We start from the raw sequence: 55,942 nt of genomic DNA on the forward strand, positions 1-55,942 counted from the left end.
CTGCCAAACGAAACGGCAGGGTTTCGCGCCCTGTCGCCAGCAATCGCAGCCATCTCCTCCCGAGACCAGACACCCCGCAGCCGTCCCCGGCTGCGGGGCGGAAAGCGAGCAATGACCACAGTTCGACTTGGCATAAACCCGATCACCTGGACCAATGACGACGTGCCGGAACTGGGCGGCGACACGCCGCTCGAGACCTGCCTCAGCGAAACCGCCGAGGCCGGCTATGCCGGCACCGAGCTCGGCGGCAAGTTCCCGCGCGACAGCCGCGCGCTCAGGCCCATCCTCGACCATTACGGGCTGGCGCTGGTCTCCGGCTGGTATGACGGCCGCATCTGCGAGAAGGATGTCGACGAGGAATTCGAGGCGATCCGGCCGCATCTGACGCTGCTTCGAGACCTCGGCGCCAGGCGCGTCGTCTATGCCGACACCTCGCACGGCCGGCATGGCGCGATCCACGACCCGATCTCGCAGCGGCCGAAGCTGATGGATGGGGAATGGAAGGCCTATGGCGCCAAGATCACCCGGCTCGCCGAGCGTTTTTCCGATTTCGGCGTCGGCATGGCCTTCCACCACCACATGGGCACCATCGTCGAGACCGACGCGGAGATCGACAGGCTGATGCACACAAGCGGCGAGGCGGTCGGCCTGCTTTACGATACCGGGCACTGCGCCTTTTCGGGCGGTGACCCGGAGCAATTGCTGCGCCGGCATGTCGAGCGCGTCGTGCATGTGCATTGCAAGGATGTGCGCCCGGCGGCGCTGAAGAAGGCGCGCGACGCCGACATGAGCTTCATGGGCGCGGTGATGGAAGGCATCTTCACGGTGCCGGGCGACGGCGCGATCGACTATCCGACGCTGCTGAAGATCCTCGCCGACCAGGGCTATTCCGGCTGGTTGGTGGTCGAAGCCGAGCAGGACCCGGCCAAGGCGCATCCCTTGACCTATGCCACGATGGGCTACCGCAACCTGAAGAGGCTGGCGCAAGGCGCGGGCTTCTACGTGCACGAGCGCGCACAGGAGGTCCGCCATGCCGGCTGAACGCAAGGTCGTCATCAACATCGACGATGTCGGCATGTGCCACGGCGCCAATGTCGCCTATCTGAAGCTGAAGCGCGCCGGCGCGGTCGACAGCGGCTCGGTGATGGTGCCCTGCCCCTGGTTCCTCGAGATCGCCGAGGAAGGCGCGAAAGACGCCTCGCTCAATCTCGGCGTCCACATCACGCTGACCTCCGAGAAGAAATATTACCGCTGGCGGCCGCTGACCAAGGCGAGCCAGGCGTCGGGCATCGTCGATGGCGACGGCTATCTGTTCCGCTCCGTGCCGGAATTGCGCGCCAAGGGTGAGCCGGAAGCCGTGGAGGCCGAGATGCGGGCGCAGATCGAAGCGGCATTGGCCGCCGGGCTCTCGCTCACTCATATCGATGGCCATATGGGCGCGGTGTTCTCGCCCGAATTCGTCGACCGCTATGCAGCGGTCGGCATCGACTACGGCCTGCCGACTTTGTTTCCGAGAAGCATTGCGGTCTACGGGCCGATCCATAATCTGGGCAAGCTGGACGACGGCGTCTATGCCGCGCCGGGGAAACGGCTGGAGCAAGCCGGCGAGACGCTGGCGAGCGTCGTTCTGGAAACGCCCTGGCATCGCAACCAGCCGGCCCACGCGCGCTACGAGGCGCTGTTCAACCAGATCGGCGAAGGGCTCAATTTCCTTTGCCTGCACGCCAATGCGCCCGGCGAGATCGAGGAGATCGAACCGAACTCGGCGCAGATCCGCATCGACGAATTCGAGCTGCTTCCAGACCCGGACTTCATGGCCTTCGTGGAAGGATTGTCCATCCGCCGCGGCTCGCTCCGGGATTTCCGGGCATGATCGTGCCCGCAAGGAGAGACCTGCAATCATGACGAAATGGCCTGACCAGGGAGGGTCGAGGCCAAGACTTTGGGAACACAACAACAACTGAGGAGAACCACTATGAGTGCCTTATTCTCGATCCGGAATGTGCTCGGCGCCGCGGCGCTCTCGCTTGCTTTTGCCGGCGTCGGCATTCTGCCTGCGCCAGCCCAGGTGAAGAAGGAAAGCGATGTGCGCATCGTCTTCGTCACCCACGGCCAGGCCAACGACGTCTATTGGAGCGTGGTGAAGAACGGCATGCAGGCCGCCGCCCAGCAGCTCGGCGTCAAGGTCGAATACCAGGCACCGGAAACCTTCGACGTGGTGCGCATGGCGCGCATGATCGAGGCGGCGACCGCGTCAAAGCCGGACGGGCTGGTCGTCTCCATCCCCGACATGGACGCGCTGAAGGCGCCGGTGGAAGCGGCCAAGGCCGCCGGCATCCCGGTGGTGGTCATCGACAGCGGCGAGGAAGCGGTGGAGCCCTGGGGCCTCGACCTCTTCGTCGGCGGCGGCTCGGAATACGACAATGGCGTCAAGGCCGGCGAGATCATGGCCAAGGCCGGCGTCAAGAAGGGCATCTGCATCAACCACGAAGTCGGCAATGTCAGCCTCGACAAGCGCTGCGAAGGCTATAATGACGGGCTGAAGAAGAGCGGCGGCTCCTCCGACGTGGTCGCGGCCACCATGGACCCGACGGACGTGACGCGCCGTGTCGAAGGCTACCTCACCGCGCATGCGGACGTCACCGGCGTGCTGACGCTCGGCCCGACCGTCGCGGCGCCGCTGCTCAAGATGTTTTCGGATGCCGGCACGATCGGCAACTACAAGATCGGCACCTTCGACCTGTCGCCCGAGATCCTCGATGCCGTAGCCAAGGGCACGATGATGTTCGGCATCGACAACCAGCAATATATGATGGGCTATTATCCCGTCGTCTTCCTGACCAACAAGGCGATGTACAAGACCTTCCCGACCTCCGCCGTGCGCACCGGTCCGTCCTTCATCATGAAGGATGATGCCGCGGCCGTACGTGATCTCAGCAAGGCCGGCATCCGCTGATGCTATAATGGCCCGCTGGCGCTCTAAGATAGAGCATGATGTCGTCCGAAAACCGCTTCACACTTTTCGGCATCATGCTCTGGCCGGCGGGCACTTGTTGGACGCGGAATCCGGACGGAAGCCAAGGCGAAGCCGCCGAACCTGCCGCTTCGGATTTTTCCTGGGGTGCCCTGGACGCTTATTGGGATGACGATCTTGACCGATGCACTGAACCCGGCCCATCCACCCGAGCCGAAGCCCGTTTCGCGACGCCTGGTGCGCCTGATGCGGCGGCCGGAGCTCGGCGCCATCACCGGCACGGTCATCGTCTTCCTCGCTTTCGGCATCACAGCCGGCAATAGCGGCCTGTTCTCGATGGCCGGCATCGCCAATTTCCTGCAGGTGTCGGCGCAGCTCGGCATCCTTGCCGCGGCGGTCGCGCTTCTGATGATCGGCGGCGAGTTCGACCTGTCGCTGGGTTCGATGATCGGCTTTGCCAGCGTCACAATCGGGCTTTGCGTCACCCAGTTCGGGCTGTCGATCCCCGCGGCGGTGGCGATCGCCTTCGTCATCGCCATCATCGTCGGCGCTTTGAACGGCATCCTTGTGGTGCGCACAAGGCTGCCCTCCTTCATCGTAACGCTGGCAGGCCTGTTCATCCTGCGCGGGCTGACGCTGGCCATCACGCGCACCGTCACCGGGCGCACGCAGATCCCCTATATCACCGACGGCCAGGAAGGCAGCTTCGTGGTCTGGCTGTTCGGCGGCAAGTTCGGCGCGCCGGTCTTCGCCTGGCTCGCCTCGCATGGCGTGATCGACGCCCGGCCCGACGGCTCGGCGATGGTGCAGGGCCTGTCGATGTCGATCCTGTGGTGGGTGGCGGTGACGGCCTTCGCCACATGGCTGCTGGTCAAGACGCGCTTCGGCAATTGGGTGTTCGCCGTCGGCGGCGACGACCGCGCGGCGCGCAATGTCGGCGTGCCGGTCGACCGGGTGAAGATCCTGCTGTTCATCGGCACGGCGCTGTCGGCGACGCTGTTCGCCGTCATCCAGGTGCTGGAAGCCGGCTCCGCCGACACGCTGCGCGGCACGCAGAAGGAGTTCCAGGCGATCATCGCGGCGGTGATCGGCGGCTGCCTGCTCACCGGCGGCTACGGCTCGGCGATCGGCGCCATGTTCGGCGCGCTGATCTTCGGCACGGTGGAGATGGGCATCTTCTACACCGGCATCGACACCGACTGGTTCCAGGTCTTCCTCGGCTCGATGCTGCTGATCGCCGTGCTGGTCAACAATTACGTGCGCCGCAAGGCGACGGAGGCGCGCTGACAGATGGCCGAGCCCGTTCCGCTCATCGAACTGCGCAACGTCACCCGCCGCTTCGGCTCGGTGACGGCGCTGCGCGACATGTCTTTCGCCGCGCATGCGGGCGAGGTCCACTGCCTGCTCGGCGACAACGGCGCCGGCAAGTCGACGCTGATCAAGACGCTGTCGGGCGTGCACACGCCGAGCGAAGGCCAGATGTATGTCGACGGCAAGCCGGTAACGTTCAGTTCCCCCAGGCAGGCGCTGGACGCCGGCATCGCCACCGTCTTCCAGGACCTGTCGATGATCCCGCTGATGAGCATCACCCGCAACTTCTTCCTCGGACGCGAGCCGGTGAAGGGCTGGGGACCCGCCAGGCGTATCGACATGAAGGCGGCCGATGCGATCGTCTATGACGAGCTCGGCAAGATCGGCATCAATGTGCGCGATCCGCAGCAGGCGGTGGGCACGCTTTCCGGCGGCGAGCGGCAGTGCGTGGCGATCGCGCGCGCCGTCTATCACGGGGCGCGGGTGCTGATCCTCGACGAGCCGACCTCGGCGCTCGGAGTGCACCAGGCCTCGATCGTGCTGCGCTATGTGGCGCAGGCGCGCCAGCGTGGGCTCGCCGTCATCTTCATCACCCACAACATCCACCACGCCTATCCGATCGGCGATGTCTTCACCATGCTCAACCGCGGCCGTTCGCTCGGCACGTTCCGCAAGGGCGAGATCACCGAGAAGGAGGTGCTCGACATGATGGCCGGCGGCCGCGAGATCCGCGAATTGCAGCAGGAACTGGAGCGCTTCACCAAACCGGGATCCGGCGCGGAAGCGGCTGCCCACTAGAGCATGATCCCGAAAAGTGGGAACCGGTTTTCGGAAAAGATCATGCTCCAACAAAGAGTTAGAGCAGGATGACGATTCAATGAAACGTCGTCCTGCTCTAAGGCATTACAGAAGGTAGAAAAATGATCGACGCCGCATTGTTCGGCGCCGGGCTGATCGGCTCGGTGCATGCGAAAAACCTTGCCCGGCATCCGGGGGTGCGCCTGCGCACTATCGTCGACCCGCGCCGTGACGCGGCTGAGCACATCGCCACCGGAACAGGCGCGGAGATCGCCGACACCGCAACGGTGATGAACGACCCGTCGATCAAGGCGGTGGTGATCGCTTCCGCCACCCGCACCCATGCCGACCTGATCGTCGAGGCCGCCGCCAAGGGAAAGGCGATCTTCTGCGAAAAGCCGATCGACCTCGACATCGCACGCACGGACGCATGCTTGGCGGCGGTCGAGAAGGCTGGCGTGCCCTTGCAAATCGGCTTCAACCGGCGCTTCGATCCGTCCTTCGCCGCCGTGAAGCGAAGGATCGAGGCCGGCGAGATCGGCGCGGTCGAGCAGGTGATCATCACCAGCCGCGACCCGGAACCGGAAACCGAGGAGGCATTGGCCGGCGGCGGCGGCGTGTTCCGCGAGATGACCATCCATGATTTCGACATGGCGCGCTTCCTGCTCGGCGAGGAGCCGGTGGAGCTCTTCGCCATCGGCTCGTCGCTGGTCGAGCCCTACTACGCAAAACTCGGCGATTACGACACGGCGATGTTCATCCTGCGCACCGCGTCGGGCCGGCAGTGCCACATCAACAACAGCGTGCGCGCCGTCTATGGCTACGACCAGCGCATCGAGGTGCATGGCTCGAAGGGCATGCTGCAGGCCGGCAATCGCACTCCGACCTCTGTCAGCCTCAGCGGCGAGAACGGGATCGCCGCAGACCGGCCGCTTTATTTCTTCGTCGAGCGCTATGCCCAATCCTACGAGGCGGAGGTCGATCATTTCATCCAGTCGGTCGCCGCAGGGCGGAAGCCGGCGGTCGGCGCGGCGGACGGGCGCAAGGCGATGATCCTGTGCGAGGCAGCACTTGCCTCGGCCAAGTCCGGCCGCTTCGAGCCGGTCCGATTCTAAGGCGTGACGCCTTGCCCGCTGCCCTATCTCACATCGACCCAGCGCTGCTCCTGGAACGAGCGCGCCATGGCATGCACGGTGCGCTCGATCTCCAGCCCCTCGTCGAAGTCGATGATGCGGGCCGGCCTGTCGGCGATGCGCATCAAGAGCTCGCGGCATTCGATCATCTTGAGGTCGTTGAAGCCGAGGCCGTGGCCGGGCGCCGGCAGGAAGGAATCGTAGGGCTTGTGGTGCGGCGCGACCAGGACGGTGCGGTAGCCCTGTTCGGTCGGCCGGTCGGCGGTGAGGTAGAGCTGGAATTCGTTCATCCGCTCCTGGTCGTAGAGGATCGAGCCCTTCGAGCCGAAGATCTGGATGGCGATGCGGCCCTTGCGGCCCCAGGCCGAGCGATTGACCATGAGCGTGCCGGCAACGCCGTTTTCCAGATGCATCAAGACGCTGGCGATGTCGTAGGTCTCGACCGCGCGGCGGGCGCCGGAAGCGGTCTTGCGGTCGGCATAGGGTTTGACCATGTCGCACATGACGCGGGAAACACGGCCGAACAGCACCTTGATCAGCGACAGCGGATGGACGGCGAAATCGTCAAGCGCGCCATAACCGGACGAAGCCTCGTGCTTCCAGAAGAACAGCGCTTCCGGATCGGCCATGAAATCCTCGTCCATCTCGATGCGCACGAGGTTGACGTCGCCGATGATCTTTTCCTCCAGCAGCGCGCCGATATGGCGGATGGCGGGGTTCTGGATGTAGTTGTAGCCGAGTACGGCGACCTTGCCGGATTGCTTCGCCGCGGCAGCCATGGTCTCGGCCTCCGCAAAACTCGGCGCCATCGGCTTCTCGCACCACAGATGCTTGCCGGCTTCCAGGATGGCGATCGCCATTTCGGGGTGGAACTGGTTGGGCGTGGTCAGCGAGACGATTTCGACGTCCGGATCCTCGACCACGGCACGCCAGTCGCCGGAGCCTTTTGCGAAGCCGAATTCGCCGGCCTTGCGCCGGGCAAGCTCGTCATTCACCTCGCCCAGATGCACCAGTTTCGGCTTCTCGACATCGGGAAAGACCGTGCCCACCGCATTCCAGGCGATGGCGTGGCACTTGCCCATGAAGCCCGTGCCGATGAGGCCCACTCCGACCATGTCGATTGTCTCCGCCAGAGCAATTCCAGGAAAAGTGCCGAGCGGTTTTCCGTCCGGAATTGCGTCAACAAACAGATGGAGCGGTTCCGTGAAAGCGGAATCGCTCCGGGGAAATACTGATGTGGATGAATTAGTCCATTTTGGTAAAGAATGGAACATCCAAATCATTTTTTATGGTGTTCTTGCGCGAACTCGTTATGATGAGGCAGGAGAGGGGCAAACCTTATGGGCGTGGGCGGAGCGACGATGGACGAACGGGTGCCTCGCGATTTCGAAACGCTGCGCGCGACGATCCTGGACAGGCGCACGAGCTTGCCCAAGCGCATCGCGCAAATCGCCGCCTATGCGCTCGACAACCCCGACGACATCGCTTTCGGCACGGCGGCAAGCATCGCCGCCTCGGCCGGCGTTCAGCCCTCGACGCTGATCCGTTTTGCCCAGCAGCTCGGCTTCGACGGATTCACCAGCCTGCAGCAGGTTTTCCGCGAGCGGCTGCGCGAACGCAACTCCTCCTATGATGAGCGGCTGGCGGCGCTGCGCACCAAGGCCGAGGACGGCGGCGGGCATCGGGCGATCTTCGACGGCTTCGTCGCCGCCGCCAGCACCTCGCTGGGCGATATTTCTCGCGCGCTCAACGACGCGCATTTCGAAGAAGCGGTGGCGCTTCTGGCGAAGGCCGAGACGATCTATGTGCTGGCCAAGCGCCGCTCCTATCCGGTGGCGTCCTACATCGCCTATGCGCTGGGCAAGCTCAAGATCCGCAACCAGCTGGTGGAATCGGCCGCAGGGCTGAACGCCGAGATGATCGGCTTCGCCACGCCGCGCGACGCCGTCATCGCCATCAGCTTCTCGCCTTACGCGCCAGCAACCATCGACGAGACACGCTCGATCGCGGAACAGGGCGTGCCGATCGTGGCCATCACCGACTCGTCCTTCTCGCCGCTGGCGCAGTTCGCAAAGGTCTGGTTCGAGGTCGCCGAGGCCGATTTCGGCGGCTTCCGTTCGATTTCGGCGACGATGGCGCTGGCCATGGCGCTGACCGTCGCCGTCGGCGAGAAGCGCCGCGAAGCCGGGCGCCGGCGCAAGGGCTGAGCCTCGCCGAGGAGCGCTTTTCGGCATGGGAACGCTCATTCCATATTGACTGTGGATTGGAATTAATATTTCATATTGACGACACCACGCCGTCGCTGGCGCGTGCTGTCCAAAACGACGCTGCTCTATCCAACAAGGCCGATGGGAGGTTCGAATGGGCGAAGCCGTGGAAGGGAAATACCCGCCGCTCGACGTCATCACCATCGGCCGCGCCTCGGTCGATCTCTATGGCCAGCAGATCGGCTCGCGGCTGGAGGACATCGCCTCTTTCGCCAAGTCGGTCGGCGGCTGTCCGGCCAATATTTCCGTCGGCACGGCAAGGCTCGGCCTGCGCTCGGCGCTGCTGACGCGCGTCGGCGACGAGCAGATGGGCCGCTTCATCCGCGAGCAGCTTCGGCGCGAGGGCGTGTCTGTCGACGGGCTGAAGACCGACAAGGAACGGCTGACGGCGCTGGTGCTGCTTTCGGTCGAGAGCGAAGGCGTCTCGCCGATGATCTTCTATCGCTCCGACTGCGCCGACATGGCGCTTGCCGAAGAAGACATCGACGAGGGCTTCATCGCCTCGGCGCGTTCGGTCGTCGTCACCGGCACGCATTTCTCGCGGCCCAATTCCAATGCCGCGCAGCGCAAGGCGATCCGCCTGATGAAGGCCCGGGGTGGCAAGGTGGTGTTCGACATCGACTATCGCCCGAACCTTTGGGGCCTTGCCGGGCATGCCGAAGGCTTCGAGCGCTACGTCAAGTCGGACCGCGTCTCGGCGCAGCTCAAGACCGTGCTGCCGGATTGCGATCTCATCGTCGGCACCGAGGAAGAGATCATGATCGCGTCGGGCGCCGACGATTGCCTGAGCGCGCTGAAGACGATCCGCGCGCTGTCCTCGGCCACCATCGTGCTGAAGCGCGGCGCCAAGGGCTGCATCGTCTATGACGGCCCGATAAGCGACGATCTCGAGGACGGCATCGTCGGCAAGGGTTTCCCGATCGAGATCTACAATGTGCTGGGTGCCGGCGACGCCTTCATGTCCGGCTTCCTGCGTGGCTGGCTGGGCGGCGAGAGTTTTGCCACCGCCGCGACTTGGGCCAATGCCTGCGGCGCCTTCGCCGTGTCGCGCCTGCTTTGCGCGCCGGAATATCCGACCTTCGAGGAGCTGCAGTTCTTCCTGAAGCACGGCAGCAAGCACCTGGCGCTGCGCAAGGACGAGGCGATCAACCACATCCATTGGGCGACGACGCGGCGGCGCGATATCCCCTCGCTGATGGCTTTGGCCTGCGACCATCGTGTCCAGCTCGAAGACGTTGCCGCCAAGATCGGCGCCGACGTTTCGCGCATCCCCGACTTCAAGGTGCTCACCGTCAAGGCGGCGGCAAAAGTCGCCGCCGGCCGCGACGGCTACGGCATGTTGATCGACGAGAAATACGGGCGCGACGCGATGTTCGAATTCGCACGCCATCCCTTCGCCTGGCTCGGGCGTCCCGTCGAATTGCCCGGATCGCGGCCGCTGCGCTTCGAGTTCTCGCAGGATATCGGCTCGCAGCTCACCGAATGGCCGGTCGACCATTGCATCAAATGTCTGTGCTTCTACCACCCGGACGACCCGGAAGCGCTCAAAGGTGAGCAGCAGCAGAAGCTGCGCGCTTTGTTCGAGGCGGCGAGGAAAGTCGGCCGGGAACTGCTGGTCGAGATCATCGCCGGCAAGCATGGCAAGCTCGACGACACCACCATTCCGCGCGCGCTGGAGGAACTTTATGCGCTGGGCATCAAGCCGGACTGGTGGAAGCTCGAGCCGCAGGCTTCGGCGGGCGCCTGGGCGAAGATCGAACAGGTGATCGTCAGGAACGATCCCTGGTGCCGCGGTGTCGTGCTGCTCGGGCTCGAAGCGCCACAGGACGAGCTGGTCGCGGCCTTCGCGGCAACCGCCAACGCGCCGATCGTCAAAGGTTTTGCCGTCGGCCGCACCATCTTCATCAACGCCGCCGAACAATGGCTGGCCGGCAGGATGTCCGATGACGAAGCGGTGGCCGACATGGCCGCGCGCTTCGAGCAGCTGACCGAGGCGTGGCTTGCCGCGCGCGGCCGCAAGGCCGCATAAGAAAAACGGCGTCAACGAAAGCCGGAGGAAACGACAATGAGCAAGACCGTTCGCCTGACCATGGCGCAGGCGCTAACCCGCTTTCTCAGCCGGCAAATGACCGAGATCGACGGCAGACAAGTGCCGATCTTCGGCGGCGTCTGGGCGATCTTCGGCCATGGCAATGTCGCCGGCGTCGGTGAGGCGCTCTATCAGGTGCGCGACGAGCTGCCGACCTTCCGCGCCCATAACGAGCAGGCGATGGCGCATGCGGCGATCGCCTATGGCAAGGCGAATTTCCGCCGCCGCTTCATGGCAGCGACCACCTCGATTGGCCCCGGCGCGCTCAACATGGTGACGGCAGCGGCACTCGCGCATGTAAACCGGTTGCCTGTCCTGTTTTTGCCCGGCGACGTCTTCGCCAACCGCCTGCCCGATCCGGTGCTGCAGCAGGCCGAGGATTTTTCCGACGGTACGGCGAGCGTCAACGACTGTTTCCGCCCGGTATCGCGCTATTTCGACCGCATCACGCGGCCGGAGCAGATCATCCCGGCGCTGAACCGCGCCATGCAGGTGCTGACCGATCCGGCCGAATGCGGCCCGGTCACGCTCTCGCTCTGCCAGGACGTGCAGGCCGAGGCCTATGATTATCCCGAAAGCCTGTTTGCCGAACGCGTCTGGACGCCGCGCCGGCTGCGCCCCGACCGCAACGAGCTGGCGGCCGCCGTCGCGGCGCTGAAGGGCGCCAGCAAGCCGCTGGTGATCGCCGGCGGTGGCGTCCTCTATTCGCAGGCTTCCGGAGAGCTAGCGAAGCTGGTGCAGGGCGCCGGTATCCCGGTTTGCGAGACGCAAGGGGGCAAGTCTTCGCTCCCCGACGATCATCCGCTCAACATGGCCGCCGTCGGCGTCACCGGCACCTCGGCCGCCAACCGGTTGGCCGAGGAAGCCGATGTCGTGCTCGCCGTCGGCACCAGGCTGCAGGATTTCACCACCGGCTCCTGGGCGCTGTTCAAGAATGCTGGCCGCACCATCATCGGCCTGAACACCCAGGTTTTCGACGCCGGCAAGCATTGGGCCTTGCCGCTGGTCGCCGATGCCGCCGAGGGTCTGGCCGAATTGGCTTCCGCGCTGAAGGGCTGGAAGGCGCCGGCCGCCTGGACCGACAATGCGCTGAAGGGCAAGACGGAATGGCAGGCCGCCGCCGCCAAGGTGACGGCCTCGACCAACGCGGCCTATCCTTCCGACGCGCAGGTGATCGGCGCCGTGCAGCGGGCAATGGGCTCCGATGTGACGCTGCTGCATGCCGCCGGGGGCCTGCCCGGCGAATTGCACAAGCTCTGGCAGGCAGGCGCGCCGGGCTCCTACCATGCCGAATACGGCTTCTCGACCATGGGCTACGAGATCGCCGGCGGGCTCGGCGTCAAGATGGCAAGGCCCGACCAGGAGGTCGTCGTCATGGTCGGCGACGGCTCCTATCTGATGCTCAATTCCGAGATCGCCACCTCGGTGATGCTTGGCCTGAAGCTCACCATCGTGCTGCTCGACAATCGCGGCTATGGCTGCATCAACCGGCTGCAGATGGCGACCGGCGGCGCCAATTTCAACAATTTGTTGAAGGACGCCCGCCACGAGGTGATGCCCGACGTCGACTTCGCCGCCCATGCGGCGAGCCTTGGCGCCGTCGCCGAGAAGGTGGCGTCGATCGCGGAACTGGAGACGGCGCTGGCCAAGGCCAAAAACAACGACAAGACGACGGTGCTGGTCATCGACACCGATCCGCTGGTGTCGACCGATGCCGGCGGCCATTGGTGGGACGTCGCCGTGCCGGAAGTCTCCGCGCGGCCCCAGGTCAACGCCGCGCGCAAGAAATACGAGGAAGCCGTGGACAGCCGGCAAGGCTGAGCTGGCGTCCGCCTCATAATGAACTGACATCGGAGCGAAGACTTGAAAGCCAAACTGGGCATGTCCCCCATAGCGTGGTGGAACGACGATCTCGTGGAACTGAGCGATGACGTGTCGCTGGAGGAGTGTCTGCGCCAGTCGCGCTCGGCGGGCTTCACCGGCATGGAGATGGGCCGCCGCTTCCCCAACGACCCGAAGGTGATGCTGCCGATCCTGAAAGCAGCCGACGTCACGCTTTGCGGCGGCTGGTTCTCCGGCACGCTGGTCAATGAGGACATGGCCAGGAACAAGGACCGCATCCAGCCGATGATCGACCTGTTCAAGGCGGTCGACGCGCCCTGCATCGTCTATGGCGAGGTCGGCCGCTCCATCCAGGGCGATCGTTCGAAACCCTTGGCCACCAAGCCGACGCTTACCGGCGACGAGATGAAGGCCTATGGCCGCCGCGTCACCGAATTCGGCGAATGGTGCGCGGACCAAGGCATGCCGCTTTCCTACCACCATCACATGGCGGCGGTGGTCGAGACCGAGCCGGAGCTCGACGCTTTCATGCGCCATTCCGGCGAAGGCATCCCGCTTTTGCTCGATGCCGGCCATCTGGCCTTTGCCGGCGGCGACGTGCTGCGCGCCATCGACAACCACCACAAGCGCATCAACCATGTTCATGTGAAGGACGTGCGCATGGGCGTCATCGAGGGGCTCGACCGCTCAAAACAGTCCTTTCTCGATGCCGTGGCGCTCGGCGCCTTCACCGTGCCGGGCGACGGCTCGCTCGATTTCGGCGCCATCGTCCAGCGGTTCGCCGATCATGGCTATGAGGGTTGGTTCGTCGTGGAAGCCGAGCAGGATCCGAAGAAGAACTCGCCGCTCAAGATGGCTCAGGTCGGCCACAAGGAGTTGATGCGGGTGATGACGGCCGCCGGCTACACGGTCGAAACGCAGGGTTTTCCGGCCTGAACGGTGGATTAGTCATGAATGATGGATTAGTCCGGGCACTCGGTCTATCTGATGCGCTTTGGGCAAATCCTGGATTGGCGCGATGAAAGACTATGAGCACCCCTTCTTCCGGCCGCTGTGGCGCCGCATCGCCGTCGTCGCGGTCTGCCTGGTCTGGTCGGCGATCGAGTTCGCCTCCGGCACGCCATTCTGGGGCGTCATCGCGCTCGGCTTCGCCGGTTATGCCGTGTGGCAGTTCTTCTATCTCTACAAGCCGGCCGACGAGACCAAGCCACCGGCCGAGCCGAGGGAATGAAGCGGTCGATGGGGTGGAGGGTTCACGGATCGGACAGCGCGCATGGCGCATCGGATGCATTAGCGATTGGCTGAAACATCTTTCGCTTCGTCATCCACGGGCGAAGCAAGGAGCGAAGCGACGCGGCGCAGACCCCAGGATCCATTCCGTGACTTCGAAGCAGCCGCTGCGGTGCAGAATTCTGCTCCGCTGCACTCTTCGACTGAGGGAACGGAATGGATCCTAGGGTCTCCGCGACGGAGATCCGCTCCTGCTCCGCCCTAGGATGACGAAGTTGAGAGAAACCGGCCAATCTCCACGGTTTTCACGATAGTCCAATGAACGATGAAATCCTGCAAGCAGGCCTGAAAATCGAAGCGCCCAGGAATTAGGAGACAAAAATGTCGAAACTGCTCGTCAAGACCGACAAGGGCCACGGCCACGTCGCTCACGTCACGCCGCAAAGCGCCGGCTGGACCTATGTCGGCTTCGATCTGCATCGGCTGAAAGCGGGCGAGACGGCGTCCGGCAAGACCGGCGACCGCGAGGTCTGCCTGGTCTTCGTCACCGGCAAGGGCAAGGCATCGGCCGGCGGCAAGGACCTCGGCCTGCTCGGCGAGCGCATGTCGCCCTTCGAAGGCAAGCCCTGGTCGGTCTATGTGCCGCAAGGCGCTGATTGGTCCGTGACGGCCGATACCGAACTGGAGCTTGCCGTCTGCTCGGCGCCGGGCTTAAGCGGCGGCCTGCCGGTGCGCGTCATTGGACCTGACGATCTCGGCCAGGAGGTGCGCGGCAAGGGCACCAACACGCGCTACGTCACCAACATCCTGCCCGAGGGCAAGCCGGCGGATTCGCTGCTGGTGGTCGAGGTCATCACGCCCGGCGGCCACACGTCGAGCTATCCGCCGCACAAGCACGACCAGGACAATCTCCCCGCGGAATCCTATCTCGAGGAGACCTATTACCACCGGCTCAACCCGCCGCAGGGCTTTGCCTTCCAGCGCGTCTACACCGACGCCGACCGCAATGGCGTGCGCGAGCTGGACGAAGCGATGGCGATCGAGGACGGCGATGTCGTGCTGGTGCCGAAGGGCTATCACCCCTGCGCGGCCTGCCACGGCTACGACCTCTATTACCTCAATGTCATGGCCGGACCGAAGCGGACGTGGAAATTCCACAACGCGGCCGAGCACGAGTGGCTGATGAAGGCCTGATCAAACAGTTCGGCAAAGCCGTTGGTCCAGTTAAGAGAAATCGTCGGCTAACGACCTTGCGGCTGGACTTGCCTTCGAAAACCCACGAAAGCTTCGTCAATCCGTCATGGAAATCACCTATGGCAGCGGTTCCGGTGCATGTCGCCGCAAACGCTCCGGCGTTTTTGGGCCACGACTTGCCAAGACAATGACTTGAAGCGCGTCGCATATTCCTTTCGGGGCGCGCAGCGCGCTTGACGAGGAATGCCCATGCGCTACGCCATCTACTACACTCCGGGACAGGACGAGAAGCTGGCGCGCATTGCCGCCAACTGGCTGGGCCGCGACCCGTTTGGCGCGGCGACGCGACCGGTCGAGGCCGTGGGCAATCTGTCGGCCGCGGAAGTCGCCTTCCATACCGCCTCCGCCAGGCGCTACGGGTTCCACGCGACGCTGAAGGCGCCGTTCCGGCTGGCGCCGGACGAGACGGAAGCTTCGCTGCGCGCCGCTCTCGACAGCTTCGCCGAAGCCACGCCGCCAGTCGTCATCCCGCGCCTCGTGGTCGGCCAGATCGACGATTTCTTCGCCCTGGTGCCCGAAACCGCGTTCGCCCCGATCAACGATTTCGCCGGCGAGGTCGTGCGCGCCTTCGACGGCTTCCGTGCGCCATTGACCGAGGCCGAGATCGAGCGCCGCAGCCCAGATTCGCTGAAGCCGGACGAGTTTCGCAACCTTTGCCAATGGGGCTACCCATATGTTTTCGACACTTTCCGTTTCCACATGACGCTGTCGGGGCGCGTCGGGCCACAGGAAAGCCCACGTCTTCGCGCAGCGATAGACGGCCTGTTCGCCGACGTGCTGCGGCAGCCGGTGCCGGTGGATGCGCTGACATTATTCGTCGAAAGCGAGCCCGGCGCCCCGTTCATGGTGCTTTCCCATCATGCGCTTGGCCACGGCCCGGCCCGCAAGACCGCTTAGGGCGGGTCAGCGGAAACGCTGAACCGCCTGTCTCTTTGTTTACGCAATTCCGGACGGAAAACCGTAAGGCACTTTTCCTGGAATTGCTCTGATTGACCGCTCGAGATAGGACCGCCTGAGATGACCGCCGAAACCGTTCTCACCAATGCCCGCATCGTGCTGCCGGACGAAATCGTCGAGGGCTCGCTGTTGTTGCGCGACGGCCTGATCGCCGCCGTCGAACCGGGCGCTGCCCGCACCGGGGAGGACATGGGCGGCGACTACATCATTCCGGGCCTCGTCGAGCTTCACACCGACCATCTCGAAGGCCATTACGCGCCGCGCCCGAAAGTGCGCTGGAATCCGATCGCCGCCGTGCTTGCGCATGACGCCCAGGTCGCGACCGCCGGCATCACCACCGTGCTCGACGCCTTGCGCGTCGGCATGGACGAGGACGCCGACCTGAAGTCCGACGACGTTCGCAAGCTGGCCGACGCGATCGAGGACAGCGTGCGCCAGGACCGGCTCAGGGCCGACCATTTCATCCATCTGCGCTGCGAGGTCTCGGCGCCGGACTGCCTCGAGGCTTTCGCCAATTTCGAGACCGACGACCGGGTGAAACTTGCCTCGCTGATGGACCATGCGCCTGGACAGCGCCAGTTCGTCAACCTCGAGACCTATGCCTACTACTACCAGCGCAAGCTGAAGCTGACGGACCAGGATTTCAAGAAATTCTGCGAGAAGCGGATGGCGGAATCGACCCGCAACTCCGGTCCGAACCGCGTCTTCATCTCGGCCGCCTGCCAGGAGCGCGGCATCGTGCTGGCGAGCCATGACGACGCGACCGCCGGCCATGTCGAAGAAGCGATCGAGCAGGGCGTGCGCGTCGCCGAGTTCCCGACGACGGAAGAGGCGGCCAAGGCCTCGAAGGCGGCCGGCCTCGGCGTGCTGATGGGCGCGCCCAACGTCATGCGCGGCGCCTCGCATTCCGGCAACGTCTCGGCGCGCACGCTTGCCGCCGACGGCCTGCTCGACATCCTGTCGTCCGACTACATCCCCTTCAGCCTGATCCAGTCGGCCTTCTTCCTCGGCGATGTCGTCGAGGGCATCTCGCTGCCGCAGGCGGTCGCCATGGTGTCGAAGAACCCGGCCGAAGCCATCGGCCTTACCGATCGCGGCGTCATCGAGCCGGGCCGCCGCGCGGACCTGGTGCGGGTGCGCGTCGACGATCATGTGCCGGTCGTGCGCACCGTGTGGCGCCAGGGCCGCCGGGTCGCATGATGGTCTCGGCCCTCATCGAGCGCGAGCTGGCCGAGAGCCTGCCGATCCGCAACGGCGTCTTCGTCGCGGTGGTGGGGCCGAGCGGCGCCGGCAAGGATACGCTGATCGGCTACGCCAAGCAGCGCTTCGCCGGCGAGACGCGGCTGGAATTCGTGCGCCGCGTCATCACCAGGCCGAGCGACACGGCAAGCGAGGACCACGACACGCTGGCCGACGCCGCCTTTGCCGAAGCGGAGGCCGACGGCGCCTTCTCGCTGTGCTGGGACGCGCATGGCCTGCGCTATGGCCTGCCGGCCGATGTCGACTGGGCGGTGGCGAACGGCCACGTGGCTGTCGCCAACGTGTCGCGTGCGGTCATCCCGGCGCTGCGCGAACGCTACGCCAATCTGGCCGTGGTCGAGATCACCGCGGCGCCGGAGATCCTCGCGGAACGGCTGGCAGCGCGCGGCCGTGAATCACGCGGCGAAGTGCTTGCCCGCCTGGCGCGCAGCACGAACGTCAAGCTGACAGGACCGGACATCACGTCGATCGACAATGGCGGCGACAAGGAGGTCGCCGGCGAACGCTTTGCCGAAGTGCTGCGCAAGGCGATGGCGTTCTCCGACCTGTCGGACATGATCTAAGATATGCTGACATTCAGGTGAGTCCGGCCTACAAGTAGCGGCTCCCTGCGCTTCCGGTGCTCACGTACTTAAGTACGCTCCGCTCCGGTTCTCGGAAGCCACCACTTTCGGCTCGGCCTGACCTGAATCTCAGCGCATCTTGGCGCCGAGCAAGGTCCGTCTTCACTTGTTGAAGTTGGCGATGAACTGCTTGAACTGGGGTGTCGGCGGCCTGGCAAACATCTCCTTCGGCTCGCCGGCCGAATCCACCTCGCCCTTGTGCAGGAACATCACCTTGCTCGACACGTCGCGGGCAAAGCCCATTTCATGGGTCACGACCAGCATGGTGCGCCCTTCTTCGGCAAGCGAGCGCATGACGCGCAGCACCTCGCCGACCAGTTCCGGATCGAGCGCGGATGTCGGCTCGTCGAACAGCATCACCTTGGGATTCATCGCCAGCGCGCGGGCGATCGCAGCGCGCTGCTGCTGGCCGCCCGACATATGCGGCGGATAGTAGTTGCGGCGCTCCCAGATGCCGACGCGCTTCAGCAATGCCTCGGCTTGCTCCAGGCACTCCGCGCGCGGCCGCTTCAGCACATGCGTCGGCGCGGCGACGAGGTTTTCCAGCACGGTCATGTGCGACCAGAGATTGAAGCTCTGGAAAACCATGGCGAGGTTGGCGCGGATCCGCTCCACCTGGCGGATGTCGGCCGGCATTTGGTGGCCGTCGCGGCCCCGCTTCATCCGGATGAGCTCGCCATCCACGCGCACTTCGCCGGAATCCGGGGTCTCCAGGAGATTGATACAGCGCAGCATCGTGCTCTTGCCGGACCCCGAGGAGCCGAGGATCGAAATCACATCGCCCTTGTGGGCTTCCAGCGAAATGCCCTTGAGCACCTCGTGATCGCCAAAACACTTGCGCAGGTCCTTGACGCTGATGGCTGCCTTGTCGTCCGGGGACGATGCCGCTTGCGCGGCGGCGGCGACATTTGCCGACATCACAACACCTCCGGTACGGATTTGATTTGCTGGCTCTGCTCGGGCGGGGGACGCAGATGCGGTGAAAGCCGGTATTCGACCCAGGCGAACAGGCGGGCGATCGACAGGTTGAGAAGCAGGTAGATCACACCGGCGCAGGTCAGCACCTCGATCGGCCGGAACGTGTCGTGCTGGATCTTTTGCGCCGTTCCCATCATCTCCATGATGGTGACCACGGACGCGAGCGCGGTCGCCTTGGTCATGAGGATGATTTCGGTCGAATAGGCCGGCAGGGCAAGCCGCAGCGCGATCGGCAGCGTGACGAGGCGAAAGCGGGTGAACGCCGACATGCCGAATGCCTTGGCCGCCTCGATCTGGCCGACAGGCACCGCCCGCAGCGCGCCGCGGAAAATCTCGCTCTCATAGGCGGCTGTGTTCAAGGCCATGGCGACGATCGTGCAATACATCGGATCGCGCAGGATCGGCCACAGGATCGGGCTGTGGCGAACGAAATCGAACTGGGAGAGCCCGAAATAGATCAGGTAGAGCTGCACCAGCAGCGGCGAGCCGCGGAAGACGAAGACATAGGCGCGGGTGAAATATTCGCCGAACTTGTAGCCGGAAGCCCGCAACCAGGTCAGGCCGGTGGCGATGATGAGGCCGAAGGCGATGCCGAAGAACCAGATCTCGAGCGTCAGCGGCAGCGCCTTCAGCACGCTCCACATGGTCGAAAGGTAGAAGTCGAAATCCACCGCCACCTCTTATTTCGGCCGGGTGAAGCTGCGGGAGGTGTAACGCTCGGCCCTGTCGAAGATCGGCGTCGAGATCGAGGTCATCACCAGGTAAAGGATGCCGGCGACCGTGTAGAAAAGCAGCGAATGATGCGTCGAGCGCGCCGCCTTGTTCGCGGTGAGCATCAGCTCGGCGACGCCGGTGACCGAGATCAGCGCCGAATCCTTGATGGTCAATTGCCAGACATTGCCCAGCCCCGGCACCGCGAGACGCAGGACCTGAGGCATGATCACGAGGCGAAACCGCAGCCAGGCCGACATGCCATAGGCACGCGCCGCTTCCAGCTCGCCGCGGTGGATCGCCAGGAACGACCCGCGAAAAACCTCGGCCTGGTAGGCGCCGGAAATGATGCCGACCGCGAGCACGCCGCCGAGGAAGCTCGGCATGTTCAAGATGTCCGTCGAGCCGATCGATCCGGTGGACCTTGCCACGCCGGTCAGGACCTGCGTGCCGCCATAGTAGAACAGATAGATGATCAGCAGTTCCGGTTCGCCGCGAAACACGGTGGTGTAGCTCTCGCCGATGAACCTCAACCCGCCGCGATGCGAAAGCTTGGCCGCCGCCACCAGCGAGCCGAGCACGGCACCAATCAGCATCGAGACGACGGTGACGGCGAGCGTCCAGCCGATGCCCCAGAGCAGTTGCACGCCCCAGCCGGCGGCCAACAGCTCATAGGCCGTCGACACCTGGTCCTTGAGATCGTTGAGAAACTCCACGTACGGCTCCTGCGGGCGTCGACGGGTTGCCCGCCTTAAAGCGCGTGTCAAAACGGGTTAGGCGACGCGCTTTAAGGCCTTGCCTTGATGCATGTCGTTCTCCCAAAACCGCTGCGCACTTTTGGGCGACATGCAAAGCAAACGGGAGCAGCCTTGGCTGCTCCCGTTGCGACATTACTTGGTAATGTCGATCTTGAACCACTGCATGGAATATTTCGACACCGAGCCGTCATCGAGCGCGGCCTTGAGCGCCTTGTTGTAAATGTCCTGCAGGTCCTTGTCGGTCTTGCGGAAAGCGGCGCCGATGCCCGGCCCGAGGATCGGGCCACCCTTGAATTGCGGGCCGACGAATGCCAGGTCCTTGGCGTCCGGCTTGGCCAGCGTGCCGAGGAAGTAGGTGGTGTCGGCGAAAGCGACGTCGATGCGGCCCGCCATCAGGTCGAGGTCATGCTCGTCGGTGGTCTTGTATTCATGAACGTTGGCGACATCCTTGAGATACTTGTCGGCAAACGTCGCCTCGGTGGTCGAAACCTGCAGGCCGACATTCTTGCCGGTGAGCTCCTTGCGCAGCGTGTCGAGCGCCGCCTTGGATTCGGCGTCGTCCTTCGACAGATCGATCATCTTGCCGCTGTTGGACAGCTGCGCCAGCGGACCGTTCTTGTCGGCAAGGAAGGCGACCGGCGAAGAGGCATAGGGGATCGAGAAGTCGATCGTCTTCATGCGCTCTTCGGTGATCGACATACCATCCATGACGATGTCGAACTTGCCGGCCGTGAGGCCGGGAATGACGCCGTCCCAATCCTGCGCCACGATGTTGCATTCCAGCTTCGCGCGGGCGCAGACGTCGTTGAGGATATCCACCTCGAAGCCGACGATCTTGCCGCTGGCATCCGTCTGGTTCCAGGGGGCGTAAGAGCCCTCCATGGCGACCGTCACGGTCTTCCAGTCCTTGGCCATTGCCGGGGTCGAGCAGGTCAACGCCAGCGCGGCGAGCGCGATCCAACGTGCTGATGTCACGGTAATTTCTCCCATATTCTGTTCTTGGAACCCTCAGATGCCAATTGCTTAGCCCAGCCCCAATTCTGCGACAAGGGCAGTTTTCCGGTTCACGCGTTGTTGCAATCCGCCCGCGAATCCGGGTCTGCCCGGTGGGTTTTCCCGCGAGCATCGGTCCAATCAGAACCGTGAATGTTAAAGCGAGGCTACTCCGCCGGCGCGCCCGCAACGTTTTGGCGCGTCGCTTCGACCATGCGGCGGCGGGCGCGGAAGACGCCCCATTGCTGGTCGACCAGCACGCCGATCAGGATCACGCCGCCCATCACGGCGAAGTTGAGCGAGGAGGGAATGCCGAGCAGGTTGACGAGGTTCTGCAACTCCTGCAGCAGCACGGTGCCGAGGATGACGCCGACCAGCGAGCCCTCGCCGCCGCGCAGCGAGAAGCCGCCCAGCACCGCCGCCGCAATGGCATAGAGCTCGTAGAACTGGCCGTGGCTCGCCGGCGAGATCGAGCGCGTGTACATGGCGAAATAGATCGCAGACAGCGCTGTCAGGACGCCGCAGATGACATAGGCCGCGATGATCACCCGGCCCGTGCGGATGCCGGAATATTTCGCCGCTTCCTCGTTCTTGCCGATAGCGTAGAGGTAGCGGCCGAATACCGAGCGGTGCAGCACCACCCACATGACGATGCCGATGACGATCAGCGCGATGAAGCTGTTCGGCAGGCCATAGGAGCGACCCGCGGTCAGGAATTCGAGCGTCGGGAAATTCTGGCCGAAGGCGAAGCCCGCCGTGCCGTCGGCGGTGTAGAAGCGCGCCACGCCGCGATAGATGAGCAGGCCGCACAGCGTCACCACGAAGGGCTGCAGTTTCAGCCGCGTGATCAGCCAGCCATGCACGAAGCCGATGATGGCGCCAAGCACCAGGATCAGCACGAAGGCCAGCGGCCAGTTCACCTCGCGCACCGCGATGAAGTCGATGAACAGCGTGCCGAGCAGGGCGACCAGCGAGCCGACCGACAATTCTATGCCGCCGGTGATGATGACGAAGGCCTGGCCGATCGACAGGATGCCGAACAGCGCCACCAGGTTGGAGGTGTTGGCGAGGTTGATCGCCGACAGGAAGCGCGGGTTGATGGCCGTCACCACCGCGCCGACCACCAAGATCAGGATCAGCAGGCCGAGATCTTTCTTGCTCATTGCGCTCCTCCCGCCGCTTGCAGCAATTTCGGCTTCTTGCCGACCGCCAGCAAGAGCACGTTCTCCTGGCTGAAATCGTCCTTGTCGAGGATGCCGGAGATCTGCCCCTCATGCATGACCGCGATGCGGTCCGACACGCCGATCACCTCTTCCATGTCGCTGGAGATCATCAGCACGGCGACGCCGGCATCGGCCAGCGCTCGCATCAGCCCGTAGATCTCGGCCTTGGCGCCGATGTCGATGCCGCGCGTCGGCTCATCCAGGATCATCACCTTCGGGTTCATCGCCAGCCATTTGGCCAGAACCACCTTCTGCTGGTTGCCGCCTGACAAAGTGCCGGTGCGGGTCAGGACCGACGGTGCCTTGATGCCGAGGTTTTTCTTCTGCTTTTCGGCCGTCGCGAGTTCAGCGCTGGCGGACACCAGCGAGCGCCTGGCATGCGCAGGCAGATTGGGCAGCGAGATGTTCTGGGCGATCGACAGGTCGAGCAATATGCCGGTCAGCTTGCGGTCCTCCGGCACCAGGAAGATGCCGTTCGCCACCGCGTCCGCCGCCGAGCCTACATCGAGCGGCTTGCCGTCGAGCGTGACACTGCCTGCCAACCGCTCGTCGATGCCGAACAGCACGCGCGCCAACTCCGTGCGGCCGGAGCCGACTAGGCCCGCGAGGCCGAGGATCTCGCCGTGTCTCAATTCCAGGCTGACCGGCCGGTCGGGATAGGTGCTGGTGCGGATCGCGTCCGCCGACAGGGCCACGCTGCCCGGCGCGCGGGCGGCTTCGCCGGCCTTCTCGCGCTCCTTCAGCATGCGGCCGATCATCAGCCTGACCATCTCGTCGTGATTGATCTGGTCCTTTGCCAGCGTGCCGGCCAGCGTGCCGTCGCGCAGCACCACGACACGGTCGGCGACGCGCTCGATCTCATGCAGCCGGTGCGAGATGAAGATGACGCTGATGCCTTCCGCCTTCAGGCCCTTGATGACGTCGAGCAGCTTTTCGGTCTCGGCGATCGGCAGGCTGGAGGTCGGCTCGTCGAGGATGACCAGCCGCGCCTTGATCGACAGCGCCTTGGCGATCTCGACCATCTGCTGCTGGGCGAGCGACAGCGAAGCCACCGGCGCGTCGGCCGAGAAATTGGCGCCGACGCGCTTCAGGAGCGGCGCCACCATCTCGCGCAGTTTCGCGCGGTCGACCAGCTTCAGCGGCCCCGCGCGCAGCGGCTCGCGGCCGAAGAAGATGTTGGCGGCGACGTCGAGGTTTTCGAAGAGGTTGAGCTCCTGGTGCACGAAGGCGATGCCGGAGCCGATGCTTTGCTCGACGGTCAATCCGTCATGCGCCGCGCCATCGACGGCAACGGTGCCGCTGTCCGGCCGCGTCACGCCGCCGAGGATTTTCATCAGCGTCGATTTGCCGGCGCCGTTTTCGCCGACGAGGCCGATGACCTCGCCGGGCCGGACCTCCATCGAAAACCTGTCCAGCGCCACAACACCCGGATAGGTCTTGCGCACGGCCTCCAGGCCCAGGAACGGAGCGGCGATCGGTTGAGTGGTGTCGGTAGAGGTCATCGCGCCATAGTTTACCGCACGGGGCAGCAGCCGGTGGGCCACAGACTGACGGGCCTTGGCAGGTCCGTCAATACGAACGCCGGCTCAAGGTGGACCTCGAGCCGGCGCAACTGTCTTGGGCTTACTTGCCCGCCATCGCCTTGAGGTTGGCGGCGTAGGTGTCGACGTCATCCTTGCCGATGATCTTGGTCGGGATGATGATCAGGTTACCGGCCGGGATGCCCGACTTGTCGCCCTTGAGGTAGGCGGCCATCAGCTTCATGCCTTGATAGGCCCATTCGAACGGCTGCTGCACCACGGTCGCGGCGACAGTGCCTTCCTTGACGCCGCCCAGCGTGATCGGATCGTCGTCGAAGCCGACGACGGTGATCTGGCCGAGCTTGCCGGCATCGCGCAGCGCTTCGTAGATGCGCGGCGTGTTGTAGGAGTAGAAGCCGACCATGCAGGTGATGTCGGGGCTGGCGACCAGCGCGTCCTCGACATTCTTCTTGGCGCGCGCCTGGTCGATGTCGTCGCCGCGCACGTCGACCAGCTCGATCTTGCTGCCGGCGAGCCCGTCCTTCATGCCCTGGATGCGCTCCTTGGCGTTGTCGGCGCCGAGCAGGCCGACGAAGCCGAGGCACTTGCCGCCGTTCGGCATCGCCTTCTTGGCGATCTCGGCCGCCTGCTTGCCGGCATCGACATTGGACGAGCCGATATAGGCGACACGCTTGGTCTGCGGCGCGTCCGAGTCGGTGGTGAACAGCGCCGTTTCCGACGCGATCTTGTTCAACCCGTCGGTCGAGGTCTTGGGATCGACGGCCGAGACCATGATGCCCTTGACGCCTGCCGTCACCAGGTCGTCCATCAGCCGCTGCTGGATGGCGACCGAGGACTGTTCCGGATATTTGAGCTCGAGATTGTAGTCGGGCAGTTCACCCTGCGCTTTCTTCACGCCGGCTTCCGCCGCCTTCCAGAAGTCTGACGCACCGTTGACGACGAAGGCCAGCGTCGGCTTGTCGTCGGCGCGCACGCTGGCGCTTACCGACAGGCCGACAAGCAGGGCCGCCGCGGCGACAGATGCGTTACGGATCATGGATTTCATAGTTCAACCTCCCTTGTAGAACTTGCCTTGTAGAACTCTTCGCTGATGTCCCGGCTGCGGCGCGGATAACCCTCCTCCTCAAGGGTGTGGCGCAAAGGTCCGCCGACTTAAGAACGGTGCCGATCCGGCCGCGGTCGAGACACTAGACACTCATGTGGCGTTCGTAAATAGTCCGATTTGTCTGACATTTTCGTGAGACGGAGTGCACACCCAATCCGGCATGCCACCGGGTTCCAAGCAAGCATCCTTCGCACTTTGCCGGCACCGAACCGAAGCCCGGACGGTTACGACGAGTTGACAGTAGAACGCTAACAGCTATTAGTAAAGAGTATTAGTTATGAGGCCGCGAGGCGCGCTTTCGACGCGGAGGAGAACGCTGGTCGAAGGGCGCGCCAGGAGTGAGGGGAGCGAACGCCGCAACGCTTGAAACCGCGCGGAAAATACCGGAATCGTCAGCATTGCTGACCTTGTCTGGCGGTTTCGTCGCGAAGCGGCGCAGCCGGCGATTTGCCTGTCGCGCTTGCTAATATGTATTAGCCGAGCGCAATGTCGACAAACGCACCGACCTCGACCATCTTGCCGTTGCCGTCGGCCTTTGCTTTAGAGCCGGCTGGGTTTGGGAAACGACCATGAGCGAACCGACGGAACTGAGCGATCCCCCCGGAGCTTCCAGGCGCCGCAAGCCGGCCGCCAAGCCCAAGGGACGCGTCACCATGACCGACATCGCGCGCGCCGCCGGCTGCTCGCAGGCGACGGTGTCGTTCGTGCTCAACAATTCACCGGGCATCAGGCTGTCGCAGCAGACACGCGACCGGGTGATCGAGGCAGCCCGAGCGCTGGGCTATTCGCCGCCGGTCTTTTCAGCGCTGCGGCCGCCCGTGACGCCGTTCGAAGGCCTCGACGGCGTCATCGGCTTCGCGGTCGACCAGCTCGCCACCAGCCCCGAGGCGGTGGTCGCCATCGAGGGCGCCCGGCAAGCCTCCTGGAACGCCGGCAATGTGCTTCTGGTGGCGCAGACCATGGGCGACGCGGTGATGGAGCCGCGCGCGATTTCAGCACTGACAAGGCGCGGCATCTCGGCGCTGATCTACATGACCATCTTCACCCGCGAGATCGCCGCGCCGGATTTCCTCTACAGCCTCGACATCCCGGTGATCCTGCTCAACTGCTACACCGCCGACTATGCCTTCCCGGCCGTGGTTCCCTCCGAGATCGCCGGCGGCCAGAGCGCGACAAGGCACCTGATCGCCCACGGCCATCGCCGCATCGCCACCGTCACCGGCGAGCCTTGGATGCAAGCCGCGCAGGATCGACTGAAAGGTTATCGCCGCGCCTTGGCCACCGCCGACATCCCGTTCGACCCGGAACTGGTGGTCGAGGGCGACTGGTCGGCCAGCGCCGGCTATGCCGCGACGGTCAAGCTTCTCGGGCTCAAGGAGCGGCCGACCGCCATCTTCTGCCAGAACGACCGAACCGCGATCGGCTGCTACGAAGCGCTGAAGGAAGCGGGCCTGCATATCCCGCAGGACATTTCGGTGGTCGGCTATGACGACGAGGAGATCGCCCGCCATCTCTTCCCGCCGCTGACCACCTCCATCCTGCCGCATCTGGCGATGGGCCAATGGGCGATCGAGCAGCTGGAAACGCCGCCAACGCCCGGCCGCGGACGGTATCCGATCACCAAGCTGGAGTGCCCGCTGGTGGAGCGGGAGAGCGTGGCCAGTGTGAAGGAATAGGTACCCCAGATCACCACTTCAAAGCCGATACGTATTGACATTGTATTGACAGTCGCTAGATATCTGATCCTGACATAGGAGGATTTCGATGGCGCATTCCAGTCATGTCGGCAGCAATCGCGACGCAGCGCGCAAGGACGACGTGATCCAGATCCGCGCCTCGGCGGGGATGAAGGCTATTCTCAACCGCGCCGCGAGTTTGCGCGGGCAGAAGCTGTCGGAGTTCATGCTGGACAGTGCACGCAGGCAGGCCGAGGAGACCATTCTCGACCAGCGCGCCTTCTTTCTCGATACGGACGCGCATGAGAAATTTCTCGACCTGCTTGATGCTCCGAACAAACCGTCGGAGGAGCTTCGCGCGCGTATGACGCGTAAGCCGGCCTGGGAGCGCTGATGTCCGCTGGCCGACCGCAAGGATGGCGAGTCCGCGCTCCGGAACGGCTGAACATTGGCCACGACGTATCCGAATTTCACAATGGCAAGCATTCATCTCTCGATGACTGGCTGCGAAACCGCGCCTTGGTTGCCGAAGGACTGTCCGCCCGAACCTATGTCGTCTGTGACGCGGGCACTAAAAATCGCGTCGTCGGTTATTATGCGATCTCGACGGCGATGGAAGAACGGATCGCGCTGCCAAGCGCAAAGCTTCGGCGAGGCATGCCCGAGCAAGTGCCCCTGCTGCTGATCGGTCGCCTTGCGGTCGATCAGACGTTCCAGGGAATGGGACTCGGAGGCGACCTGCTTTTCGACGCGCTTAGGCGATGTCTCGCTGTCTCGGACATTGCCGGGGTTCGTGCTGTGGTGGCACACGCGATCGATGATGCAGCAATGGGTTTCTATCAACGGCATGGCTTCATCGCGTCTCTGCTTGGCGAGCGGATCATGCTGCTGCCAATCGAAACCGCTCAGGCGTTATTCTCGAACGTTTGAGCCTGATCCCATAGCCAGGCGAGCGTGAGATCGCCCACATAAACACCTGTATGCACCACGCTATCCTTGCTCCGATTACGATCGCTCTGCGTCTTGGCAGCAATTCCGCCGAGGTTTAGCTTGGGCTCATATGGGAGGCTCCAATGACATCCAACTTCACCGTTCACGCCGCATCCGGTTATGAGCAACTCATGGGACGCTGGAGCCGCAGGCTGGCGCCCAAGTTCATCGACTTCACCGGTCTGGCCGGCGGCGAAAAGATCCTCGATGTCGGCTGCGGCACCGGCAGCCTGGCCTTCGAATTGGCAAAATCGGCCGATCTTGCCGAGATCCAGGCCATCGACTTTTCGCCGATCTTCGTAGACGCGGCCAGACAGCGCAACAGCGATCCGCGCGTCACCATCAGTCAGGCCGACGCCACGGCGCTGCCATTCGCCGACAACGCGTTCGACCGCGCGTTGGCGTTGCTGGTGCTGCACTTCGTGCCGGAGGCCGGCAAGGCGGTGGCAGAGATGCGCCGCGTGGTGCGTCCGGGCGGCGTGGTCGCGGCCGTGGTCTGGGATCATTACGGCGGCATGCCTGGCATGCGCATGATGATCGACACAGTCGCGGCGCTCAGCGAAAGCGGGCGCCAGATGCGCAGCCGCTATTGCTTCCAGCCGATGATGCAGCCGGGCGAGATGAAGCGGACCTTTGTCGAGCAGGGTCTCGTGGATGTCACCGAGGCCGAGCTGATGATCCGCATGGACTACGCGGATTTCGACGACTTCTGGGCGCCGATCGGCGCTGGCGAAGGCCCGCTCGGCAAATATATGACCACGCTGGACGCGGCCGAGCGGGAGCGTGTCGAGGCCGCCGTCCGCGATGCCTATCAAGCCGGTCGACCCGATTGCCCGCGATCCTTCGCCAATGTCGCCTGGGCCTGCCGCGGTGTCGTTCCCTGAGATACAAGGCCGGCAACGCGTCAGTTGCCGGCGGCCACCGGGGCGTTGATCTCCCAGCCGTCGACCCACACTTGCCGCAGCCGGTCGCCTTCGCCCTTGAACCATTGGCCGGTCGCCCGGCAATCCTCGATGCGGTCGCTGCGGAAATTGCGGATGGCCTGGCGCAACTCGCACCAGGCCACGATGTTGGCGGTTTCGGCATAATAGATCAGGGCGATCGGGCGGATGATGCGGCCGGTCGGACGTCCCGCCTCGTCGCGATAGGAGAGGCTTAGCTTCTCCTCGTCGCGGATGGCGCGGCGGACCAGAGCGAGATCGACGGCGGAAGCGGAGGGTGCTGCAAAGCCCCAGGCATGGAGCGCATTGGCGTCGAGCGTCTGCCGCAAAGGCGGCGGCACGGCGCCGGCGATCTTGGCGCCGACGCGTTTCGCGGCCTGCTTGAGTTCGTCGTCGCCCGTGCGCTCCAGCAGGGCCAGCGACAGGACGATCGCTTCCATCTCCTCGATGGAAAACATCAGCGGCGGCAGGTCGAAGCCGGGGCGCAGTATGTAGCCGATGCCGCGCCCACCCTCGATGGGCACGCGCATCGCCTGCAGGGCAGCGATGTCGCGATAGACCGAGCGTACGGTCACTTCCAGCCGCTCGGCGATCGTCGCCGCCGTTACCGGCTTCCTGGCCAGCCGCAGGATCTGGATGATCTCGAACAGGCGCGAGGCCTTGCGCATTTTCTCACCCAGCTGAAATGCAACTGACACATCCCCGTCAGTTGGAATGCCTTATAGGGCCGCCTACCCGCTTGAAAATCAACAGATTCCTTTGCGTGCAGGCGGATAATGCGACAGGCAACTGACATGAGCTATGGCGAAAATCTCTGGCTGTTCTTCGTGCTACTGGCCAATGCGCTGACCGGCGGCAGCAACAGGGGCCTGGCCGCGACTGCCGGCATCATGCTGGGCGGTGCAGTGCATACGCTGAACGGGGCGATCGGCGTCGGGCTGCTCATGCATTTCGTGCCTATCCTGTTCACGCCGCTGCTGATCGCCGGCGCCGCCTACATGGCCTATATCGGCATTTCGCTGATGCGCAGCTCGATCACCGTCGGCGACAACGGACCAACGGGGAGCCGCTCGGCCTGGAAGGCATTTCGCCAGGGCCTGGTCACCTGCCTGATCAATCCGAAGGCCTATCTCTTCATCCTAGCCGTCTATCCGCAATTCCTGAAGCCGGCTTACGGTCCGATCTGGATGCAGGCGACAATCATGGGATTGCTGACGGTCGCCACGCAAGCCGCGATCTATGGCGGGCTCGCCGTCACGGCGGGGCGCAGCAGGCAGATGCTTGTGGCCAATCCCCGCGCGACCGTTCTCGCCGGGCGCTTGGCAGGGCTGCTGCTGTTCGCGGTCTCGATATTCACGGCGTGGGAAGGTTTGAGGGCGGCGTGATCGCCGCCCTCTCCATTTCGCTCAAGCCGCGCCCTGCCGGCTGGCAAGCATCTCGCGCTTCACCGACCGCCGCCATTCGACGGCGCCGGCGAGGCCGTGCAGGACCGTCTCCGTCGCCGCCCAGTCGATGCAGCCGTCGGTGATGCTCTGGCCGTAGACCAGCGGCTTGCCGGGCACGACGTCCTGCCGGCCGGCGACGAGATTGCTCTCGATCATGACGCCGATGATGCGCTCGTCGCCCGCGGCAACCTGGCCCGCAACGTCATGCGCGACCTTCGGCTGGTTCTCCGGCTTCTTGGCGCTGTTGGCGTGGCTGACGTCGATCATCAGCCGCGGCGCGATGCCGATGCGGACTAGCTCGGCCGCGGCGGCCTCGACGCTTGCGGCATCATAGTTCGGCTGAATGCCGCCGCGCAGGATGACATGGCAGTCCTCGTTGCCGGTGGTCGCCGCGATGGCGCTGCGGCCGCCCTTGGTCACCGCCATGAAATGATGCGGCTGGGCGGCCGATTTCACCGCCTCGCCGGCGATCCTGAGATTGCCGTCGGTGCCGTTCTTGAAGCCGACGGGACAGGAGAGGCCCGAGGCCAGCTCGCGATGGATCTGGCTTTCAGTGGTGCGCGCGCCGATCGCGCCCCAGGCGACGAGGTCGGCGATGTATTGCGGGATGGTCATGTCGAGGAATTCGGTCGCCGCCGGCAGGCCGAGATTGTTGACGGCCGACAGAACGTTGCGCGCCATGCGCAGCCCCTTTTCGATGTTGAAGCTGCCGTCGAGGTCGGGATCGTTGATCAGGCCCTTCCAACCGACCGTGGTGCGCGGCTTTTCAAAATAGACGCGCATGACGATCTCGAGCCGGTCGGCCAGGGCCTCGCGCAGCGCCGCCAGACGGCTGGCATAGTCAACGGCCGCGACCGGATCGTGGATGGAACATGGGCCGACGATGACAAGCAGTCGGTCGTCGGTCCCCGAGAGGATCGAATGGATGGCGTTGCGCGAGGCGGCTACGGTGCGCGTCGCGGTGAGCGAGCGCGGAATCTCGCGCATCACCTCGTCCGGCGTGCTCAAGGCTCTGATTTCGGTGACCCGAAGGTCGTCTGTGGTGGTCAACACGGCTTTCTGCTCCTGGTTTAGGGGACCTGCCGGCTGAAACAAAAAAGCCGCCAGGTCTGGCGGCTTGTCGGATTTTTTGATCTGGAGTTTTCAGATCGAGCGCAATCCTCCCGCCGCCAGCGAGCTACCGTAGCTAAAGTACCAAAACGAGGCGGTCAGGTGGATCATGCGCCTGATATAATCGATGCGGGGGCGCTTGTCACGTGGCTGATGAGAGCCAATTCGGAATGGCCGAATCTCGCGGTTTCGTCCTTGGGCGGAGCGGGAAGCGAAGCGTACCGCGTAGACCAAAGGAATCCATTCCGTGCCTTGGGCCGAGGAATGCACCCTAGCAAAATTCTGCGCGGCCGCGACGCTTCAAAGTAACGGCATGGATCCTCGGGTCTGCGCGCGTCGCTTCGCTCCTTGCTCCGCCCGTGGATGACGAAGGTAGCGATTCATAGCGGCAGATCACGCAGTTCGTCGTGTTGACGTTCAAGGTCTAAATCGGCACCACGCAGTGGCGATTCCAACAGGAATTCCGCAAGTGTACCCTTTCGCCCGGTCCTTCGAAGCCATTCTTCGGCCGACACGACAAGCACACTTGGTTTGCCGTTTTCGGTGATCCTCTGCGGCGCGTACCGCGCCCGCACGATAATCTCCGCGAACCGGACTTCTGCCTCGGCGACAGTCCAGCTGGTATGTTCGGGCGCAGACATCATTCCACCCCCATGATTGTTCGGACTTATGACTATGAGGGAAAGGCAATGCTGCGGCAACCGGCAGACATGCGCGCTCTTGGGCCCGCGCGCCGTTACGCCAAAGCCAGCCGCTACTCCCCGATCACCCCGGCTATGTTCTGATCATAGTCGACCAGCGAGCCGGTCATGACGCCCGCCTGCGGGCTCAGCATGTAGGTGATCAGCCGGGCAAGCTGCGCGGGCTTGACCAGCTGGCCCATGGGCTGCGCGGCCTCGGCCTTCTCCAACCAGTCATCCGACGCTCCGTGCCATTTCTTCTGGACGATCGCCTCGCCCTCGGTGTCCATCCATCCCGGCAGCACCGCATTGCAGCGGATGCGGTTCCGCCGATAAGCGCTCGCGACGTTCTTGGTCAGCGTCATCAGCGCGCCCTTGCTGGTCGAATAGGGTGTCAGGAAAGACTGGCCGGCATGCGCCGACATCGACAGAACGTTGACGATCGAGCCCGGCGCCTTGCGCTCCAGGAGATGCGCGACGAGGCCCTGCATCAGGAAGAAGGGGCCGCGGACATTGGTGTCGAAGATCTGGTCGAAAAGTTCTTCCGATGTCTCGACCAGCGAGCCTCGCGCGGAAGTGGCGGCGGCGTTGACCAGCGCGTTCAGCGTTCCGAAATGCTTGATCGCGGTCTCGACGGCGCGCTTGCAGTCGGCGACCTTGGCGACATCGGCGCTGATGAAGATGGCGTCGACGCCGTTCTTCTTGAGCGCCGCGACCGCTCTGTCGCCCTTTTCCTGCGAGCGGCCGATCAGCGCCAGCGCGCGGCAGCCCTCGTCGGCAAGCGCCTCCGCAACCGCGAAGCCGATGCCCTGCGCGCCGCCGGTGACGATGGCGCGCGTTTCTGAATTGCGACCGGCCAAACCGCTCATCGCTCTGCTCCTGTGTTTTTGACTACCAATGGAATTTCGAGGTTCATTGACGTTCCGATCAGCTTCCCGGTGCCTTGTCGCGACGTTCACAACTTGGCCGAGGCGTCCCCAACTTCGTCATCCTAGGGCGAAGCAGGAGCGAAGCTCCGTCGCGGAGACCCTAGGATCCATGCCGTGACCCCGGCCGAAGAATGCCGCGGCGCAGAATTCTGGACCGTTGGGCACCGCTCCGATGTAACGGCATGGATCCTCGGGTCTGCGCGCGTCGCTTCGCTCCTTGCTCCGCCCGTGGATGACGACGCGATGGATGTTCCGGCTACTCGCCACCCTTGCAGACCAACAAACCGACCATCCTTCAAAGCGTTCGCCCAGCCGGACTAGTCGACGCGGATGGTCTTGCCCGTCTTGGCCGACTGCAAGGCCGCGTCGGCCAGTTTCAGCGCGATCAGTCCGTCCTTGCCGCTCGGCGCCGCCTTCTTGCCGGCGGTTGCCGCGGCGATGAAGGAGGCGATCTCGTTGGCGTAGGCGTCGATGTAACGGGTCATGAAGAAGTCGTGCAGCGGCGGACGGGTGTAGCCCTTGTCGTTGGCGAGTTCGATCGACACCGGCCGCTGGTTCTCGGCCGCGACCATGCCCTTGGAGCCATGCACTTCGATGCGTTGATCGTAGCCATAGGTGGCGCGGCGCGAATTGGAGATGACGGCCTGCTTGCCGGATGCGGTTTCGAGGATGACGCTGACCGAATCGAAATCGCCGGCTTCGCCGATTTTCTTGTCGACCAGCACTGAAGCGTGCGCGCTGACCGCCACCGGCTCCTCGCCGAGCAGAAAGCGCGCCATGTCGAAGTCGTGGATGGTCATGTCGCGAAAAATGCCGCCGGAGCGGGCGATATAATCGAGCGGCGGGGCGCCCGGATCGCGCGAGGTGATGGTGACCATCTCGACCGTGCCGATGGCGCCGTCGTCGATCGCCTTGCGCACGGCGGCGAAATGCGGGTCGAAGCGGCGGTTGAAGCCGACCATCAGCGTGGCCTTGGTCTTCTCGACAACGGCCAGGCATTTTTCGACCCGCTCGACGGAGAGATCGATCGGCTTCTCGCAGAAGATCGCCTTGCCGGCCTTGGCGAAGCGCTCGATCAAGTCGGCATGGGTGTCGGTCGGGGTGCAGATGATGACGGCGTCGATGTCCTTGGCCTGCTCGATGGCATCGATCGTGCGGACTTCGGCGCCGTAGGCGGAGGCGAGCTCAGTCGCCGCTTTCTCGAAGGCATCCGCCACGGCAACCAGTTTTGCCTGCGGATTCGAGCCGACCGCGCGGGCATGCACCTTGCCGATACGACCGGCGCCGAGAAGAGCGAAGCGGAGAGTCATGGAATGTCCTTTGAGATGATGTTAAAGGCTCGCCCGCGTCTGGCGGCGCGGACAATCGGTTGATCACGTCGCGGCGTCCGTCAGGCGGCCTGCAGTTCCGCCTGTCCGGTCTTGGCGCCGGTGATGTAGGCGACGATGTCGTTGCCGTCGGTGTCCTGCTTGCGCAAATTGGCGACGATGCGGCCGCGGCGGAACACGACGATGCGGTCGACCAGATCGAACACCTGGCGCATGTTGTGGCTGACCAGGATCAGCGGCTCGCCGTTTTCCTTCAGCGTACGGATGATGTTTTCGACCTGCGCGGTTTCCTGCACGCCGAGCGCTGCCGTCGGCTCGTCCATGATGATCAGCTTGGAGGCGAAGGTCGCGGTCCGGGCGATCGCCACGCATTGGCGCTGGCCGCCCGACATGTGGCGGATGGTGCTGGACAGGTTCGGGATCTTCACCGCCGTGCGGATCAGGGCCGCCTCGGTCGCCTTGCGCATCGCCTTGCGGTCGAGGATCGAGAACGGCCCGAGGTTGAAGAGCACCTTCTCACGCCCAAGGAACAGGTTCGACGGCACGTCGAGATCGTCGGCCAGCGCAAGGTTCTGGAACACGGTCTCGATGCCCGCCTCGCGCGCCTCGATCGGGCCGGCGAAGTTCACTTCCTTGCCGTCGAACCAGATCTTGCCGTCGGTGCGCTGCTCGACGCCGGTGATCTGGCGCACGAAGGTCGACTTGCCGGCGCCGTTGTCGCCCATGATGGCGACATGCTCGCCCTTGCGCAGCTCGAAATTCGCCTCCTGCAAGGCGTGCACGCCGCCATAATGCTTGGTCAGGTTTTCGGTCTTCAGAACGATGTCGGACATGGTCAAGCTCCTATCGCGCGGCGGCGCTGGCGCCATTGATCGAGAACGACCGCGCCGACGATGATCACGCCCTTGACCATCTCCTGATAGTAGGCGTCGAGGCGCAGGAAGGTGAAGCCGGAAATGATCACGCCGAAGATCAGCGAGCCGATCACGGTGCCGATGATCGAGCCGCGGCCTCCCGACAGCGAAACGCCGCCGATGACCGCCATGGCGATGGCGTCGAGCTCGTACATGACGCCCATGCCGGCCTGGGCGGTGAGGTTCTTGGAGCAAAGCACCACGGCGGCAAGCGAGGCGAGGATACCGGCGATGGCGTAGACCAGCACCTTGTGATTGGCGATCTTGATGCCCGACATGCGCGCGGCATCCTCGTTGGAGCCGATCGCATAGCAATGCTTGCCATATTTCGTATAGCTCAGGATAAGCTGGAACAGGAGCGCCAGCGAGATGAAGATGACGACAGGCATCAGGCCCTTGCCGATGCCCGCGAAGCTGTCGGTCGGGAACGAGATCGGCTGCCCCTTCGACCACCATTTTGCGATACCGCGGGCGGTAACCATCATGCCGAGCGTGGCGATGAAGGGCGGAATGCGGGTATAGGCGATCAACAGACCGTTGATCAGGCCGGCGATCAGTCCGCAGCCGATCGCGACCAGTACCGGCACGATGACCGGCAGGTCGGTCCAGCCATAATCGATGAACATAGCCTTGGGATTGGGATTGCCGTTGACGGTCGCAACCTGCGCGAAGCTCATGGCGATCATGGCGGTGGCGCCGACGATCGAGCCCGAGGACAGGTCAATGCCGCCGCAGATGATGACCTGGGTGACGCCGATGGCGATGATGCCGACGATCGAGACCTGCAGGATGATGATCTGCAGGCGCTGCTCGTTGAAGAGGCCCGACACATTCTCGCGCGTGTTGAACAGGAAGCTGTCGCCGAGGAAAACGCGGCCGATCAGCTCGAAGGCGACGACGAGGATGACCAGCGCCAGGAACACGTTGAACTCGGCCGGCCATGGACGCTTCTTGGCGTCATAGCTCAACCCGCCAATGCCATGCGATGTCTGTGACACGTCTTCTTCCTCCGAATGACCGCGCCCCGTTCTCCCGCCCTGTCGGGCGGGAGAGGAACAGAGCGGCGCCGCTTCGCCAGCAGCCGATTTCAGCCAGGCCGATGCGTCGCGGCACCACCCCGCGGTTTGTCTTCACGCAATTCCATACCGAAAACCGTTCCTGGAATTGCGCCGGCGCGCCTCAGTTCTTCTTCAAGAATTTGTCGATGTTCGCCGGAGTGACGAGCTGGAACGGGATATAGACCTTGTGTTCCACCTTTTCGCCCTTGGCGAGCTTCAGCGCCGCATCGAGCGCACCGGCGCCTTGGCCGGCAGCGTCCTGGAAGACCGTCACGTCGAGATCGCCTGCCTGCATCGCGGCCAACGCATCCTGCGTGGCGTCGACGCCGCCGACGACCACCGACTTCATGTCGATGTTGGCGGCCTTCATCGCCTGGATGGCGCCGATGGCGCTTTCGTCGTTGTTGGCAATAACGCCGTCGAACGCCTTGCCCGACGACAGCCAGTTGGTCATCAGGTTCTGCGCCTGGTCACGATCCCAGTTCGAGGTCTGCTTGTCGATGATCTTGATGAAGCTGCAGTCCGGCGTGGCGATGACTTCCTCGATGTCCTTGGTGCGCTGCACCGCGGCCTGGTTCGAGAGCTCGCCCATGATCACGTAGACATTGGCTTCCTTCTTGCCGGCTTCCTTGAACAGGCGGCAGGCTTCCTTGGTCTCGAGCGTGCCGGATTCCGCCTCGTTGGACGCGACGAAAGCCTGGTTGTCCGGCAGCGAGTCGACATTGACCGGCTGGCGGTTGACATAGACCAGCGGGATCTTGGCCGCGGCGGCCGCGTCCGACATTGCCTGGGTGGCCGAGGTGTCGACCGGATTGACGATGATGGCGTCGACGCCCGAGGCGGCGAAGTTCTTGATCTGGTCGAGCTGCTTGGCCACGTCGTTCTGCGCATCCTCGACCTGCAATTCGACACCGCTCATGCCCTTGGCCTGCGCGATCATGCCGTTGCGCAGCACAGTCAGGAAGTTGTCGTCGAACTTGGCCATCGAAACGCCGATCTTGGCGGCGAAGGCGGATGAGCACATCAGCGCCGAAAGCGCGACGCCCAAAAGCAGTTTCTTCATTTTATTCTCCTCCACTTGGTGTCCGGCTGCACCCATTTTGAACCGGAATCCCCGGTTTGCCCGGGGAATCTCTCCCTGCGGCCATGCGGCGTCCCAACTCGACTGGAACGCCTCTTCCTCCGTTCGCACAGGCGTTCCCGGAACGAAAGAACCAAAAAGCCTAGTTAGTGAAATATTTATTCCATTTCGTTTTGGAAACGTCAAGGGCGATTCCGACGAGATTGGCCGGTTTTTCGGTCCCGATCGTCGAAACCCGAGCCCGAGTCGAAGCAAATCGCCATGAAAGAATCCATCAGCCTGATGGATTCTTTCACATCGACCCATTGCAAACGCCGGGAATTGGCTGAAGCCGCCCCAACCTCGTCATTCTATGGCGAACTATGGCGAAGCAAGGAGCGAATCGACGCGATGAGCGCTTCGGCCAATCTCCAACGCGTGCCGCCTGCCGACGAAAACTGGCGACCGATCAAAATTCCTGCGGCGGAGTTACTAGATGTTTTCCGGCAGATAGATATCGAAGGGCAGGAAGGTCTGCCCCGGCGCATTGGCGGCCCCGCTTTCGATGGCATGGGCCATCAGCCCCAGGAGTTCCCGGCAGAGCGCGGCGAGCGGCGTCGAGATCACCATGGTGAGGATGTTGTCGGCAAGTGCTGCGCGCGAGACGGCGTTGATCTCGTTGCAGATGACGACCGGCATAACCGCCGGGTTTGCCGCTCTCAGCGCCGAGACGGCGCCTTCCATGCCGCCGCCGGCGACATAGCAACCGGCAAGATCGGGATGGCGCGCCAGAAGATCGATCATGGCATCATGCGTCACGTCATTCGCCTCCAGGTTGACCAGCGTCTCCATCACGGTGAAATCCGGTGCGTGCTCGCGGAAATAGGAGCGGAAGCCGATCTCGCGCAGCTCGTGGCCATGGAAGCGGTGGCTGCCGACGAAGAGAGCCACCTTGCCCGGCTTCCTGGCGGCCTTGGCGATCATCCATGCGGCGCTGCGTCCGACCTTGCGGTTGTCGAGACCGACATAGCCCTCGCGGATGCCGGCGGCGAAATCGGACAGCAGGGAGAAGACCGGCTGCCCCCTCGCCTTCAGAGCCTCCACCACCGCCGTCAGCGTCGGGTGATCCGGGCCGACAACGGCGATGGCTCTCGACTTGGCCGCCAGCCTGCGCATCTGGCCCGCAATCTCATCGGGCGCCAGCGACGTGGCGAAGTCGATCGCGGCAGTGCCGCGGAAACGTTGCGACTGCGAAACCGCCAGCTCGAGCTCCCTGGCAAAATCGCCATAGAAGACGTCATTGCCCCTCAGCAGCAGGAAGCCGAGCCGGTATTCCGGCAATTCCTGGCGCATGCGCTGCTTGATCAGCCCCGCCGCGTGGTAGCCGATCTCGGTGGCGGCTTCATACACCCGGCGCGCCGTCTCCTCGCGCACCGGCAGGCGGCTGTTCAGCACCCTGTCGACGGTGGCGACACTGACGCCCGAGACGCGCGCGAGATCGCTAATGGTCGGCCGCTTTGCCATGAATGCTCCATTGCCTGTCCGACTCAGCATATCTCACTCTGATAGGAAATGATAGAAACTATCTTCCTGATGTTGAGGCTATCATGAGCCGGCGGTATGGTGAAGTGGAAGCCGGCCATGAACGAGCCCAGACCTGCTAAAACCGTTCGCCAGGCGCTGTTGGAGGAACCTCAATGACGGCCATGACGTCTTCGTCGGCGTCGCCACGCGACTACAGCCTGACCGGCCGCGACGCCAAGCTCGCGGTCGAGAACGGGCTGGCGGCGGCCGAGTGGTACCATACCGAGATCCCGCGCAAGCAGATGAAGGAGCTGATGCAGCGCTCCGACCAGCCGGCGATCCGCGATACCATCATCTGGCTCGGCGCGCTGATCCTCAGCGGCGCGGGCGGCGCCTGGTTCTGGGGCAGCTGGTGGTGCGTGCCGTTCTTCTTCGTCTATGGCACGCTCTACGGCTCCTCGACCGATTCCCGCTGGCACGAATGCGGCCATGGCACGGCCTTCCGCACCCAGTGGATGAACGACGCCGTCTACCAGCTCGCCTGCTTCATGATCATGCGCAATCCGGTGACATGGCGCTGGAGCCATACACGCCACCATACCGACACCATCATCGTCGGCCGCGATCCCGAGATTGCCGTCATGCGGCCGCCGGATCTGCTGCGCGTTGTCTTGAACTTCTTCGGCATTCTCGACGCATGGCATGCCATGACCGACATGCTGCGCAACGCCGCCGGCGTCATCAGCGCGGCGGAAAAGACCTTCATCCCCGAACAGGAACAGCCGAAGGCGATCCGCGTCGCCCGCCTATGGCTCGCCATCTACATCGCGACCATCGCCCTGGCCCTCTACCTGCATTCCTGGCTGCCGCTGCTGCTGATCGGCCTGCCCCGCCTCTACGGCGCCTGGCATCACGTCATGACCGGACTGCTGCAGCATGGCGGGCTGGCCGAGAATGTCATCGACCATCGGCTCAACAGCCGCACCGTCTACATGAACCCGGTCAGCCGCTTCATCTACTGGAACATGAACTACCATGTGGAGCACCACATGTTCCCGATGGTGCCCTACCACGCCCTGCCGAAACTGCATGAACTGATCAAGCATGATCTGCCGGCGCCGACGCCGTCGATCCTGGCCGGCTATCGCGAGATGATTCCGGCCTTCCTGCGCCAGCTGCGCAATGAGGATTATTTCCTCAAGCGCGCGCTGCCGCCGACGGCGAAGCCCTACCGGGAAGAGCTGCACAACGACAACCCGGTGGCGGCAGCGGCCGAGTGATCTGCCGAAGAGCTTAACCAACCGATTTCGCGGAGAACGAGATGAGCGACTGGGTCGAGGCCTGCGCGGCCGGGGACATCGATGAGGAGGACGTGATGCGGTTCGACCATGCCGGCCGCACCTTCGCCATCTACCGTAGCCCGGACGACGAATATTTCGCGACCGACGGGCTGTGCACGCATGAAAAAGTGCATTTGGCCGACGGGCTGCTCATGGACGACATCATCGAATGCCCGAAGCACAACGGCCGCTTCAACTACAAGACCGGTGACGCGCGCGGCGCGCCGGTCTGCGTCAACCTCAAGACCTATCCGGTCAAGGTCGACGCCGGCAAAGTTCTTGTTCAGGTCGGGTGACGCTGATGACGGGAGGAATGGTGGTCATCGGAGCCGGCGAATGCGGCGGGCGCGCCGCGCTCGCCCTGCGCGATCTCGGCTTCGAGGGGCCGGTGACGCTGGTCGGCGACGAGCCGCATCTGCCATATGAGCGGCCGCCGCTGTCGAAGGAAGCGATGACCGGCGAGGCGCCTTCGATCAAGGCGATCGCCACCGACGCGCTTTTCGCCGAACGCTCGATCCGCCACATCCATTCCGTTCGGGCCGTCGCGGTCGATCGTGCCGCGCATGTCGTGCAACTGTCGGACGGATCCTCCCTTTCCTATCAAAAGCTTTTGCTGGCGACCGGATCCGTGCCGCGCACGCTGCCGATGCCGGGTCTCGGGGAGCGTTGCGTCTATCTCAGGACGTTCAACGACGCTTTGGCGATTCGCGCCCATCTCAGCGCCGGCAACCGCGTCGCCATTATCGGCGGCGGCTTCATTGGCCTCGAGCTTGCCGCCGCGGCGCGCAAGCTCGGCGCCGCCGTCACCGTCATCGAGGCGCAGCCGCGCATCCTGATGCGCGGCGTGCCGGCCGAGATCGCCGAAATCATCCACAAGGCGCATGAGACCGAGGGTGTTGCGATCCGCGCCGGCCAGGGAATCGCGTCGATTGACGATGACGGCGCGGAGGTCGGCATCACGCTGGCCGACGGACGGAAGGTCATCGCCGATCTCACGGTGATCGGCATCGGCGCCATGCCGGTGACGGCGCTTGCCGCTGAAAGTGGGCTAACAATCGACAACGGCATCGCTGTCGATGAGCATTTGCGCACAGCCGATCCGGATATCTTCGCCGCCGGCGATTGCTGCTCGTTCCCGCTCGCCGTCTATGGCGGCCGGCGCGTGCGGCTGGAGGCCTGGCGCAACGCCCAGGAACAGGGCGCACTGGCTGCGAAGAACATGCTGGGCGCCGATGCGGCGCATGCCGCCGTGCCGTGGTTCTGGTCGGATCAGTACGGGCTTACCCTGCAAATCGCCGGGCTGTCGGACGAAGGCAAGAGCATCGTGCGGCGCGACCTCGATGACGGCGCCTTCATCCTGTTCCATTTGGCGCAGGACGGCAGGCTGGTTGCCGCCAGCGGCATCGGCCCCGGCAATGCGGTGGCGCGCGACATCCGCCTGGCGGAGATGCTGATCGCCAAGAGAGCGAGCCCGGCGCCGGAAGCGCTCGGCTCGCAGGCGGTCAAGCTGAAGTCGCTGCTGGCGGCGTGAGGTTTTTTAGAAAAGCGCCTTCAGCTCGTCCAGCTTGTCGTTGACCAGCCAGCCGTAATAATTCTCCTCGGGCAGCTTTTCCGGCTCGCCGGCGGCGCTGCGCTTCTCGTTCTCGGCCTTCAGCGCATAGGCGCGCTGCTCGGGGTTGCCGACATTGTAGAGCGTGGCGGTGAGGCCCGGATTTTTCGAGATGTCGAAGCCGGCGATGCCGCGATAGGCGTCGATCGACTTCTTGATGGTCGCGGCGACGTAGGGCAGCGTCAGGTCCGGGTCCATGATGGTCTTGTAGACCGCGTTGGGGTCGCTGACGTCGAGCCTGGGCAGGCCGGAGACCTTGTGCACCAGGTCGCTCATCTGCAGCGCCGTCAGCGGGTTCAACTGGCCGAGCCCGAACGTCTGGCCGGCATAATAAGGCTGGAAGAAGGTGGCGCCGAAGCGGTCGTCGGGGAAATCCTCGCCGCCGACGCTCTTGCCGCGGAAGGAGCGGTTCCAGACCTGCTCGCGGCATTCCCAAAGGTCGTAGCTGTCGTCCATGCCGGCGCATTTCTTGAATTCCGGCCGCTGGATGAAATCGCTGACGTCCTCGCCGTGATAGGCGAAGGAAAGCTTGCTCGACAGGTATGAGATCGCCTTGACGTAGTAGGTCTGCAGGCGGTCATAGGCGTCGACATTGTAGGTGTGCTCGCCGACGATGGCGCCGACGATATGCATGGGGTCTATGCCGTAGGCCGCCGCCACCTTCCTGATCTTGCCGCGCAGCTCGGCGTCGTTCTGCAACAGCGCGTAGACCTTGCGGTACTTGGCCTGAAAGGTGGTGTTGGTGGCTTGGGTGCGCCGGCTGGAGGCGCCCGGAATATCCGGCTGCACGCTGTAGCGGTTGCCCGGCGGCACCATTGTCGCGGCATCGGCGGTTGCCACCGCCGTCGCCAAGGCCATGCCGAGAAAAAGCAGGATAAGTTTCTTCATACGCCGCCGCTTTCGAATGCGCGGCAAACTAGGTAAAGCGCGTGGCAGAGTCGAGAGAAGGCTTCGAGCCACCCACCAGAATGGTGGCCAGATGCTTCCATTTGGCCACACTTCGCATTGGAAGGGCGTTTCAGGCCGGCCTGAAACCCAGCCCTAAATCGGGCATTGGCGAGGGCGTTTCGGCCTGGCCTGCAGCCAGCCCGAAATCACGAGCTAAAGGATGAACCGCGACAGGTCGGTGTTGCGAGACAAGTCGCCGACATGCTTCTCGACATAGGCGGCGTCGATGGTGACGGCCGTGCCGTTGCGGTCCGGGGCGTCGTAGGAGATTTCGTCCAGCACGCGCTCCATCACCGTCTGCAGGCGCCGCGCGCCGATGTTCTCGACGCTGGCGTTGAGGTCGACGGCGATGCCGGCGAGCGAATCGATGGCGTCGTCGGTGAAGGTCAGCTCGACGCCTTCGGTCTTCATCAGCGCGATATACTGCTTGATGAGGCTTGCCTCCGTCTCGGTGAGGATGCGGATGAAATCCGCCTTCTCCAGCGCGCGCAGCTCGACACGGATCGGCAGGCGGCCCTGCAGCTCGGGCAGCAGGTCGGACGGCTTGGAGACGTGGAAGGCGCCCGAAGCGATGAACAATATATGGTCGGTCTTGATCGGCCCATACTTGGTCGCGACCGTGGTGCCTTCGACCAGCGGCAGCAGGTCGCGCTGCACGCCTTCGCGCGACGGGCCGCCCGAAATGTCGCTCCTGGCCGCGATCTTGTCGATCTCGTCGAGGAAGACGATGCCGTCATTCTCGGCCGACTCGAGCGCCCTGCGCACCACCTCGTCCTGGTCGAGCAGCTTGTCGGACTCGTCGTTGACCAGCAGCGCGTAGGAATCGCGCACCGTGGTCTTGCGGGTCTTGGTCTTGCGGCCGCCCATCGCCTTCGACAACATGTCGTTGATGTTGAGCACGCCGACATTGGCGCCGGGCATGCCGGGAATCTCGAAACCGGGCATGCCGCCGGTGCCGGTGTCGGCCACCTCGATCTCGATCTCCTTGTCGTCGAGCTCGCCGTCGCGCAGCTTCTTGCGGAAGCTGTCGCGGGTCGCCGGGCTCGCCGTCTTGCCGACGAGGGCTTCCAGCACGCGTTCCTCGGCATTGACCTGGGCGCGCGCATTGACATCGCCGCGCATCTTTTCGCGTGCCAGGCCGATGGCAACCTCGACGAGGTCGCGCACGATCTGTTCGACATCGCGGCCGACATAGCCGACCTCGGTGAACTTGGTCGCCTCGACCTTGACGAAGGGCGCGCCGGCAAGCCGCGCCAGGCGGCGCGAGATCTCGGTCTTGCCGACGCCGGTCGGGCCGATCATCAGGATGTTCTTCGGCATCACCTCTTCGCGCATCTGGCCTTCCAGCTGCTGGCGGCGCCAGCGGTTGCGCAAGGCGATCGCCACGGCGCGCTTGGCGTCCTTCTGGCCGATGATGAAGCGGTCGAGTTCCGAAACGATTTCACGGGGAGAAAAGGTGCTCATAAGACTCAAATTCCACTTTGCCACTGCTTGATGGACTCGAACGGATGCAGCAGCATGATCACGTTGAGCGTCAGATTGTCCCGGATGATGTAGCCCGTGCCGAGCTCGAAGATGAGCGCCAGGGCCACGATCACCCATATAGGTAGCTTTCGCGCCATCACAAATCCCAGCGCCATGAACAGCGTGTCGGACACCGAGTTGATGATGGAGTCGCCGTAATAGTTGAGCGAGATCGTGCCGGCGCGGTAGCGGTCGATGATGAAAGGGCTGTTCTCCAGAAGCTCCCAGCCGCCCTCGATCAGGACCGCGAAAGCGAGCCTCAGCCCGACCGGCGAGCGCGGAAACAGGAACGTCGCCAGCGCGTAGAACAGGAAGCCATGGATGATGTGCGAGAAGGTGTACCAGTCGGCGATGTGCTGGGAATTCTCCGAGCTGTTGACCACGCCGTGCCAGAGCTTGACGTAGCCGCAGGTGCAGATCGGCGGATGGCCCATGCCGTACAAGCCGCCCGCCTGGAAGATGACCAGGGCAAGCACGAGCAGCAGGCCCATTCGCCAGCTGTCCTCATAGGCCGATAGGGTCTTGTTCTGTTCGGATGCGGTCATTCGGTCAGTCCCCCAAAATTTCGTCGTCTTCGGCCGCATCGACAGCCATCAGCACGACGTCCCCATCTTGCGAATGCCTGCGGCCGATCGGCCTGAAGCCCGCCTTCTCATAGGCGCGGATGGCGCGGCCATTGTCGGGATGCGGATCGATGATGACGCGCGGCGCGCCTTCCTCGAAAAGCTCCTCGACGAACTGGCGCACGATGGCCGAGCCATGGCCGATGCCGACCAGCTCCGGCGGACCGATCGACAGATCGATGCCAAGTGTGCCGAAGGGCTGATCGGCATAGGGATGATCGTCCTCCATATGCGGGTCATAGCTCTGCAGATAGGCGATCGGCCTGCCGTCGAGCTCGACGATGAGCGGTTCCACCGAGACCGAATCGATATGCTCGCGGATCTCGGCGATTTCCTTGGTCGGATCGTCCCACCATGCGGCAACATGCGGCTCGCGCAGCCAACTGGCGATCATCGGCAGGTCTTTTTCCGTGACCGGCCGAAAATCATAGCTATCTTCCTGTTCGACCATGATCTCGTCCAAAAACCGATTCCCACTTCTTGGGATCATGGTCGTCAGGCGGCATCGAGCGTTTCGACGACAAAATTGTTGTTGGTGTAGACGCAGATGTCGGACGCGATCTGCATGGCCTTGCGGGCGATCTCCTCGGCATCCTTGTCGGTGTCGATCAGCGCGCGTGCCGCGGCCAGCGCGTAATTGCCGCCGGAGCCGATGGCCATGACGCCATGCTCGGGCTCCAGCACGTCACCATTGCCGGTCAGCGCCAGCGAGACCGACTTGTCGGCGACCAGCATCATGGCTTCCAGGCGGCGCAGATAGCGGTCGGTGCGCCAGTCCTTGGCGAGCTCGACGCAGGCGCGCGTCAGCTGGTCGGGATATTGCTCGAGCTTGGCCTCGAGCCGCTCGAGCAAGGTGAAGGCATCGGCGGTGGCGCCGGCGAAGCCGGCAATGACGCTGCCGCCCTTGCCGATGCGGCGCACCTTGCGGGCGTTGCCCTTCATGATCGTCTGGCCGAGGCTGACCTGGCCGTCGCCGGCGATCACGACCTTATTGCCCTTGCGCACGCTGATGATGGTCGTGGCGTGCATGGTGAGTTCGTTCGACATTTGAGCTCCGATGCGCGCTATCCCTTGAAAAAGGCGATTGGCGCGGTACGAGTGAGTTTGATCGGCCATATGTATGCATAGGGCCAACGATTGCAAACCGCCCCTCAGCCGAGGCCGATACCGCTAGGAATGGCAACTGGCAATCGCCGGATCATGCTGATAGAAGGCTTTCGTTTTCAAGCCCTGGCGCCTCCGAACAGGGCAACAAGGACAGAGCGATGACGCGTTCGGCCGAAGTCAGCCGCAAGACCAAGGAAACCGAGATTTCGGCCTCCGTCCATGTCGACGGCAAGGGAAAATCCGACATTTCGACCGGTGTCGGCTTCTTCGACCATATGCTCGACCAGTTGTCGCGGCATTCGCTGATCGACATGACGATCAAGGCCAAGGGCGACCTGCATATCGACGACCACCACACCGTCGAGGACACCGGCATCGCGATCGGCCAGGCGTTGAGCAAGGCGCTGGGCGAGCGGCGCGGCATCATGCGCTACGCCTCGATCGACCTCGCCATGGACGAGACGCTGACCAGGGCGGCGATCGACGTCTCCGGCCGGCCTTTCCTGGTCTGGAACGTCGCCTTCTCGTCGCCGAAGATCGGCACGTTCGACACCGAACTGGTGCGCGAATTCTTCCAGGCGCTGGCGCAGAATGCCGGCATCACGCTGCACGTGACCAACCATTACGGCGCCAACAACCATCACATCGCCGAAACCTGCTTCAAGGCGGTGGCGCGGGCGCTGCGTGCGGCGCTGGAGCGCGATCCGCGCCAGCCCGACACGGTGCCTTCCACCAAGGGATCCCTGAAAGGATAGCCCTATGGCGATCTATGTGGTGATGCAGCCGCCGGCTGGCGGCAACAAAGCCGAGGACGCGATCTTCGTGCGCGACAGTTTCACCTGGCTGGGCTTCCTGGCCGCGCCGCTCTGGCTCGCCTGGCACCGGTTGTGGATCGAGGCGGCCCTGACCTTCATCGTCATGGCGCTCCTGTCGGTACTCGGCGAGAGGCTCGGGCTCGAAGCGGCCGGATCGCTGCTGTCGCTGCTGGTCTCGCTCTATGTCGGGTTCGAAGGCCGGGGCCTGCGCATCGCGGCACTTCGTCGGCGCGGCTGGCGGGAATGGGGCGTGGTCGAGGCCGGCAATCTCGGCGATGCCGAGACGCGCCATGCGCTGGAAACCGCCGACGATGTCGAGCAGGAGGCGCCAATGCCGCGCATCGTGCCGGATGCGTCGCTGGCCCGTCCGCCACAGACAGGCATGGCGCTGGGACTGACCCATACGCCCGGAAGGCCCTGACATGCGGGTAGCCATCATCGACTACGGTTCGGGTAATCTGCGCTCGGCCACCAAGGCCTTCGAGCGCGCCGCGCATGAGGCGGGCCTTGCGGCGACGATCGAGCTGACGGCCGACGCCGAGCGGGTGCGTTCCGCCGACCGCATCGTGCTGCCGGGTGTCGGCGCCTATGCCGACTGCGCCGCCGGCCTGCACGCGGTGGCAGGCATGTGGGAGGCGGTGGAGGAAGCGGCAATCGCCAAGGGGCGGCCTTTCCTCGGCATCTGCGTCGGCATGCAGCTGATGTCGGAACGCGGCCTCGAAAAGACCGTCACCAAGGGCCTCGGCTGGGTCGCCGGCGACGTCAAGGAGATCACGCCGTCCGATCCGGCGCTGAAAATCCCGCAGATCGGCTGGAACACGATCGAGCTTACCCGCCCGCATCCGCTGTTTTCCGGCATCGAGACCGGGGCGAAGGGATTGCACGCCTATTTCGTCCATTCCTATCATCTGGAAGCGAAGAACCCGGCCGAGATCGTGGCGACAGCGGACTATGGCGGCGCGGTGACGGCAGCGGTTGCGCGCGACAATATCGCCGGCACGCAGTTTCATCCTGAAAAGAGCCAGGCGCTCGGCCTGGCCTTGATCACCAATTTCTTGAAGTGGAGGCCCTGAAAATGAGCAAGAAGGGCTATTGGATGGCGATGATCGATGTCCGCGATCCGGACGTCTACAAGCAGTATATCGAAGCGAATGCCGTCGCCTTCGCGAAATACGGCGCGAAGTTCCCGGTCCGGGCCGGCCGCTACGAGAGTCCGGAAGGAGCGACCGGCAACCGTCACGTGCTGGTCGAGTTCGACACCTACGACAAGGCGATCGAATGCTATCACTCGCCTGAATACCAGCATGCCTCGAAGTTCCGGCTCGCCGCCTCGACCGGCCATTTCGTCATCGTCGAGGGCGCCTGACCCATGATCCTGTTTCCGGCGATCGACCTCAAGGACGGCAAGTGCGTGCGCCTGAAGCACGGCGACATGGCCACCGCCACCATCTACAATGACGATCCCGCCGCGCAGGCCAAGGCCTTCGAGGACCAGGGCTTCGAGTGGCTGCATGTCGTCGACCTCAACGGCGCCTTCAAGGGCCAGAGCGTCAACTCAGCGGCGGTCGGCGCCATCCTGAAGGCGACGAAGAATCCGGTGCAGCTCGGCGGCGGCATCCGCACCTTGCCGCAGATCGAAGACTGGCTGGACCGCGGCCTGACGCGCGTTATCCTCGGCACGGTGGCGGTGCGCGAACCCGAACTGGTCAAGCAAGCCTGCAAGGTTTTTCCCGGAAAAATAGCGGTCGGCATCGACGCCAAGGGCGGCAAGGTCGCCGTCGAGGGCTGGGCCGAGGCCTCCGAGCTCGGCGTCATCGAGCTGGCGAAGAAGTTCGAGGGGGCAGGTGTGGCCGCCATCATCTACACCGACATCGATCGGGACGGTGTGCTGACCGGCATCAACTGGGATTCGACCATCGACCTCGCCGAGGCGGTGTCCATTCCGGTGATCGCGTCCGGCGGCCTCGCCTCGATCGCCGACATCGTGCGCATGACCATGCCGGACGCGCACAAACTCGAAGGCGCGATCTCCGGCCGCGCCCTATATGACGGACGTATCGACCCGGCCGAGGCGCTGGCGATCCTGCGCGGCGAGCGGGCGGAGGCAAGAGCGTGAACATTTCCATCATCCTGGCATCCTATGACAGCGGCCATTTCCACGGCGGCTGCGGCCAGGGCCCGGACGCGCTGATCTCGGGCGGGCTGGCCGAGGCGCTGAAGCTCGCCGGCCACGACGTCGAGGTGCATGACATCGGCAAGGTGGTCGAGGACGAAGAAGAGCGCGAGATCAGCACCGGATTCGCCGTCTGCAATGCCGTTTCGGGCCAGGTCCGCATCGCGATGGACAAGAAGCGGTTTCCGATCGTGCTGGCGGGCAACTGCCTGACCGCCGCGGGCGCCGTGGCCGGTGCCGGCGCTGACGCCATCATCTGGGCCGACCAGCATGGCGACCTCAACACGCCTGAGACCTCCACCACCGGTTTCCTCGACGGCATGGCGCTGGCTGTCGCACTCGGCCTGTGCTGGCGGACGATGGCCAACCAGATTCCCGGCTTCAAGCCGGTCGATCCGTCGCGTTGTGTTTTGGTCAATGCGCGCGACCTCGACGAGGCCGAGAAGGAGCTGCTGAAAGCGCTGCCCGTCATCCGGACCGAGTGCCCGGACTGGAAGGCTGCTGCGCAAAGGCTGAAGGCCGATGGCGCAAACCAGGTGCACATGCATGTCGACCTCGACGTGCACGATCCCGAAAAACTGCAGGCCAACCGCTACACCACGCCCGGCGGTCCGGCGCCCGAACAGGTGCGCACCGCGATGTGCGGTCTCGCCGGTCCGCTCGCCATCGCCGGGCTGACCATTTCCGCCTATGATCCGGCCTTCGACCCCAAGGGCGACGTGCCGCCGCTGGTCGGCGAGCTGGTGGTCGACCTGCTCTCGACCCTGGAAGGCAAGTGATGCTCAAGGCCCGCGTCATCCCCTGCCTCGACGTCAAGAACGGCCGCGTGGTCAAGGGCGTCAATTTCGTCGACCTGATCGATGCCGGCGACCCGGTCGAAGCCGCCAAGGCTTATGATGCGGCTGGCGCCGACGAGCTCTGCTTCCTCGACATCACCGCATCGTCCGACAATCGCGAGACGATCTTCGACGTGGTCGCCAGGACGGCCGAGCAGTGCTTCATGCCGCTCACCGTCGGCGGCGGCGTGCGGCAGGTCGCCGACATCCGCAAGCTGCTGCTGGCCGGCGCCGACAAGGTATCGATCAACACTGCGGCGGTGAAGAACCCGGATTTCGTCGCGGAAGCCGCCGAGAAGTTCGGCAACCAGTGCATTGTCGTGGCGATCGACGCCAAGAAGGTATCGGCGGCCGGCGAAGCCGATCGCTGGGAGATTTTCACTCATGGCGGGCGCGAGAAGACCGGCATCGACGCGGTCGAATTCGCCAAGACGATGGTCGATCGCGGCGCCGGCGAGATCCTTTTGACCTCGATGGACCGCGACGGCACCAAGGCCGGCTACGACATTGCGCTCACCCGCGCGATTGCCGACGCGGTGCGCGCGCCGGTGATCGCTTCCGGCGGCGTCGGAACGCTCGATCACCTGGTCGAAGGCATCCGCGACGGCCATGCCGGTGCGGTGCTTGCCGCCTCGATCTTCCACTTCGGTACCTTCACGATCGCCGAGGCCAAGGCGCACATGGCCAGAGCCGGCCTGCCGATGCGGCTGGACTCGTCGGCACATCGGACTTAAACCACTGCTATGGCTCAATTTTCGCTCGCCGAGCTGGAAACGATCATCCATCAGCGCGCCCATTCCGGCGACGCTGACTCGTGGACGGCGAAGCTGTTCGCCAAAGGCATGGACAAGGCGGCGCAGAAGCTCGGCGAGGAAGCGGTCGAGACCGTGATCGCCGCCATCCGCGGCGACAGGCAGGCCCTCGTTTCGGAAAGCGCCGATCTTATATATCATTGGCTGGTCGTCCTTAGCATAGCGGGCATTCCGCTTGACGACGTGCTGAAGGAGCTCGAGAGCCGAACCGGCCGCTCGGGCATCGCCGAAAAGGCGTCTCGTCCCCGCGGTTGATGGCCCGGGGCTGACGGCGAGGAGGGCAGGAAACCCGATGGACCAGCTTGCTCCGACCGAGAAGTATTCCCCCTATCGATTCTTCTCCGCCGAGCAATGGTCGCAGTTCCGCGCAGACACGCCGCTGACGCTGACCGGAGAAGAGATCGACCGGCTGCGCTCGCTCAACGACCCGGTCGACCTGGAAGAGGTCAAGCGCATCTACCTTTCGTTGTCCCGCCTGCTTTCGGCGCATGTCGAGGCGAGCCAGCTTTTGTTCAGGCAGCGCCAAGCCTTCTTCAAGGCGCAGGATGTCGTCAAGACCCCCTTCATCATCGGCATCGCCGGCTCGGTCGCGGTCGGCAAGTCGACCACGGCGCGCGTGCTGAAGCAGCTCCTGGCGCGCTGGCCGTCGAGCCCGAAGGTGGACCTCATCACCACCGACGGCTTCCTGTTGCCCAACGAGATCCTGCGCCGCGAGAACCTCATGGAGCGCAAGGGGTTCCCCGAGAGCTACGACGTCGGCGCGCTGCTCAGGTTCCTGTCCGGCATCAAGTCGGCGCAAAACAGCGTCATCGCGCCGGTCTATTCGCACCTGACCTACGACGTGATCCCCGGCGAGTTCGTCACCATCGACCGTCCGGACATACTGATCTTCGAAGGCATCAACGTCCTGCAGCCGGGCAAGCTGCCGAAGGACGGCAAGATCGTGCCGTTCCTGTCCGACTTCTTCGACTTCGCCATCTATATCGATGCTGACGAGAAGCTGATCCATCAATGGTACATCCAGCGCTTCATGCGGCTGCGTGAAACCGCCTTCCGCAATCCGGACTCCTTCTTCCACCGCTATTCGCAGCTCTCCGAGGATGCCGCGCGGGCCATCGCCGAAGGGCTCTGGGCCAACATCAACCTGAAGAACCTGCGCGAGAACATCCTGCCGACCAGGGCGCGGGCCGATCTCATCCTGCGCAAGGGCGCCAACCACCTGATCGAGGAAGTGGCGTTAAGGAAATTGTGACCCCCTTAACGGCGCCTTAGGCAATCCCGACTAGCTTTGCGAGCCAAACTCCAGCGGGTGTCGGGAGGCAACCGGTGATCAATGCGGGCAATGCCGCTGGCCGCGAGGCCCCGGTCTATTCACTGGTCATTCCGATCTTCAACGAGGAGGCGGTGCTGCCGCTGCTCGTGCGACGGATCACGGCCTTGCTCGACAAGCTCGACGCCAGCGCCGAGGCGATCTTCGTCGACGATGGCAGCCGCGATACAAGCGTCATCTTCCTGCGCGGCATGACGGCCTCGGACCCACGCTTCCGGCTGATCGAACTGTCGCGCAATTTCGGCCACCAGATCGCGATCACCGCCGGCATGGACGCCGCAGCCGGCGACGCCGTGATCGTCATGGACGCGGACTTGCAGGACCCGCCCGAAGTGGTGCTCGACCTCGTCGCCAAATGGAAGGAAGGCTATGAGATCGTCTATGCCCGCCGCACCAAACGCGAGGGGGAAACGCTCTTCAAGCGTGCGAGCGCCAGCCTCTTCTACCGCGCTCTCGAGCAGATGACCTCCGTGACCATCCCCCGCGACGTCGGCGATTTCCGGCTCGTGGGACGAAAGGCCCTGGAAACCTTCAAGCAGATGCCCGAGCGCGACCGCTTCGTGCGCGGCATGTTCGGCTGGATGGGTTTCAAGCAAACGGCGGTGTCGTTCGAACGGCCCGAGCGAGCGGCCGGCGAAACCAAATATCCGTTCTGGAAAATGGTGCGGCTGGCGGTCCATGGCGTCATCAGCTTTTCCGACAAGCCTTTGCGGCTGGCGCTTTGGTCGGGCCTTGCCATTTCCGGCTTTGCGGCCGTGCTCGGCCTTTACGCCCTGGCTTCCTGGCTCTTCACCAACGACGTCGTCCATGGTTGGACATCGACGGTGGTGATCATCTCCTTCCTGTCCGGCATCAATCTCTTCATGACCGGCATCATCGGCCTCTATGTCGGCGGTATCCATGCCGAGGTGAAGCGGAGACCGCTCTATGTGGTCGACCGCCTGACCGGTTTTGAGCAAGCGATCGCCGCGATGAGAAACGCCGAAGCGCCGAAGGACCGTGTGCCGGCGACGCGCGAACGGCGGCTCGGCTGACTTTGCTGCAGGCGCTCAATCAGCAGAAGATCGTGGCTGCAGGAGCTCCCTCGCCCGGCCAGCGATTCCGATCATGGGCCATGGGTCGTTCGGAGTCGGCGCGAATCCTGCGGTTTGCCGCGATCGGCGGCGTATCGACCCTGATCTATGCGGGAGTGACGCTGGCGCTATCGGACCGGGATGGCTTCGGCATGCCGGCGACGGTCGCCTCGATCGCCGGCTACGGCACCGGCGCGGTGTTCTCCTACTGCGGGCACCGCTTCGTGACGTTCATGTCTGACGGCGCGGTGGGCTTCGAGATCATCCGCTTTGCCTGCGCCACGGCGATCGGCTTCCTGCTCACGGTCGGGCTGACCGTAGTGCTCGCCGACGTCGTCGGGCTGCCGGCATTGGTGCCGGTGGCAATGGCCTGCACGCTGGTTCCGGCCCTGAACTTCATTATCCTGCGCCAATTCGTCTTCACGGCGGTGGTCCGTTGAACATGGAAACCCGCGCTTCGCTTGCCGAGAGGTCGGCCATGACCCCGATCCTGGACCGCTCGCCGGCCGGCGTGTCCAGCGCCGGCGTGGTGACACGGACCTTGGTCCTCTGCCTGCTCGTCTTGGCGGCGGCGGTGCCCTGGCAAATGCGATGGGGTGTCATACCCGACACCAGCTGGGCAATCACCATGGCCGAACGGGTGCTTTCCGGCTCCCGGCTCTATGTCGATCTGTTCGAGGTCAATCCGCCGTTCACGCCCTGGTTGTTCATGCCGGCCGTGGCCCTGGCGCAGGCTCTCGGCTTGTCGCCGGAAGTGGTGATCCATGTCTACGCCTATGCGGTCTGCCTGATTGGTCTCGGCTTTGCCGCGCTGATCGCCAGACAGGCTGGCTTTGCGGAGAACAGCGCGCTGTTGTCCATGCTGCCGCTGTTCCTGGCGCTGCTGGTCATCTTTCCCGGCAATGCCTTCAGCGAGCGGGAGCATCTGGGCGTTGCGTTGTTCCTGCCTTTGCTGGTGCTGATGGCCTGGCGCGCGGCGCCGGCGAACGAGACACGGCCAAGCCTGCTGGTGGCGGTGCTTGCCGGGCTTGGCGGCAGCGTCCTGTTGTTGGTGAAGCCTTACTACGCGCTGGTGGTGTTCGTCCCGGCGCTGTACGTGGCCTGGCGGCGCCGGTCGATTTTGCCATTGCTGGCAGTCGAATATTGGGTGATCGGCCTGATCTGCGTCGCCTATGCCGTGGCCGTGATGCTTTGCTATCCGGAATTCCTCAGCGTCATCTATCCGATACTGGCCGACACCTACATGCGGATGGGGAACATGCAGGCGATTCTGATCGACTATGCCCCGGTCTATCTTATCGCGCTCCTGATGCTGCATTTTCTTCGGCCGGGCTTAACCCCGTCGCCATTGGTCAGCGTGTTCACGCTCGCTTCGCTGGCGGCAACGGCGCCGTTGATCTACCAGGCCAAGGGTTGGCCCTATCACGCATTCCCGGCGTTTAGCCTGCTGCTGGCGGCGCTGCTGATGAGAGCCGCGCAAATCGATCCGGCGCCACGTTCGTCGGCGGGCAGGATGATGGAACCGGGGCAAAAGCTGTTGTTGGCCGCCATCGTCGTCGCCGCGGCCATTCCGTTCATGAAAACACAAAAGCCGGGCGCTGAATTCGTCGCCAAGGTCAAGGCCGCGGTTCATCAACCGACCGTCGCACTCGTCGGCTCAGACATCGCGGCGGGCCATCCGCTTACCCGCATGCTCGGCGGAACATGGATCTCACGCTATTGCAGCGACTGGCTGAGTGATACGGCGCTTTACCTTTCGGCGATCGCAACCCGGGACGGCAACAAAGAGGCGGCCTCTCACTATCGTGAGATGGCCGACCGCTACATCGACGGCAAGCTTGCCGAGCTCGAGACGAAACGACCGACGATACTCATCATTCAGAAAAACAACCAAGCCTTGGCCGAAGAGCTGTCGCGCCACCAGGACTATGTCCGTCTGATGCAAGACTACCGGCCAATCGCCGAGGACGAGACCGTGCGGGTGCTGCTTCGCGATACTCGCGTCAGCCCGGTACCGTCACCCGCCGAAGCGTCAGATTGATGCGGCCGCCATTCTTCAAGAGGGCCGATGTCGCGGGATAGATGCGGTCGACGCCATGGAAGGCGAGGCGTCCCTCGCCGCCAAGCACGACGACGTCGCCGCTCTTCAGCCTGAACGACTTCGTGCCGTCTTCGCGCCTGTCCTGACCGACCCGGAACTGGCAGTCGTCGCCCAGCGAGACCGACACCACGGGCGCGGCGAAGTCCTGCTCGTCGCGGTCCTGATGCAGGCCCATTCTGGCGTCCGCCGCATAGAAGTTGACCAGGCATGCCTCGGGCGGATGCGGGTAGGCCGAGACCTCGCGCCACAGTTGCAGCAAGGCTTCCGGGATCGGCGGCCAGGGCTCGCCCGTCACCGGATGCGTAGGCTGGTAGCGATAGCCGCGCTCCTTGTCGGTGACCCAGCCAAGCGCGCCGCAATTGGTCATGCGCACGCTCATTTCCTTGCCGGTTCGCGGCATGGCCGGCACGTAGAGGGGTGCTGCCTGCACGACGCGCCTGATCCTGGGCCGGCCGGGCGATGTAGCCCGGCATATGGCGGACGCCTTTGGGAAGAACGAGCATGGGTCGATCCGGTTTATCCGCCCTGGAGCGTGATGCCGAAAAGCGTGAAGCGGCTTTCGGACGACATCATGCTCTATCTCTTTGATTTAGAGACGGATTCAGATTTCAGATCGAACAGACCTGAAATCATCCGGCTCCAGCATGCCACCGGCAAAAGAAAACGGCGACCCGAAAGCCGCCGTTCGTTCAATCTCGGCGATATGCCCCTCAGGCCTGGTCGATATCCGGTATGCGCAGCACCTGGCCGGAATAGATCTTGTCGGGATGCGTCAGCATCGGCTTGTTGGCCTCGAAGATGACGTTGTTCTTGGCGCCCTTCCCCTTGCCGTAATATTTCTCGGCGATCTTCCAGAGATTATCGCCCTTCTGGACGGTATAGAGCGTCGGTTCCTTGGCCGGCGCCGCTTTGCCGGCCTCGGGCGCGACCTTCAGCTCGTCCGCCTGCA

Annotated in this window: 58 protein-coding genes and 1 pseudogene (1 of these 59 cut by a window edge); 35 read left to right on the plus strand and 24 right to left on the minus strand. The window is 64.0% G+C overall.

The window, feature by feature from the left end; all coding sequences use genetic code 11:
• Positions 1-111: 111 nt before the first annotated feature.
• From iolE (FJW07_RS21985) to iolG (FJW07_RS22010), 6 genes are all read left to right on the plus strand, one after another.
• Positions 112-1,041, plus strand: coding sequence for a myo-inosose-2 dehydratase (gene iolE, locus FJW07_RS21985; RefSeq protein WP_140858758.1), 930 nt, complete (start codon positions 112-114; stop codon positions 1,039-1,041).
• The gene (locus FJW07_RS21990; protein ID WP_140858759.1) at positions 1,031-1,873 is read left to right on the plus strand and encodes a polysaccharide deacetylase family protein; all 843 of its coding nucleotides are present in this window, start codon (positions 1,031-1,033) and stop codon (positions 1,871-1,873) included. The genes iolE (FJW07_RS21985) and FJW07_RS21990 overlap by 11 nt, the downstream gene beginning before the upstream one ends.
• Before the next feature lie 102 nt (positions 1,874-1,975).
• Positions 1,976-2,956 (plus strand): sugar ABC transporter substrate-binding protein, encoded by a 981-nt coding sequence (locus FJW07_RS21995; protein ID WP_140659507.1) that lies wholly within the window; start codon positions 1,976-1,978, stop codon positions 2,954-2,956.
• A 195-nt stretch (positions 2,957-3,151) separates the two neighbouring features.
• On the plus strand, positions 3,152-4,261 hold the full coding sequence (locus FJW07_RS22000; protein WP_226892047.1) for an ABC transporter permease: 1,110 nt from the start codon (positions 3,152-3,154) through the stop codon (positions 4,259-4,261).
• A 3-nt stretch (positions 4,262-4,264) separates the two neighbouring features.
• A complete protein-coding gene (locus FJW07_RS22005) occupies positions 4,265-5,083 on the plus strand; it encodes an ATP-binding cassette domain-containing protein (protein WP_140858760.1) in 819 nt (272 codons plus the stop codon).
• Positions 5,084-5,205: 122 nt separating this feature from the next.
• Positions 5,206-6,198, plus strand: a complete 993-nt coding sequence (iolG, locus tag FJW07_RS22010) for an inositol 2-dehydrogenase (RefSeq protein ID WP_140858761.1) — start codon at positions 5,206-5,208, stop codon at positions 6,196-6,198.
• Positions 6,199-6,221: 23 nt separating this feature from the next.
• Here iolG (FJW07_RS22010) and FJW07_RS22015 read toward each other — a convergent pair whose 3' ends face one another.
• Positions 6,222-7,331 (minus strand): Gfo/Idh/MocA family oxidoreductase, encoded by a 1,110-nt coding sequence (locus FJW07_RS22015; protein WP_140858762.1) that lies wholly within the window; start codon positions 7,329-7,331, stop codon positions 6,222-6,224.
• A 246-nt stretch (positions 7,332-7,577) separates the two neighbouring features.
• Between FJW07_RS22015 and FJW07_RS22020 the strand changes: the two genes are divergently transcribed.
• From FJW07_RS22020 to phnN, 9 genes are all read left to right on the plus strand, one after another.
• Entirely contained in the window at positions 7,578-8,423 is an 846-nt protein-coding gene (locus FJW07_RS22020; protein ID WP_181182696.1) for a MurR/RpiR family transcriptional regulator, read from the plus strand.
• A gap of 154 nt (positions 8,424-8,577) precedes the next feature.
• A complete protein-coding gene (gene iolC / locus FJW07_RS22025; protein ID WP_140858764.1) occupies positions 8,578-10,512 on the plus strand; it encodes a 5-dehydro-2-deoxygluconokinase in 1,935 nt (644 codons plus the stop codon).
• Between the two features lie 36 nt (positions 10,513-10,548).
• Positions 10,549-12,393 (plus strand): 3D-(3,5/4)-trihydroxycyclohexane-1,2-dione acylhydrolase (decyclizing), encoded by a 1,845-nt coding sequence (gene iolD / locus FJW07_RS22030; RefSeq protein WP_140858765.1) that lies wholly within the window; start codon positions 10,549-10,551, stop codon positions 12,391-12,393.
• A gap of 42 nt (positions 12,394-12,435) precedes the next feature.
• The gene (gene iolE / locus FJW07_RS22035) at positions 12,436-13,350 is read left to right on the plus strand and encodes a myo-inosose-2 dehydratase (RefSeq protein ID WP_140858766.1); all 915 of its coding nucleotides are present in this window, start codon (positions 12,436-12,438) and stop codon (positions 13,348-13,350) included.
• A gap of 82 nt (positions 13,351-13,432) precedes the next feature.
• Complete coding sequence (locus FJW07_RS22040; RefSeq protein ID WP_140659516.1) at positions 13,433-13,645, plus strand: DUF3329 domain-containing protein; 213 nt, start codon at positions 13,433-13,435, stop codon at positions 13,643-13,645.
• Between the two features lie 380 nt (positions 13,646-14,025).
• Entirely contained in the window at positions 14,026-14,838 is an 813-nt protein-coding gene (gene iolB / locus FJW07_RS22045) for a 5-deoxy-glucuronate isomerase (protein WP_140858767.1), read from the plus strand.
• Between the two features lie 249 nt (positions 14,839-15,087).
• Complete coding sequence (locus tag FJW07_RS22050) at positions 15,088-15,795, plus strand: DUF1045 domain-containing protein (protein WP_140858768.1); 708 nt, start codon at positions 15,088-15,090, stop codon at positions 15,793-15,795.
• Between the two features lie 120 nt (positions 15,796-15,915).
• Positions 15,916-17,055, plus strand: a complete 1,140-nt coding sequence (locus FJW07_RS22055) for an alpha-D-ribose 1-methylphosphonate 5-triphosphate diphosphatase (RefSeq protein WP_140858769.1) — start codon at positions 15,916-15,918, stop codon at positions 17,053-17,055.
• A complete protein-coding gene (gene phnN, locus FJW07_RS22060) occupies positions 17,052-17,678 on the plus strand; it encodes a phosphonate metabolism protein/1,5-bisphosphokinase (PRPP-forming) PhnN (protein ID WP_181166885.1) in 627 nt (208 codons plus the stop codon). Before FJW07_RS22055 ends, phnN begins: the two co-directional genes overlap by 4 nt.
• 162 nt (positions 17,679-17,840) lie before the next feature.
• Here the strand turns inward: phnN and FJW07_RS22065 are convergent, their stop codons facing one another.
• The 7 genes from FJW07_RS22065 to FJW07_RS22095 all read right to left on the minus strand — a co-directional run bounded on the left by FJW07_RS22065 (position 17,841) and on the right by FJW07_RS22095 (position 24,987).
• Positions 17,841-18,656 (minus strand): ATP-binding cassette domain-containing protein, encoded by an 816-nt coding sequence (locus FJW07_RS22065; protein WP_140659520.1) that lies wholly within the window; start codon positions 18,654-18,656, stop codon positions 17,841-17,843.
• On the minus strand, positions 18,656-19,393 hold the full coding sequence (locus FJW07_RS22070) for an ABC transporter permease (RefSeq protein WP_348639959.1): 738 nt from the start codon (positions 19,391-19,393) through the stop codon (positions 18,656-18,658). Before FJW07_RS22070 ends, FJW07_RS22065 begins: the two co-directional genes overlap by 1 nt.
• A 3-nt stretch (positions 19,394-19,396) precedes the next feature.
• Positions 19,397-20,143 (minus strand): ABC transporter permease subunit, encoded by a 747-nt coding sequence (locus tag FJW07_RS22075; RefSeq protein WP_246680842.1) that lies wholly within the window; start codon positions 20,141-20,143, stop codon positions 19,397-19,399.
• Positions 20,144-20,317: 174 nt separating this feature from the next.
• The gene (locus tag FJW07_RS22080; protein ID WP_210239906.1) at positions 20,318-21,160 is read right to left on the minus strand and encodes a transporter substrate-binding domain-containing protein; all 843 of its coding nucleotides are present in this window, start codon (positions 21,158-21,160) and stop codon (positions 20,318-20,320) included.
• Between the two features lie 185 nt (positions 21,161-21,345).
• Positions 21,346-22,341: an ABC transporter permease gene (locus tag FJW07_RS22085; RefSeq protein WP_140708437.1), complete on the minus strand. Its 996-nt coding sequence runs from the start codon at positions 22,339-22,341 to the stop codon at positions 21,346-21,348.
• Entirely contained in the window at positions 22,338-23,903 is a 1,566-nt protein-coding gene (locus FJW07_RS22090; RefSeq protein WP_140641639.1) for a sugar ABC transporter ATP-binding protein, read from the minus strand. The genes FJW07_RS22085 and FJW07_RS22090 overlap by 4 nt, the downstream gene beginning before the upstream one ends.
• Positions 23,904-24,024: 121 nt before the next feature.
• Positions 24,025-24,987 (minus strand): sugar-binding protein, encoded by a 963-nt coding sequence (locus tag FJW07_RS22095; RefSeq protein ID WP_140641641.1) that lies wholly within the window; start codon positions 24,985-24,987, stop codon positions 24,025-24,027.
• 629 nt (positions 24,988-25,616) lie between these two features.
• Between FJW07_RS22095 and FJW07_RS22100 the strand changes: the two genes are divergently transcribed.
• From FJW07_RS22100 to FJW07_RS22115, 4 genes are all read left to right on the plus strand, one after another.
• Positions 25,617-26,723, plus strand: coding sequence for a LacI family DNA-binding transcriptional regulator (locus tag FJW07_RS22100; RefSeq protein ID WP_181182697.1), 1,107 nt, complete (start codon positions 25,617-25,619; stop codon positions 26,721-26,723).
• A gap of 88 nt (positions 26,724-26,811) precedes the next feature.
• A complete protein-coding gene (locus FJW07_RS22105; protein WP_140858771.1) occupies positions 26,812-27,117 on the plus strand; it encodes a DUF1778 domain-containing protein in 306 nt (101 codons plus the stop codon).
• Positions 27,117-27,653 (plus strand): GNAT family N-acetyltransferase, encoded by a 537-nt coding sequence (locus FJW07_RS22110; protein ID WP_140858772.1) that lies wholly within the window; start codon positions 27,117-27,119, stop codon positions 27,651-27,653. Before FJW07_RS22105 ends, FJW07_RS22110 begins: the two co-directional genes overlap by 1 nt.
• Positions 27,654-27,796: 143 nt before the next feature.
• Positions 27,797-28,597, plus strand: coding sequence for a class I SAM-dependent methyltransferase (locus FJW07_RS22115; RefSeq protein ID WP_140858773.1), 801 nt, complete (start codon positions 27,797-27,799; stop codon positions 28,595-28,597).
• Between the two features lie 20 nt (positions 28,598-28,617).
• Here the strand turns inward: FJW07_RS22115 and FJW07_RS22120 are convergent, their stop codons facing one another.
• Positions 28,618-29,322 (minus strand): YafY family protein, encoded by a 705-nt coding sequence (locus FJW07_RS22120; RefSeq protein WP_140858774.1) that lies wholly within the window; start codon positions 29,320-29,322, stop codon positions 28,618-28,620.
• 126 nt (positions 29,323-29,448) lie between these two features.
• On the opposite strand from FJW07_RS22120, the gene FJW07_RS22125 reads away from it, so the two are divergent.
• Entirely contained in the window at positions 29,449-30,039 is a 591-nt protein-coding gene (locus FJW07_RS22125) for a LysE family translocator (protein ID WP_140858775.1), read from the plus strand.
• A gap of 21 nt (positions 30,040-30,060) precedes the next feature.
• Here FJW07_RS22125 and FJW07_RS22130 read toward each other — a convergent pair whose 3' ends face one another.
• From FJW07_RS22130 to FJW07_RS22165, 8 genes are all read right to left on the minus strand, one after another.
• Positions 30,061-31,152, minus strand: coding sequence for a 3-deoxy-7-phosphoheptulonate synthase (locus FJW07_RS22130; protein WP_140858776.1), 1,092 nt, complete (start codon positions 31,150-31,152; stop codon positions 30,061-30,063).
• Between the two features lie 437 nt (positions 31,153-31,589).
• The gene (locus FJW07_RS22135) at positions 31,590-31,853 is read right to left on the minus strand and encodes a type II toxin-antitoxin system prevent-host-death family antitoxin (RefSeq protein WP_140858777.1); all 264 of its coding nucleotides are present in this window, start codon (positions 31,851-31,853) and stop codon (positions 31,590-31,592) included.
• A 110-nt stretch (positions 31,854-31,963) separates the two neighbouring features.
• On the minus strand, positions 31,964-32,758 hold the full coding sequence (locus FJW07_RS22140) for an SDR family oxidoreductase (RefSeq protein WP_140858778.1): 795 nt from the start codon (positions 32,756-32,758) through the stop codon (positions 31,964-31,966).
• A gap of 377 nt (positions 32,759-33,135) precedes the next feature.
• On the minus strand, positions 33,136-34,128 hold the full coding sequence (gene iolG / locus FJW07_RS22145) for an inositol 2-dehydrogenase (RefSeq protein ID WP_140843573.1): 993 nt from the start codon (positions 34,126-34,128) through the stop codon (positions 33,136-33,138).
• 80 nt (positions 34,129-34,208) lie between these two features.
• On the minus strand, positions 34,209-34,979 hold the full coding sequence (locus FJW07_RS22150) for an ATP-binding cassette domain-containing protein (RefSeq protein WP_140858779.1): 771 nt from the start codon (positions 34,977-34,979) through the stop codon (positions 34,209-34,211).
• Between the two features lie 2 nt (positions 34,980-34,981).
• Positions 34,982-36,058, minus strand: a complete 1,077-nt coding sequence (locus FJW07_RS22155) for an ABC transporter permease (RefSeq protein WP_140858780.1) — start codon at positions 36,056-36,058, stop codon at positions 34,982-34,984.
• 181 nt (positions 36,059-36,239) lie between these two features.
• Positions 36,240-37,181 (minus strand): sugar ABC transporter substrate-binding protein, encoded by a 942-nt coding sequence (locus tag FJW07_RS22160; protein ID WP_140858781.1) that lies wholly within the window; start codon positions 37,179-37,181, stop codon positions 36,240-36,242.
• Between the two features lie 489 nt (positions 37,182-37,670).
• Positions 37,671-38,702, minus strand: coding sequence for a LacI family DNA-binding transcriptional regulator (locus tag FJW07_RS22165; RefSeq protein WP_140858782.1), 1,032 nt, complete (start codon positions 38,700-38,702; stop codon positions 37,671-37,673).
• A 173-nt stretch (positions 38,703-38,875) separates the two neighbouring features.
• On the opposite strand from FJW07_RS22165, the gene FJW07_RS22170 reads away from it, so the two are divergent.
• Genes FJW07_RS22170 through FJW07_RS22180 form a run of 3 tightly spaced genes read left to right on the plus strand, consistent with a single transcriptional unit; the run spans position 38,876 to position 41,573 of the window.
• The gene (locus FJW07_RS22170) at positions 38,876-39,982 is read left to right on the plus strand and encodes a fatty acid desaturase family protein (RefSeq protein WP_181182698.1); all 1,107 of its coding nucleotides are present in this window, start codon (positions 38,876-38,878) and stop codon (positions 39,980-39,982) included.
• Positions 39,983-40,023: 41 nt separating this feature from the next.
• Positions 40,024-40,338 carry a MocE family 2Fe-2S type ferredoxin gene (locus FJW07_RS22175; RefSeq protein WP_140858783.1) on the plus strand — a complete coding sequence of 105 codons (315 nt, stop codon included), beginning with the start codon at positions 40,024-40,026 and terminating at the stop codon, positions 40,336-40,338.
• Positions 40,339-40,343: 5 nt separating this feature from the next.
• Positions 40,344-41,573 (plus strand): FAD-dependent oxidoreductase, encoded by a 1,230-nt coding sequence (locus FJW07_RS22180; RefSeq protein ID WP_140858784.1) that lies wholly within the window; start codon positions 40,344-40,346, stop codon positions 41,571-41,573.
• 6 nt (positions 41,574-41,579) lie between these two features.
• Here the strand turns inward: FJW07_RS22180 and FJW07_RS22185 are convergent, their stop codons facing one another.
• From FJW07_RS22185 to hslV, 5 genes are all read right to left on the minus strand, one after another.
• The gene (locus tag FJW07_RS22185) at positions 41,580-42,539 is read right to left on the minus strand and encodes a DUF1402 family protein (RefSeq protein ID WP_140658745.1); all 960 of its coding nucleotides are present in this window, start codon (positions 42,537-42,539) and stop codon (positions 41,580-41,582) included.
• A gap of 213 nt (positions 42,540-42,752) precedes the next feature.
• A complete protein-coding gene (gene hslU / locus FJW07_RS22190) occupies positions 42,753-44,063 on the minus strand; it encodes an ATP-dependent protease ATPase subunit HslU (RefSeq protein WP_140658744.1) in 1,311 nt (436 codons plus the stop codon).
• A 5-nt stretch (positions 44,064-44,068) separates the two neighbouring features.
• Positions 44,069-44,668 (minus strand): DUF2585 domain-containing protein, encoded by a 600-nt coding sequence (locus FJW07_RS22195; RefSeq protein WP_140858785.1) that lies wholly within the window; start codon positions 44,666-44,668, stop codon positions 44,069-44,071.
• A gap of 4 nt (positions 44,669-44,672) precedes the next feature.
• Positions 44,673-45,197, minus strand: coding sequence for a GNAT family N-acetyltransferase (locus FJW07_RS22200; RefSeq protein ID WP_140858786.1), 525 nt, complete (start codon positions 45,195-45,197; stop codon positions 44,673-44,675).
• 44 nt (positions 45,198-45,241) lie between these two features.
• Complete coding sequence (gene hslV, locus FJW07_RS22205) at positions 45,242-45,793, minus strand: ATP-dependent protease subunit HslV (RefSeq protein ID WP_040986886.1); 552 nt, start codon at positions 45,791-45,793, stop codon at positions 45,242-45,244.
• Positions 45,794-46,011: 218 nt separating this feature from the next.
• On the opposite strand from hslV, the gene hisB reads away from it, so the two are divergent.
• From hisB to FJW07_RS22265, 12 genes are all read left to right on the plus strand, one after another.
• On the plus strand, positions 46,012-46,608 hold the full coding sequence (gene hisB, locus FJW07_RS22210) for an imidazoleglycerol-phosphate dehydratase HisB (RefSeq protein WP_140858787.1): 597 nt from the start codon (positions 46,012-46,014) through the stop codon (positions 46,606-46,608).
• A 4-nt stretch (positions 46,609-46,612) separates the two neighbouring features.
• A complete protein-coding gene (locus FJW07_RS22215) occupies positions 46,613-47,089 on the plus strand; it encodes a DUF2628 domain-containing protein (protein WP_140858788.1) in 477 nt (158 codons plus the stop codon).
• A gap of 1 nt (position 47,090) precedes the next feature.
• Positions 47,091-47,741, plus strand: a complete 651-nt coding sequence (hisH, locus tag FJW07_RS22220) for an imidazole glycerol phosphate synthase subunit HisH (RefSeq protein ID WP_140641710.1) — start codon at positions 47,091-47,093, stop codon at positions 47,739-47,741.
• Positions 47,742-47,743: 2 nt separating this feature from the next.
• On the plus strand, positions 47,744-48,034 hold the full coding sequence (locus tag FJW07_RS22225) for a DUF1330 domain-containing protein (protein WP_140641712.1): 291 nt from the start codon (positions 47,744-47,746) through the stop codon (positions 48,032-48,034).
• A gap of 3 nt (positions 48,035-48,037) precedes the next feature.
• Complete coding sequence (gene hisA / locus FJW07_RS22230) at positions 48,038-48,784, plus strand: 1-(5-phosphoribosyl)-5-[(5-phosphoribosylamino)methylideneamino]imidazole-4-carboxamide isomerase (RefSeq protein ID WP_140641714.1); 747 nt, start codon at positions 48,038-48,040, stop codon at positions 48,782-48,784.
• On the plus strand, positions 48,781-49,620 hold the full coding sequence (locus tag FJW07_RS22235; RefSeq protein WP_140708471.1) for an arginase family protein: 840 nt from the start codon (positions 48,781-48,783) through the stop codon (positions 49,618-49,620). Before hisA ends, FJW07_RS22235 begins: the two co-directional genes overlap by 4 nt.
• Positions 49,617-50,411: an imidazole glycerol phosphate synthase subunit HisF gene (gene hisF, locus FJW07_RS22240; RefSeq protein ID WP_181182699.1), complete on the plus strand. Its 795-nt coding sequence runs from the start codon at positions 49,617-49,619 to the stop codon at positions 50,409-50,411. Before FJW07_RS22235 ends, hisF begins: the two co-directional genes overlap by 4 nt.
• A 9-nt stretch (positions 50,412-50,420) precedes the next feature.
• A complete protein-coding gene (locus FJW07_RS22245; protein WP_140641720.1) occupies positions 50,421-50,744 on the plus strand; it encodes a phosphoribosyl-ATP diphosphatase in 324 nt (107 codons plus the stop codon).
• A gap of 37 nt (positions 50,745-50,781) precedes the next feature.
• A complete protein-coding gene (coaA, locus tag FJW07_RS22250) occupies positions 50,782-51,741 on the plus strand; it encodes a type I pantothenate kinase (RefSeq protein WP_140641722.1) in 960 nt (319 codons plus the stop codon).
• A 74-nt stretch (positions 51,742-51,815) separates the two neighbouring features.
• The gene (locus FJW07_RS22255; RefSeq protein ID WP_246680843.1) at positions 51,816-52,853 is read left to right on the plus strand and encodes a glycosyltransferase family 2 protein; all 1,038 of its coding nucleotides are present in this window, start codon (positions 51,816-51,818) and stop codon (positions 52,851-52,853) included.
• A gap of 80 nt (positions 52,854-52,933) precedes the next feature.
• A complete protein-coding gene (locus FJW07_RS22260) occupies positions 52,934-53,332 on the plus strand; it encodes a GtrA family protein (RefSeq protein ID WP_140858790.1) in 399 nt (132 codons plus the stop codon).
• Positions 53,333-53,370: 38 nt separating this feature from the next.
• Positions 53,371-54,933 carry a glycosyltransferase family 39 protein gene (locus FJW07_RS22265; protein WP_140858791.1) on the plus strand — a complete coding sequence of 521 codons (1,563 nt, stop codon included), beginning with the start codon at positions 53,371-53,373 and terminating at the stop codon, positions 54,931-54,933.
• Here the strand turns inward: FJW07_RS22265 and FJW07_RS22270 are convergent.
• A pseudogene (locus FJW07_RS22270) lies at positions 54,896-55,496 on the minus strand (alpha-ketoglutarate-dependent dioxygenase AlkB). The gene FJW07_RS22265 and the pseudogene FJW07_RS22270 sit on opposite strands and share 38 nt — an antisense overlap.
• A 207-nt stretch (positions 55,497-55,703) precedes the next feature.
• Positions 55,704-55,942, minus strand: partial view of a peptidoglycan-binding protein LysM gene (lysM, locus tag FJW07_RS22280; protein WP_140858793.1) — the 3' portion only. Its footprint extends 238 nt past the window's final position; the window shows 239 of its 477 coding nt (coding positions 239-477); its start codon lies beyond the right edge, outside the window — the gene reads right to left on this strand; its stop codon occupies positions 55,704-55,706.

This window comes from Mesorhizobium sp. B3-1-9 (genome assembly GCF_006439595.1).
GTDB lineage: Bacteria > Pseudomonadota > Alphaproteobacteria > Rhizobiales > Rhizobiaceae > Mesorhizobium.

Coding starts and splice junctions, on each gene's coding strand:
- iolE (WP_140858758.1), top strand. CDS start 112: ATGACCACAGTTCGACTTGGCATAAACCCGATCACCTGGACCAATGAC.
- FJW07_RS21990 (WP_140858759.1), top strand. CDS start 1,031: ATGCCGGCTGAACGCAAGGTCGTCATCAACATCGACGATGTCGGCATG.
- FJW07_RS21995 (WP_140659507.1), top strand. CDS start 1,976: ATGAGTGCCTTATTCTCGATCCGGAATGTGCTCGGCGCCGCGGCGCTC.
- FJW07_RS22005 (WP_140858760.1), top strand. CDS start 4,265: ATGGCCGAGCCCGTTCCGCTCATCGAACTGCGCAACGTCACCCGCCGC.
- iolG (WP_140858761.1), top strand. CDS start 5,206: ATGATCGACGCCGCATTGTTCGGCGCCGGGCTGATCGGCTCGGTGCAT.
- FJW07_RS22015 (WP_140858762.1), bottom strand. CDS start 7,331: ATGGTCGGAGTGGGCCTCATCGGCACGGGCTTCATGGGCAAGTGCCAC.
- FJW07_RS22020 (WP_181182696.1), top strand. CDS start 7,578: ATGGACGAACGGGTGCCTCGCGATTTCGAAACGCTGCGCGCGACGATC.
- iolC (WP_140858764.1), top strand. CDS start 8,578: ATGGGCGAAGCCGTGGAAGGGAAATACCCGCCGCTCGACGTCATCACC.
- iolD (WP_140858765.1), top strand. CDS start 10,549: ATGAGCAAGACCGTTCGCCTGACCATGGCGCAGGCGCTAACCCGCTTT.
- FJW07_RS22040 (WP_140659516.1), top strand. CDS start 13,433: ATGAAAGACTATGAGCACCCCTTCTTCCGGCCGCTGTGGCGCCGCATC.
- iolB (WP_140858767.1), top strand. CDS start 14,026: ATGTCGAAACTGCTCGTCAAGACCGACAAGGGCCACGGCCACGTCGCT.
- FJW07_RS22050 (WP_140858768.1), top strand. CDS start 15,088: ATGCGCTACGCCATCTACTACACTCCGGGACAGGACGAGAAGCTGGCG.
- FJW07_RS22055 (WP_140858769.1), top strand. CDS start 15,916: ATGACCGCCGAAACCGTTCTCACCAATGCCCGCATCGTGCTGCCGGAC.
- phnN (WP_181166885.1), top strand. CDS start 17,052: ATGATGGTCTCGGCCCTCATCGAGCGCGAGCTGGCCGAGAGCCTGCCG.
- FJW07_RS22065 (WP_140659520.1), bottom strand. CDS start 18,656: ATGTCGGCAAATGTCGCCGCCGCCGCGCAAGCGGCATCGTCCCCGGAC.
- FJW07_RS22085 (WP_140708437.1), bottom strand. CDS start 22,341: ATGAGCAAGAAAGATCTCGGCCTGCTGATCCTGATCTTGGTGGTCGGC.
- FJW07_RS22090 (WP_140641639.1), bottom strand. CDS start 23,903: ATGACCTCTACCGACACCACTCAACCGATCGCCGCTCCGTTCCTGGGC.
- FJW07_RS22095 (WP_140641641.1), bottom strand. CDS start 24,987: ATGAAATCCATGATCCGTAACGCATCTGTCGCCGCGGCGGCCCTGCTT.
- FJW07_RS22100 (WP_181182697.1), top strand. CDS start 25,617: ATGAGCGAACCGACGGAACTGAGCGATCCCCCCGGAGCTTCCAGGCGC.
- FJW07_RS22105 (WP_140858771.1), top strand. CDS start 26,812: ATGGCGCATTCCAGTCATGTCGGCAGCAATCGCGACGCAGCGCGCAAG.
- FJW07_RS22110 (WP_140858772.1), top strand. CDS start 27,117: ATGTCCGCTGGCCGACCGCAAGGATGGCGAGTCCGCGCTCCGGAACGG.
- FJW07_RS22115 (WP_140858773.1), top strand. CDS start 27,797: ATGACATCCAACTTCACCGTTCACGCCGCATCCGGTTATGAGCAACTC.
- FJW07_RS22120 (WP_140858774.1), bottom strand. CDS start 29,322: ATGCGCAAGGCCTCGCGCCTGTTCGAGATCATCCAGATCCTGCGGCTG.
- FJW07_RS22125 (WP_140858775.1), top strand. CDS start 29,449: ATGAGCTATGGCGAAAATCTCTGGCTGTTCTTCGTGCTACTGGCCAAT.
- FJW07_RS22135 (WP_140858777.1), bottom strand. CDS start 31,853: ATGATGTCTGCGCCCGAACATACCAGCTGGACTGTCGCCGAGGCAGAA.
- FJW07_RS22140 (WP_140858778.1), bottom strand. CDS start 32,758: ATGAGCGGTTTGGCCGGTCGCAATTCAGAAACGCGCGCCATCGTCACC.
- iolG (WP_140843573.1), bottom strand. CDS start 34,128: ATGACTCTCCGCTTCGCTCTTCTCGGCGCCGGTCGTATCGGCAAGGTG.
- FJW07_RS22150 (WP_140858779.1), bottom strand. CDS start 34,979: ATGTCCGACATCGTTCTGAAGACCGAAAACCTGACCAAGCATTATGGC.
- FJW07_RS22160 (WP_140858781.1), bottom strand. CDS start 37,181: ATGAAGAAACTGCTTTTGGGCGTCGCGCTTTCGGCGCTGATGTGCTCA.
- FJW07_RS22165 (WP_140858782.1), bottom strand. CDS start 38,702: ATGGCAAAGCGGCCGACCATTAGCGATCTCGCGCGCGTCTCGGGCGTC.
- FJW07_RS22170 (WP_181182698.1), top strand. CDS start 38,876: ATGACGGCCATGACGTCTTCGTCGGCGTCGCCACGCGACTACAGCCTG.
- FJW07_RS22175 (WP_140858783.1), top strand. CDS start 40,024: ATGAGCGACTGGGTCGAGGCCTGCGCGGCCGGGGACATCGATGAGGAG.
- FJW07_RS22180 (WP_140858784.1), top strand. CDS start 40,344: ATGACGGGAGGAATGGTGGTCATCGGAGCCGGCGAATGCGGCGGGCGC.
- FJW07_RS22185 (WP_140658745.1), bottom strand. CDS start 42,539: ATGAAGAAACTTATCCTGCTTTTTCTCGGCATGGCCTTGGCGACGGCG.
- hslU (WP_140658744.1), bottom strand. CDS start 44,063: ATGAGCACCTTTTCTCCCCGTGAAATCGTTTCGGAACTCGACCGCTTC.
- FJW07_RS22195 (WP_140858785.1), bottom strand. CDS start 44,668: ATGACCGCATCCGAACAGAACAAGACCCTATCGGCCTATGAGGACAGC.
- FJW07_RS22200 (WP_140858786.1), bottom strand. CDS start 45,197: ATGGTCGAACAGGAAGATAGCTATGATTTTCGGCCGGTCACGGAAAAA.
- hslV (WP_040986886.1), bottom strand. CDS start 45,793: ATGTCGAACGAACTCACCATGCACGCCACGACCATCATCAGCGTGCGC.
- hisB (WP_140858787.1), top strand. CDS start 46,012: ATGACGCGTTCGGCCGAAGTCAGCCGCAAGACCAAGGAAACCGAGATT.
- FJW07_RS22215 (WP_140858788.1), top strand. CDS start 46,613: ATGGCGATCTATGTGGTGATGCAGCCGCCGGCTGGCGGCAACAAAGCC.
- hisH (WP_140641710.1), top strand. CDS start 47,091: ATGCGGGTAGCCATCATCGACTACGGTTCGGGTAATCTGCGCTCGGCC.
- FJW07_RS22225 (WP_140641712.1), top strand. CDS start 47,744: ATGAGCAAGAAGGGCTATTGGATGGCGATGATCGATGTCCGCGATCCG.
- hisA (WP_140641714.1), top strand. CDS start 48,038: ATGATCCTGTTTCCGGCGATCGACCTCAAGGACGGCAAGTGCGTGCGC.
- FJW07_RS22245 (WP_140641720.1), top strand. CDS start 50,421: ATGGCTCAATTTTCGCTCGCCGAGCTGGAAACGATCATCCATCAGCGC.
- coaA (WP_140641722.1), top strand. CDS start 50,782: ATGGACCAGCTTGCTCCGACCGAGAAGTATTCCCCCTATCGATTCTTC.
- FJW07_RS22260 (WP_140858790.1), top strand. CDS start 52,934: ATGGGTCGTTCGGAGTCGGCGCGAATCCTGCGGTTTGCCGCGATCGGC.
- FJW07_RS22265 (WP_140858791.1), top strand. CDS start 53,371: ATGACCCCGATCCTGGACCGCTCGCCGGCCGGCGTGTCCAGCGCCGGC.